Annotated in this window: 50 protein-coding genes (1 of these 50 cut by a window edge); 23 read left to right on the forward strand and 27 right to left on the reverse strand. The window is 70.5% G+C overall.

Annotation, left to right across the window (positions count from 1 at the left end; translation table 11 throughout):
• The first annotated feature begins 211 nt into the window (after positions 1-211).
• Positions 212-6,880, forward strand: a complete 6,669-nt coding sequence (locus N5096_RS03825) for a PKD domain-containing protein (RefSeq protein WP_267663006.1) — start codon at positions 212-214, stop codon at positions 6,878-6,880.
• Between the two features lie 62 nt (positions 6,881-6,942).
• Here the strand turns inward: N5096_RS03825 and N5096_RS03830 are convergent, their stop codons facing one another.
• The 3 genes from N5096_RS03830 to N5096_RS03840 form a co-directional block, all read right to left on the reverse strand.
• Entirely contained in the window at positions 6,943-7,998 is a 1,056-nt protein-coding gene (locus tag N5096_RS03830) for an actin-like salactin (RefSeq protein WP_267663007.1), read from the reverse strand.
• Positions 7,999-8,000: 2 nt separating this feature from the next.
• Positions 8,001-8,498, reverse strand: coding sequence for a FlaD/FlaE family flagellar protein (locus N5096_RS03835; RefSeq protein ID WP_267663008.1), 498 nt, complete (start codon positions 8,496-8,498; stop codon positions 8,001-8,003).
• Between the two features lie 155 nt (positions 8,499-8,653).
• Positions 8,654-9,154, reverse strand: a complete 501-nt coding sequence (locus N5096_RS03840; protein WP_267663009.1) for a DUF7575 domain-containing protein — start codon at positions 9,152-9,154, stop codon at positions 8,654-8,656.
• A 125-nt stretch (positions 9,155-9,279) separates the two neighbouring features.
• Between N5096_RS03840 and N5096_RS03845 the strand changes: the two genes are divergently transcribed.
• The 3 genes from N5096_RS03845 to N5096_RS03855 all read left to right on the forward strand — a co-directional run bounded on the left by N5096_RS03845 (position 9,280) and on the right by N5096_RS03855 (position 13,645).
• On the forward strand, positions 9,280-10,320 hold the full coding sequence (locus tag N5096_RS03845) for a pantoate kinase (RefSeq protein WP_267663010.1): 1,041 nt from the start codon (positions 9,280-9,282) through the stop codon (positions 10,318-10,320).
• 155 nt (positions 10,321-10,475) lie between these two features.
• Positions 10,476-11,870 carry a signal recognition particle protein Srp54 gene (locus N5096_RS03850; protein ID WP_267663011.1) on the forward strand — a complete coding sequence of 465 codons (1,395 nt, stop codon included), beginning with the start codon at positions 10,476-10,478 and terminating at the stop codon, positions 11,868-11,870.
• A gap of 548 nt (positions 11,871-12,418) precedes the next feature.
• The gene (locus tag N5096_RS03855) at positions 12,419-13,645 is read left to right on the forward strand and encodes an MFS transporter (RefSeq protein WP_267663012.1); all 1,227 of its coding nucleotides are present in this window, start codon (positions 12,419-12,421) and stop codon (positions 13,643-13,645) included.
• 18 nt (positions 13,646-13,663) lie between these two features.
• On the opposite strand, the gene N5096_RS03860 is transcribed toward N5096_RS03855, so the two are convergent.
• Positions 13,664-14,086, reverse strand: a complete 423-nt coding sequence (locus tag N5096_RS03860) for a DUF2237 family protein (protein WP_267663013.1) — start codon at positions 14,084-14,086, stop codon at positions 13,664-13,666.
• 100 nt (positions 14,087-14,186) lie between these two features.
• On the opposite strand from N5096_RS03860, the gene polX reads away from it, so the two are divergent.
• From polX to N5096_RS03885, 5 genes are all read left to right on the forward strand, one after another.
• On the forward strand, positions 14,187-15,977 hold the full coding sequence (polX, locus tag N5096_RS03865; RefSeq protein WP_267663014.1) for a DNA polymerase/3'-5' exonuclease PolX: 1,791 nt from the start codon (positions 14,187-14,189) through the stop codon (positions 15,975-15,977).
• The gene (locus N5096_RS03870; protein WP_379789924.1) at positions 15,977-16,564 is read left to right on the forward strand and encodes a Mut7-C RNAse domain-containing protein; all 588 of its coding nucleotides are present in this window, start codon (positions 15,977-15,979) and stop codon (positions 16,562-16,564) included. The genes polX and N5096_RS03870 overlap by 1 nt, the downstream gene beginning before the upstream one ends.
• Positions 16,565-16,635: 71 nt before the next feature.
• Positions 16,636-17,343: a DUF7095 family protein gene (locus N5096_RS03875; protein ID WP_267663015.1), complete on the forward strand. Its 708-nt coding sequence runs from the start codon at positions 16,636-16,638 to the stop codon at positions 17,341-17,343.
• A gap of 83 nt (positions 17,344-17,426) precedes the next feature.
• On the forward strand, positions 17,427-18,581 hold the full coding sequence (locus tag N5096_RS03880) for a pyridoxal phosphate-dependent aminotransferase (RefSeq protein WP_267663016.1): 1,155 nt from the start codon (positions 17,427-17,429) through the stop codon (positions 18,579-18,581).
• 123 nt (positions 18,582-18,704) lie between these two features.
• Positions 18,705-18,908, forward strand: coding sequence for a hypothetical protein (locus tag N5096_RS03885; protein ID WP_267663017.1), 204 nt, complete (start codon positions 18,705-18,707; stop codon positions 18,906-18,908).
• Positions 18,909-19,044: 136 nt separating this feature from the next.
• Here N5096_RS03885 and N5096_RS03890 read toward each other — a convergent pair whose 3' ends face one another.
• From N5096_RS03890 to N5096_RS03910, 5 genes are all read right to left on the reverse strand, one after another.
• Entirely contained in the window at positions 19,045-19,773 is a 729-nt protein-coding gene (locus N5096_RS03890; protein WP_267663018.1) for a 3-oxoacyl-ACP reductase family protein, read from the reverse strand.
• A 75-nt stretch (positions 19,774-19,848) separates the two neighbouring features.
• On the reverse strand, positions 19,849-20,655 hold the full coding sequence (locus N5096_RS03895; protein WP_267663019.1) for a class I SAM-dependent methyltransferase: 807 nt from the start codon (positions 20,653-20,655) through the stop codon (positions 19,849-19,851).
• A gap of 61 nt (positions 20,656-20,716) precedes the next feature.
• A complete protein-coding gene (locus N5096_RS03900) occupies positions 20,717-21,181 on the reverse strand; it encodes a hypothetical protein (protein WP_267663020.1) in 465 nt (154 codons plus the stop codon).
• Positions 21,182-21,272: 91 nt separating this feature from the next.
• A complete protein-coding gene (locus N5096_RS03905; protein ID WP_267663021.1) occupies positions 21,273-22,148 on the reverse strand; it encodes a deoxyribonuclease IV in 876 nt (291 codons plus the stop codon).
• A 53-nt stretch (positions 22,149-22,201) separates the two neighbouring features.
• Entirely contained in the window at positions 22,202-23,125 is a 924-nt protein-coding gene (locus N5096_RS03910) for a lipoate--protein ligase family protein (protein ID WP_267663022.1), read from the reverse strand.
• A 145-nt stretch (positions 23,126-23,270) separates the two neighbouring features.
• On the opposite strand from N5096_RS03910, the gene N5096_RS03915 reads away from it, so the two are divergent.
• A complete protein-coding gene (locus tag N5096_RS03915; RefSeq protein WP_267663023.1) occupies positions 23,271-24,185 on the forward strand; it encodes a serine/threonine-protein kinase RIO2 in 915 nt (304 codons plus the stop codon).
• Positions 24,186-24,303: 118 nt separating this feature from the next.
• Here the strand turns inward: N5096_RS03915 and N5096_RS03920 are convergent, their stop codons facing one another.
• A complete protein-coding gene (locus N5096_RS03920; protein WP_267663024.1) occupies positions 24,304-25,395 on the reverse strand; it encodes a TrmB family transcriptional regulator in 1,092 nt (363 codons plus the stop codon).
• A 105-nt stretch (positions 25,396-25,500) separates the two neighbouring features.
• Positions 25,501-27,744: an alpha-amylase family glycosyl hydrolase gene (locus N5096_RS03925; protein WP_267663025.1), complete on the reverse strand. Its 2,244-nt coding sequence runs from the start codon at positions 27,742-27,744 to the stop codon at positions 25,501-25,503.
• 103 nt (positions 27,745-27,847) lie between these two features.
• On the opposite strand from N5096_RS03925, the gene N5096_RS03930 reads away from it, so the two are divergent.
• From N5096_RS03930 to N5096_RS03940, 3 genes are all read left to right on the forward strand, one after another.
• Positions 27,848-30,022, forward strand: a complete 2,175-nt coding sequence (locus tag N5096_RS03930; RefSeq protein WP_267663026.1) for a DUF7997 domain-containing protein — start codon at positions 27,848-27,850, stop codon at positions 30,020-30,022.
• A gap of 626 nt (positions 30,023-30,648) precedes the next feature.
• Positions 30,649-31,119 (forward strand): Rieske (2Fe-2S) protein, encoded by a 471-nt coding sequence (locus N5096_RS03935; RefSeq protein ID WP_267663027.1) that lies wholly within the window; start codon positions 30,649-30,651, stop codon positions 31,117-31,119.
• A 112-nt stretch (positions 31,120-31,231) separates the two neighbouring features.
• Positions 31,232-32,248 carry a hypothetical protein gene (locus tag N5096_RS03940; protein WP_267663028.1) on the forward strand — a complete coding sequence of 339 codons (1,017 nt, stop codon included), beginning with the start codon at positions 31,232-31,234 and terminating at the stop codon, positions 32,246-32,248.
• Between the two features lie 10 nt (positions 32,249-32,258).
• Here the strand turns inward: N5096_RS03940 and N5096_RS03945 are convergent, their stop codons facing one another.
• Positions 32,259-32,705: a DUF5788 family protein gene (locus N5096_RS03945; RefSeq protein ID WP_267663029.1), complete on the reverse strand. Its 447-nt coding sequence runs from the start codon at positions 32,703-32,705 to the stop codon at positions 32,259-32,261.
• Between the two features lie 114 nt (positions 32,706-32,819).
• Between N5096_RS03945 and N5096_RS03950 the strand changes: the two genes are divergently transcribed.
• The gene (locus N5096_RS03950; protein ID WP_267663030.1) at positions 32,820-33,575 is read left to right on the forward strand and encodes a YkgJ family cysteine cluster protein; all 756 of its coding nucleotides are present in this window, start codon (positions 32,820-32,822) and stop codon (positions 33,573-33,575) included.
• A 23-nt stretch (positions 33,576-33,598) separates the two neighbouring features.
• On the opposite strand, the gene N5096_RS03955 is transcribed toward N5096_RS03950, so the two are convergent.
• A complete protein-coding gene (locus tag N5096_RS03955; RefSeq protein WP_267663031.1) occupies positions 33,599-34,504 on the reverse strand; it encodes a dihydrodipicolinate synthase family protein in 906 nt (301 codons plus the stop codon).
• A 90-nt stretch (positions 34,505-34,594) separates the two neighbouring features.
• On the opposite strand from N5096_RS03955, the gene N5096_RS03960 reads away from it, so the two are divergent.
• The gene (locus N5096_RS03960) at positions 34,595-35,011 is read left to right on the forward strand and encodes a TRAM domain-containing protein (RefSeq protein ID WP_267663032.1); all 417 of its coding nucleotides are present in this window, start codon (positions 34,595-34,597) and stop codon (positions 35,009-35,011) included.
• 228 nt (positions 35,012-35,239) lie between these two features.
• On the forward strand, positions 35,240-37,318 hold the full coding sequence (locus tag N5096_RS03965; RefSeq protein WP_267663033.1) for an AAA family ATPase: 2,079 nt from the start codon (positions 35,240-35,242) through the stop codon (positions 37,316-37,318).
• A gap of 220 nt (positions 37,319-37,538) precedes the next feature.
• Here N5096_RS03965 and N5096_RS03970 read toward each other — a convergent pair whose 3' ends face one another.
• Both N5096_RS03970 and N5096_RS03975 read right to left on the reverse strand, forming a co-directional pair.
• The gene (locus N5096_RS03970; protein ID WP_267663034.1) at positions 37,539-37,763 is read right to left on the reverse strand and encodes a hypothetical protein; all 225 of its coding nucleotides are present in this window, start codon (positions 37,761-37,763) and stop codon (positions 37,539-37,541) included.
• 66 nt (positions 37,764-37,829) lie between these two features.
• Positions 37,830-38,606, reverse strand: coding sequence for a bacteriorhodopsin (locus N5096_RS03975; RefSeq protein WP_267663035.1), 777 nt, complete (start codon positions 38,604-38,606; stop codon positions 37,830-37,832).
• Between the two features lie 248 nt (positions 38,607-38,854).
• On the opposite strand from N5096_RS03975, the gene N5096_RS03980 reads away from it, so the two are divergent.
• Positions 38,855-39,232 carry a hypothetical protein gene (locus N5096_RS03980; RefSeq protein WP_267663036.1) on the forward strand — a complete coding sequence of 126 codons (378 nt, stop codon included), beginning with the start codon at positions 38,855-38,857 and terminating at the stop codon, positions 39,230-39,232.
• Between the two features lie 48 nt (positions 39,233-39,280).
• Here the strand turns inward: N5096_RS03980 and N5096_RS03985 are convergent, their stop codons facing one another.
• Positions 39,281-40,015, reverse strand: a complete 735-nt coding sequence (locus N5096_RS03985; protein ID WP_267663037.1) for a class I SAM-dependent methyltransferase — start codon at positions 40,013-40,015, stop codon at positions 39,281-39,283.
• Between the two features lie 323 nt (positions 40,016-40,338).
• Here N5096_RS03985 and N5096_RS03990 point away from each other — a divergent pair, with 323 nt between their 5' ends.
• From N5096_RS03990 to N5096_RS04005, 4 genes are all read left to right on the forward strand, one after another.
• The gene (locus tag N5096_RS03990; RefSeq protein WP_144799560.1) at positions 40,339-40,611 is read left to right on the forward strand and encodes a helix-turn-helix domain-containing protein; all 273 of its coding nucleotides are present in this window, start codon (positions 40,339-40,341) and stop codon (positions 40,609-40,611) included.
• A gap of 62 nt (positions 40,612-40,673) precedes the next feature.
• The gene (locus N5096_RS03995; RefSeq protein WP_267663038.1) at positions 40,674-41,705 is read left to right on the forward strand and encodes a glycosyltransferase; all 1,032 of its coding nucleotides are present in this window, start codon (positions 40,674-40,676) and stop codon (positions 41,703-41,705) included.
• 44 nt (positions 41,706-41,749) lie between these two features.
• A complete protein-coding gene (gene hisF / locus N5096_RS04000; RefSeq protein ID WP_267663039.1) occupies positions 41,750-42,568 on the forward strand; it encodes an imidazole glycerol phosphate synthase subunit HisF in 819 nt (272 codons plus the stop codon).
• A gap of 118 nt (positions 42,569-42,686) precedes the next feature.
• Positions 42,687-42,869: a DUF7511 domain-containing protein gene (locus tag N5096_RS04005; protein WP_267663040.1), complete on the forward strand. Its 183-nt coding sequence runs from the start codon at positions 42,687-42,689 to the stop codon at positions 42,867-42,869.
• 542 nt (positions 42,870-43,411) lie between these two features.
• Here N5096_RS04005 and N5096_RS04010 read toward each other — a convergent pair.
• The 4 genes from N5096_RS04010 to N5096_RS04025 are packed head-to-tail and all read right to left on the reverse strand — an operon-like array spanning position 43,412 to position 47,260.
• A complete protein-coding gene (locus N5096_RS04010; protein WP_267663041.1) occupies positions 43,412-44,344 on the reverse strand; it encodes an aminotransferase class IV in 933 nt (310 codons plus the stop codon).
• A complete protein-coding gene (locus N5096_RS04015) occupies positions 44,337-44,972 on the reverse strand; it encodes an anthranilate synthase component II (RefSeq protein WP_267663042.1) in 636 nt (211 codons plus the stop codon). Before N5096_RS04015 ends, N5096_RS04010 begins: the two co-directional genes overlap by 8 nt.
• A complete protein-coding gene (locus tag N5096_RS04020; RefSeq protein WP_267663043.1) occupies positions 44,965-46,659 on the reverse strand; it encodes an anthranilate synthase component I family protein in 1,695 nt (564 codons plus the stop codon). Before N5096_RS04020 ends, N5096_RS04015 begins: the two co-directional genes overlap by 8 nt.
• A gap of 46 nt (positions 46,660-46,705) precedes the next feature.
• On the reverse strand, positions 46,706-47,260 hold the full coding sequence (locus tag N5096_RS04025; protein WP_267663044.1) for a helix-hairpin-helix domain-containing protein: 555 nt from the start codon (positions 47,258-47,260) through the stop codon (positions 46,706-46,708).
• A 127-nt stretch (positions 47,261-47,387) separates the two neighbouring features.
• Between N5096_RS04025 and N5096_RS04030 the strand changes: the two genes are divergently transcribed.
• Complete coding sequence (locus tag N5096_RS04030) at positions 47,388-47,846, forward strand: transporter (RefSeq protein ID WP_267663045.1); 459 nt, start codon at positions 47,388-47,390, stop codon at positions 47,844-47,846.
• A gap of 30 nt (positions 47,847-47,876) precedes the next feature.
• Here N5096_RS04030 and N5096_RS04035 read toward each other — a convergent pair whose 3' ends face one another.
• From N5096_RS04035 to sppA, 3 genes are all read right to left on the reverse strand, one after another.
• On the reverse strand, positions 47,877-48,701 hold the full coding sequence (locus N5096_RS04035) for a shikimate dehydrogenase (RefSeq protein ID WP_267663046.1): 825 nt from the start codon (positions 48,699-48,701) through the stop codon (positions 47,877-47,879).
• Positions 48,702-48,936: 235 nt separating this feature from the next.
• On the reverse strand, positions 48,937-50,064 hold the full coding sequence (locus N5096_RS04040) for a DUF373 family protein (RefSeq protein ID WP_267663047.1): 1,128 nt from the start codon (positions 50,062-50,064) through the stop codon (positions 48,937-48,939).
• 84 nt (positions 50,065-50,148) lie between these two features.
• Positions 50,149-51,084: a signal peptide peptidase SppA gene (sppA, locus tag N5096_RS04045; protein WP_267663048.1), complete on the reverse strand. Its 936-nt coding sequence runs from the start codon at positions 51,082-51,084 to the stop codon at positions 50,149-50,151.
• Positions 51,085-51,261: 177 nt separating this feature from the next.
• Between sppA and N5096_RS04050 the strand changes: the two genes are divergently transcribed.
• Positions 51,262-52,767: a uracil-xanthine permease family protein gene (locus tag N5096_RS04050; protein ID WP_267663049.1), complete on the forward strand. Its 1,506-nt coding sequence runs from the start codon at positions 51,262-51,264 to the stop codon at positions 52,765-52,767.
• Between the two features lie 256 nt (positions 52,768-53,023).
• Here N5096_RS04050 and N5096_RS04055 read toward each other — a convergent pair whose 3' ends face one another.
• The 4 genes from N5096_RS04055 to N5096_RS04070 all read right to left on the reverse strand — a co-directional run.
• Complete coding sequence (locus N5096_RS04055) at positions 53,024-53,947, reverse strand: coiled-coil protein (RefSeq protein ID WP_267663050.1); 924 nt, start codon at positions 53,945-53,947, stop codon at positions 53,024-53,026.
• Positions 53,948-54,244: 297 nt separating this feature from the next.
• Positions 54,245-54,931 carry a 2,5-diamino-6-(ribosylamino)-4(3H)-pyrimidinone 5'-phosphate reductase gene (locus N5096_RS04060; RefSeq protein WP_267663051.1) on the reverse strand — a complete coding sequence of 229 codons (687 nt, stop codon included), beginning with the start codon at positions 54,929-54,931 and terminating at the stop codon, positions 54,245-54,247.
• A gap of 62 nt (positions 54,932-54,993) precedes the next feature.
• The gene (locus tag N5096_RS04065) at positions 54,994-55,515 is read right to left on the reverse strand and encodes a PUA domain-containing protein (RefSeq protein ID WP_267663052.1); all 522 of its coding nucleotides are present in this window, start codon (positions 55,513-55,515) and stop codon (positions 54,994-54,996) included.
• Positions 55,516-55,567: 52 nt separating this feature from the next.
• A protein-coding gene (locus N5096_RS04070; RefSeq protein ID WP_379789938.1) for an HD domain-containing protein crosses the window boundary here: on the reverse strand, positions 55,568-56,485 show its 3' portion. The gene runs 18 nt beyond the window's last position; the window shows 918 of its 936 coding nt (coding positions 19-936); its start codon lies off the right edge, out of view; its stop codon occupies positions 55,568-55,570.

Raw genomic sequence — 56,485 nt, forward strand, 5'->3', positions numbered from 1 at the left:
GGGTTAATCTGGCGGAATATTACAGTAAGAGCGTCCCAGACCGTCGTCACTAGGCGGCAAAACAAGGCAACTGAACTTCGACGGGACAGGAACGCCTGCAGCGGGGCTGAACCCCGACGCAACGACGTACGCCGCCGACGTGTTTGTGGTCACGAACCGGGGTACCAATCCGTCGACTCTGACCGTTGAGGGTACCGTCGACGGGTTGTCGTTGTACGCCCAACAGGGTGGCAGCGAGCGTCGACTTGACGGCGACAACCCTGCCGGTGTTGAGCTCGATGTCGGCGAGGAGGCGAACGTCTCGGTTCGGATCGACTCGTCGAACGAAAGCGCGCTGGAGTCGCTCGAGGAGATAACTATCGTAGCGAACGCGACCGACGAAGTTGACGGGTCGCCGGGTGGCGGTTCCAGCGGCGACGGGGGGCCAAACGGTGACCCCGGTGACGACGTTGACGCTGGAACTGAGGACGACGTCGCTCGGGCGACCGGCTCGGCGAGCGCCGGCGAGTCGGTGTCGCTCGATCTCGACGAAGTCAGCAATGCGGAACAGGACGACATCACCGTCGAGTCAACGAGTATCTCGTACGCTGAGGACGTCGACGGGGTGAACACCAGCGTCTCGGTCATCGACGCCGATTCAGCCGACGACGCGGCTCCCGGCGATCGTGAGCGGCCGCCGAACGCCTCCGTTCGCACGTACATCGATGTCTCTCATCCTGGGACCCCAGACGAGGCGATCGACGAGGCCTCGTTCCGATTCGTCCTGCCGCATGAGGCCGGCACCGAGGACCGGACCGTCTCGCTGCTCCGGTACGACGAGGCGAACGACGGTTGGGAGACAGCGTCGACCCGCGTCTCGTACGTCGAGAACAGCTCGGAGGGATACGTGTACGAGGGCCAGACAGAGGAGCTCTCGCTCTTCGCCGTCGTCCAGGCCGCCCGCGGGTTCTACGTTCAGACGAACGGAACGCTCCAAGCGGTCGACGCGAGCCTCACGACCGATCCCCAAACCGACTTCCCGACGAACGCGTACGGCACGTATCGTGATCGAGCGTTCAACGCCTCGTACTGGAAGACCGATGCTCGCGCTGACGCCGACGACGCGGCCGCGGTTATCCGCAAGGAACTCCGCATCGACCTCAAGCAGGCGACGAAGGACGCGGCGATCGATACGGCAGTCTCGTACGCGGACGACGCGCTCCAGTCGGCCGTCGGATTCAGCGGGATCGGGACCGCACTGACAGCGATCGACGTCGCTCTAAAATCCGACAAATTTGCCGGATCGCTCGGCCCCGGAATTCAGAAGCAGGCGGTCGCGATCCACGTTGATCCCGGCACCGAGTCGTACGACAAACTCCGGGCGAACCTCGCTGAGCTCGAAGAGAACTCGGCCGCGTACAAGGAGGCAAACAGGACCGAAAACGAGGCCAAACAAGACCAGCTGCTCGAAGAGCGCGAAGCGCTCCTCAGAGAGACGTACCTCCTCTTGCCGACCTACCTGAACGACGTCCACGGCGACGTCGTCGGGAACGCGGCCGGCATCGAGGATCCGCAGGCCTACCAGCAGATCCGCTCCGACGTGGAGTCGCTTCGGCTGCTCATAAAACTCGACTACGAGGAGACCACCGAAGAACGGTATAACGCGAAAGACGAGTCGTTGCCGCGTGAGACGTCCATGCCGACCCACGGCTGGACCTCCTTCGGGAGCGCGAAGATGTACGACACGATGGACCACGCGGACGACTACGCGGTGTTCAAGATTGATACGTCCCCCGGTGGGTCCGACGCCGGCGACCTCAACATCGACGTGACGGGTGCGAACGCCACCGCGCTCGAGACCGCCGTCGTCTCCGAGCGCCCCAACAACCCACGGATCGCCCGAGGACGCGAGCTCCCGGATAACGGGACCAACGAACTCGCTGCCACGATCGAGGACCCGACGGACACCACGTACCTCGTCGTGCGGGCCGGCGGGAGCCTCGGGCCGCTGAAGCTTACCGCGAGCGGCCACGAGGGGCCTGTCGACGTGGCGGTCGCCGAGCGGGCCGGTCCCGACGTCCAGCGACCGGAGGCCGACCTCGTCTCGGGTCCCGATCCGGTGACGCTCGCAGACGGCGACGCGGTGTACCCGACGAACGACACTGACACGGATCTCGTCTGGGACCTGTGGGACGCCAAGACCGACACCGCAGACATCGAGTACCGATTCCGCGTCGACGAGGGAGGCGGATTCTCCGGCGGCGAGAGCGGGAACGGGTGGACTGCGTGGGAAACCGCCCCCGAGGACGGTCGTGTGTCGCCGAACCTCACCTACGGCGACGGGCTGACTCGGGTACAGCTCCAGGTGCGCGACGGCGCCAACCGCACGACCGTGCGGAACGCGGACGTGGTGGTGACCGATGGGCCGCCGACCACGCGGGTCGCCGCGCCGCTCGCGGACGATCCCGCGTCCGGAGACGTGTACGTGAAGGTACTCTCCGAACAGCGGATAGACTCGGTCGAGCTGGAGTACCGTCCCGTCGGCGACGCGAACTGGACCGACTGGCGCACCGTGGAGGACGACGAGCTGGACGGATTCGGCCGACAGACCGCGCCGGTCGAGGGAGAGGTCGAGGTCCGAGCGCGGGCGACGAATCTCGCGGACGAGACCGGCGCCTGGGCGAGTGAGACGCTCACCTACGACCCGCCGGACGTGACCCCGCCCGAGATCGAGGGCGAATCGATCCCCTCGAAGCGCCCGACGATCGTCGGCGGCGAAGTGGTCGAACGCCGGGTAGTCGCGGACGAGACCGTTGAACTCGAGTGGTCCGCCGAGGACCACGTGACCGCCGACGGCGACTTGGAGTACCGCGTACGCGTCGACAACGAGGAATGGTCTGGGTGGTCCGCCACCGACGGCGGATTCTTTGACACCGATGTCGCCGTAGCGACGGAAGGGACGGACGTGGCCGTGCAAGTACGCGACGAGGCCGGAAACGTCGCGTCTCGGTCGGTCACGGTGCGTCGTGACGTCGACCCGCCGGCGGTCAATGTCACGGTGACAGACGATGTGACTGGGGTGGTCGTCGACCCGAGCGCCGACGAACCCGTGTCTTCGGTCCAGCTGGAGTACCGTCGGGCCGACGAGGAGAATTGGACCGACTGGCGGGCGCTCGGCTCGACGGAGGCGACCGCGGTCGAACTCGACGCGGCCGGTTCCTTCGAGCTCCGCGCCCGCGGGATCGACACTGCCGGCAACGTCGGTGGCTGGACCGACCCGGTTTCGTTCGCCAGTCTTCCGGCCGATCGATCGACGCCGATCATCGACGACGATGGAGAATCGTTCTCCGACGGCGTGAACCGCTCGTACGAGGTTCCGAACGCGTCGGAGATCGGATCGGGCGCCGCCGAGGGGATCGTCGCGTACAACGCGCTCGTCGACCAGATCGACGGCGAGCTGCTGTTGGATATGTACGTCACCACACGCGACGGCGACCGATACCCGATCTCGTCGGTCACCTTCTCCGAGGATAGCAACCAGACGGTGACCGCGGACCTCCCCGGGAACCTGACCGACGACGCCCGGATCGAAGTCGAAGTTAGAGGAAACGGTACGGTCGTGCTCGCGAGCCTCCGCGCCATCGACCGGCGCCCGGACGCTCCGCCGATCGACGCCGCCCCGACGAACGCGACCGTCGGAAGCGACGTTACCGTCTCCGCTCCCAACGACTGGACGGCGAGCGACGAGATCGTCGAGTACGAGTGGGACGTCGACGACGACGGCGAGTACGAGCGAACGACTGCGGCCGCAAACGTGACGACGACATATGACGAGGCCGGCGACCGGAACGTCACCCTTCGCCTGACAGACGCCTTCGGCGCGTCCGCGACGGCAGAGACGACGGTCAGCGTGAACGCGCCGCCGACGGCCGCGATCGCCGCCGACAGTCCGGTCTTGACGGACGAGCGGACCACGCTCTCGGCCGCTGACAGTGAGGATCCCGACGGAGAGGTCGTCGAGTACGAGTGGACGATCGAGGGAGCCGACGACGCCGCTGGCGTCGAGGCGAACCGGTCGTTCGGCGACGACGGTACGTACGCGGTCTCACTCACCGTCACTGACGACCAGGGAGCCACGGACACCGCGACGGCGAACGTGACGGTCGAGAACCGTCTCCCGACCGCGATCGGCGCGGTGACGATCGACACGCCCGTCGTCGGCGAGCCGGTGGCGTTCGACGCGAGCGACAGCGCCGATCCCGACGGGGAAGTCGTCGAAACGCGCTGGGACCTCGACGGCGACGGGGCGAACGAGTCCAACATGTCGGCGCCGACGGCGACTTACGACGAGTACGGAGAGCGGACCGCGACGCTGACCGTCGTCGACGACGACGGGGCGAGCAACGAGACGACGCTCTGGTTCGACGTGAACGCGCCGCCCGAACCGGCGCTGACCGCGAGCGACCCGGTGCTGACCGACGAGGCGATCGATCTCGACGCCGGCGACAGCGACGACCCCGACGGCACGATCGAGACGTACGAATGGGACGTCGACGGCGACGGGAACACCGAGGCGTCCGGTTCGACCGCTGCCGCCAACTTCGCCGACGACGGGACGTATCCGGTCGAACTCACCGTCACGGACGACGACGGGACGGCCCGGTCAGTCACGCGAAACGTGACGGTCGAGAACCGCCCGCCGACCGCCGCGGCGTCGGCCAACGACACCAACCCGCTGATCGGCGAGCCGGTGGCGCTCGACGCGGGCGACAGCGCCGATCCCGACGGCGACGTGGACGCCGCCGAGTGGGACGTCGACGACGACGGCACCTACGAGCTGACCGGCGTTCAGACGGCCGCGTCCTTCGACGAGTCGGGCGAGCAGACGGTCACGCTGCGGGTCACGGACGACGACGACGCGACGAACCGCACGACGCTCACCGTCGACGTGAACGCGCCGCCTGAACCGGTCGTGAACGTCTCCGATCTGGTCCTCACCGACGAGCCGGCGACGCTAAACGCCTCGCCGAGCGAGGACCCGGACGGCGAGATCGTCGCGTACGACTGGGCGATCGACGGCGCGACCGACGCCGAGGGCGTCGCGGCGAACCGGTCGTTCGACGACGACGGAACCTACCCGGTCTCGCTCACCGTCACCGACGACGACGGCGCGACCGCGACCGCGACGGCGAACGTCACAGTTGAGAACCGCCCGCCGGATCTGTGGCTCACGCGCGTCTCGCCCGAGGCGACGCCGGTGGAGACCGGCGAGCTTGTCGAGTACGCGGTCGATCCATCCGACGACGACGGAACGATCGGCAACGCGACGATCACCGTCACCCCGCCGACCGGGGACAACCGTACCGTGACGCCCCGGGGGACCGCGGACCTGCGGTTCAACGAGAGCGGCAACTGGACCGTGACGGCAGCCGTCAGCGACGACGACGGCGCCACCGCCGTCGCGAACGAGACGATCGAGGTCGACGAGGGGCTCGACGCGCGGGTGTACGTCGACGAGCTGTTCGGCGGTCGCGTGCTGAGCGCGAGCGCGTACGCCGAGGCCGAGGGGGTCGACTACGATGAGATCACCTACGAGTGGGACCTCGACGGCGACGGACAGTTCGAGGCCGACGGACGGACCCAGGACCGGTTCGTTTCGGAACCCGGCGGGTACGAGATCGCGGTTCGGGCCGACGCGTCGAACGCCTCGGCCGACGTCGACGAGGAGACGGTCGAGATCGACTCTGTCGACGAGGCCGTGACCTTCGACTGGCGGCGTGACGACGCTGGTGCGGTGGCGGACGCGACCGCCGGATCGGTGTACGTTACCGAGGGCGAAGAACAGGCGTCTGGGGAGGAGAGCGAGGGGTCGACCGTTCGCTCGCTCGCGCGCTCGAACGGCTCGACCCGCTGGAGTGCTACGGTTCCCTTCGCCGCGGGCGGGGCGATCGTCCGCGACGAAGCGGTGTACGCGGTCGGCGGGGGCGCGGCCCGGATCGACCGCGACTCCGGCGATGTCGAGTGGTCGTGGACTAGCGGCGGGTACGGCGACGCGCGGATCGCCGACGGCACCGTGTACGTGACGAGCGGCCGGTCGGTGACCGTACTCGACGCGACGACCGGCAACGTTCGGTGGGAAGACGCGGACAGCTCGTGGATAATCGGGTCGAAGATCGGTGACGGAACGCTCGTCACGTGGAGCCAACCGGACACCGAAGATGGATTCGCCAATGAGGTCGTCGTCCGTGATGCCGACAACGGTGACGTGCGTTGGAAAGTGACGCCGGATGGAGTCCCCGACATCGCCGGCGTCTCGGACGGTACAGTCGTGATTTCCCAAGCCGAGGACCTCACCGCATACGAGACGCAGACCGGCAACCTGACGTGGTCCCGTCAGCTCCCGGACGCCGGGGCGAGCTCCCCGTCGCTGGATTCAGTACGGGGCGCGAACGGGACGATCTACGCCAGCGGGGACGCGCTCTCCGGCGGGTGGACCGCCGCGTTCTCGTCTGACGGCGAGCGGCTGTGGCGTTCCGACGGCCGCGACGAGAGTCATCTCGAACTCTCCGGCGAGACTGTGTACGTCGCCGCTACGGACGGCGTTACCGCCTACGACCGGAGTGACGGATCGATCGAGTGGAACCAGAGCCTCGCAGTGGAAGATCCGAATCTCCGCGTGGGCAAAGAGACGGTTCTGATCGAAGACTCTTCCAGCGGTCGAAGTACCGTCGTCGACGCCGGCACGGATTCCGTTGAGTGGAGCATCACGACCGGAGACATCTTCTACAGATCGGTCTACGAGGACGAGACGATCTACGCCGGCACCGGCGCGGGCGTTTACGCCGTTTCTGCGGACGCCTCCACGGCCGACGACGGAACGACCGCTGAGGACGAGACGTGATGCCGCGGCTTACCGGTTAGCAGTTATCGAAACCGTTCCGCGGGTCGCGTTGGGCCCTTGGTTCAGATCAGCCGCTCGGCGATCCGACCGGCGCCCTCCGCGGCGGCGGTCGCGGGGTCGTCGGGGGAGACGACCTCGACGTCGCGGTCGAGCTCGGCCGAGAGCCGCTCCTCGAACTCCTCGGTGAGCCCGGGGATGCAGGCCATGCCGCCGGTCGCCGCGACCGGGCGGCCCAGGGCGAGCTGGTACGGCTTCATGTGGTCGTTCGCGAGCTCCGGGAGGAACTCGTTGGCGACGACGTCGACGGCCTCGTCGATGTAGCGGTCCACCGGCTCCCGCACGCCGCGGTCGACGGTGAACTCGTGGCTCCCGCCGCCGGGCTGCTGGATCACGTCCGTGAACGGCTCGAAATCGTACACATCCGCGTGCTCTTCCTTATACTCCCGGGCGGTCGTCCGGTCGATGTGGACCCGGCCCTGGCTCTCCTCCTCGACGGCGGCGACGATCCGACGGTCGACCTCGTTGCCAGTCACCGAACCAGTCGAGAACGGCGAGAGCTGCTCGCCGCGCCGGTAGGCGCACGCCTCCAGCGTCGTCGACCCCATGTTGATCGAGACGAACACCTCGTCGATCGCGGCCAGGTCGTCGCCGTAGGCGGGGATCGCCCCGCACAGCGACTCGGGGTAGCTCCGCGTCTCGACCTCCCCGATGGAGGACCCCTCGATCACCGACCGGAGGTTCTCCACGCCGGCCTCGTTGTCGATGGTGGGGACCGCGTAGACGACCGCGCTGTCCTCGGGGACGTCGTGGGCGTCGACGAGCGCCTCGAAGAAGCGCTCGGCGTCGGCGACGCTCTCGTCGTCCTCCGGCAGCCCCGACCGAAGCATGAATCGCACCGTGTCGGGGTACTCGATCGCGGCCTCGTGGCCGAACAGCGCCTTCTCGTCGCCCGTGATGGCGTCCTCGTAGGTCGCCAGACACGTCAGCGTCGAGTGGCGCTCGCGGCCGCCCCGGCCGTCGGGGAGGTCGAGCACCGTCCGGGTGCTGCCGAGTTTCACGCCGACCGCTTCCGGGCCGTCTGTACCGTTGATATCCGTGGATTCGTCGTCGTCGCTCATTGTTAATCACTCGCACACGAAGCGATCCGGACGATGGAGACGAGACTGATCCGGTGGTCCGCGGGAGTGAAGGGCCGGTCGCCCCGCGGGGCGTCGAACCCCTCGAGCCGACGCGTCAGCGCGTCGACCGCGTCGGGGGCGACCCAGCCGAGTTCGGCGTAGTACGACAGCGCGTCGCGGCTCCGCACGTGGCCGCCGACGTCGACGAGGTAGCCGAGCCACTCGCCGACCTCGCGTTCCGCGTCCGGCGAGGCCGGGACCGCCCGCAGGTACGGGCGGTCCTCGGCGTCGGCGGAGTTCGACCCGCCGCCGGACAGCCGTAGCCCTCGCTGACGCTGGAGCAGCTCGGTGAACGCGGCCGAGCGGGCGGCCTGCTCCGCTCGGTTCCGGTTCGGCTGACGAAGCGACCGCTCCCGAGGCGCCTCGTCGGCGTCGTCCCGCGGTGCTCCCGCGATCCGGCGCAGCTCTCGTACGTCGTATCTCCGTGGATTCAGACTCATGTTCCGTCCGTCGTTCGCGTCCGTGCCCTCACGGTCGCCACCGACGTATATGATAGTTCCTCCGCAGTTATCACCGATGAGAAACTATTCCGCCTTCGACTCGGCCCCGCGTCGCCGCCTCCGGGCGGTCACTCCGCGTCGCCGCCTCCGGGCGGTCACTCCGCGCCGGCCCACGGGAGCGGCTCCGTACACCAGTGACAGAAGTCGAGCTCGGCGTCGGTCTCCTTCCCGCAGCTCGGGCACTCGACCCGGGCCGACTCGTCGCCCTCGCCGGTGATCTCGCCGACCGGCGAGCCGGCGCCGCCCTCGTCGTCCGCGCTCGCGGCGCGGCGCCGGATCGTCTCGGCGGTCGCGTCGACGCGCTTCCGCTCGGCGACGTCCGCCCGGCCCAGGACGAAGGCGTCGATCGACGACAACACGGTCAGGAGGGCGATCGGAATAGCGATCTCGGTCGGCAGCGCGGCGGCGGTCTCCAGCGGCGACGCGGTCGACCCGCCAGGGTCGACGTCGTAGAGCGCGAGCAGCGCCACCCCGCCCCCGACGATCGTGAGGTGCCACAGCAGCGCCCGTCCCCAGCGGCGCAAGACGAGGTGTCCGAGCCCCGGGAAGGCCAGGGCCAAGACGGCGGCGAGGACGGGACGCAACTGGTCTCGCATACGACCCGGATTCGAGTGGGGGGTATTTACGGCCTACGGTGTCGGCGGTCGCCTCGTCGGGGACATCGGCGCTCCGTCCGTCTCGGATAACAACCGTTAATCGACGCGCAGTCGTCCGGTCGACTATGAGCAGGCAGCGGGCGACCGCGTTCGTCCCCGGGCACGTCACCGCCTTCTTCAGCGCGCACCCCGCCGACCGCCCCGCGGCCGCCGGGTCGCGCGGGGCCGGCATCGCCCTCACCGACGGGGTGACGGTCCGGGTGTCGGCGTCGGAGGGAGACGGGAGCGACGGCCTCGCGGCCGACGCCTCCCCCGCTGACGGCCCCGCCGGTTCCCGCACGATCGACGGCGAGCCCGGGACGATCGGCGCGGTCGAGGACGTGCTCGCGGAACTCGGCCGCGGGGGCGCCCACGTCGCGGTCGAGACAGACCTCCCGATCGGCGCCGGCTTCGGGGTCTCCGGCGCCGCGGCGCTCGGTGCGGCGCTCGCGGCCAACGACGCCCTCGACGGCGGGCGGTCCGAGAACGAGCTGGTCCGGATCGCCCACGAGGCGGAGGTGGGTCGCGAGACCGGCCTCGGCGACGTGGTCGCGCAGGCGCGCGGCGGGGTCCCGATTCGGGTGGAGCCGGGCGCGCCCGGCGTCGGGGAACTCGACGGCATCCCCGCGGGCGCCCGCGTGGAGTACGTCACTTTCGGCGAGCTCTCGACGGAGGCGGTCCTCGGGGGCGACACGGATACCCTCTCGGCCGCGGGCGAGGACGCGCTGGACCGGCTCCGCGCGGATCCCCGACTCCCGACGCTGATGGACGCGGCCCGAGAGTTCGCCCGCGAGGCGGACCTCCTCGTCCCCGAGGTCGCCGAGACGATCGCGGCGGTCGGCGAGGAGCGCGACGGCGCGGACAGCGCTTCGGGTCGGGAGCCCGACGACCACGGAGCCGCCATGGCGATGCTCGGCCGCACCGTCTTCGCGCTCGGCACCGGCCTCTCCGACGCGGGCTACGAGCCCGAGGCCTGCCGGATCGACGCCGCGGGCGCGCGGCTCGTCGGCGACGACACGATGCCGGAGCGGATGCGTCGACTTCGCGGCGAATACCCGCGCGAGACCGTCGAATTGTCCGCGATCGACGGAGGGTCCGACGACGAGTGCACGGGTACCGACTCGTGACGACCGCCGTCGACTGCGGTGGTTCGGTCAGCTTCGACGGGGGGGTCTCCCCGACGTCCTTCCCGTCGCTGCAGGTATCTCCGGGCCGCACTCAATAGCCTCTCGCCGACGCCGACGAACAAAGCTTTACCGCGTCGCCCGCCTATCTCCGGCAAATGGTACTCGACGACCTCGGTACGTCTCTCCGGAGCAGCCTCGACAAGCTCCAGGGGAAGTCCCGACTCTCCGAGAGCGACGTCGAGGAGATCGTCAAGGAGATCCAGCGCTCGCTCCTCTCCGCCGACGTCGACGTCTCCCTCGTGATGGAGCTGTCGGACTCGATCAAGTCCCGGGCCCTTGAGGAGGAGCCGCCGGGCGGCACGACCGCGAAGGACCACGTCCTCAAGATCGTCTACGAGGAGATGGTCGAGCTGGTCGGGGACTCGACGGAGCTCCCCCTCGAAAACCAGACGATCCTCCTCGCCGGCCTCCAGGGGTCGGGGAAGACGACCTCCGCCGCGAAGATGGCGTGGTGGTTCTCGAAGAAGGGGCTCCGCCCCGCCGTCATCCAGACGGACACCTTCCGGCCGGGCGCGTACGACCAAGCCAAGCAGATGTGCGAGCGCGCGGAGGTCGAGTTCTACGGCGACCCCGACAGCGACGACCCGGTCGAGATCGCCCGCGAGGGGCTTGCGGCGACCGAGGACGCCGACGTGCACATCGTCGACACGGCGGGGCGCCACGCGCTCGAAGACGACCTCATCGCGGAGATCGAGGAGATCGAGTCGGCGGTCGACCCCGACCGCTCCCTCCTCGTGCTCGACGCCGCGATCGGGCAGGGCGCCAAGGATCAGGCCCGCCAGTTTGAGTCGTCGATCGGGATCGAGGGCGTGATGATCACCAAGCTCGACGGGACCGCCAAGGGCGGTGGCGCGCTGACGGCGGTCAACGAAACCGACTCCTCCATCGCCTTCCTCGGGACCGGCGAGACGGTCCAAGACATCGAGCGGTTTGAGCCCTCCGGGTTCATCTCCCGGCTGCTCGGCATGGGCGACTTAAAACAGCTCTCCGAGCGCGTTGAGCGCGCCATGGAGGAGGCGCAAGACGAGGACGAGGACTGGGACCCCGAGGACATGCTGAAAGGGGAGTTCACCCTGAAGGACATGAAAAAGCAGATGGACGCGATGAACCGGATGGGCCCCCTCGACCAGGTGATGGACATGATCCCCGGGATGGGCGGCGGGATGATGGACCAGCTCCCGGACGACGCGATGGACGTGACCCAAGACCGGATGCGCCGGTTCGAGCGCATCATGGACTCGATGACCGAGGAGGAGCTGACGAACCCCCGCGTCGTCGGCCAGTCGCGCACCGAGCGCATCGCCCGCGGCTCGGGGACCGACGAGGAGACGGTCCGACAGCTCTTAGAGCAGCACTCGATGATGGAGCAGACGATCAGCCAGTTCCAGGGCATGGGCGAGGGCGACATGCAGCGCATGATGAAGAAGATGGGCGGCGAGGGCGGCGGCGGCCTCGGCGACATGATGGGCGGCGGGAAGGGACCGTTCTAACTAACTGACTGACGGCGAATCTCCGGTTTAGTTATAAGTAACCGCGTGATGCTCGGTAGTCGCGAGCTCCGAAGTTGTAGTCGCTCAGCCCTGGCTTGTTGCTGTCGGCGGCGCGGCGAACCTCGCAAAGCCCAGCCGCTTGCTTATAAGCGGTTGTCGTTAGATCGACGGTGAACACCTCCAAAGCCCCAGTCGCGACGACTCGGGGGCCTTGCTGCGCTCCTCGCTCGCGCTGCTCGCTGCGGTGCTTACTGCGGCCGCCTTCGTCCTCGCGACTGCCCCTTTGAGTCCCATCCGCTCCGCACAGCACCGCACCTCACGCCTCCCCAGCCTCGCCGCTCGCGCCTTATAAAGGCGCTCGCGGCGTCCCTCGCACGCGCTTCTCGCGCCCGATTGGCGCTCGAAGGCGCGCAGGGCGAGAGCGAAGCTCTCGCTTGCAGCCGGCGCGTAGCGCCGGCGACGCCACCGCGGAATCACAGAGTCACACCTATCGGCAGCCCCCGAGCGCTTCAGACCATTTATACGGGCGACCGAGCAACTGGCGGTCGATGAACCTCGGGCGGGTCAGGGAGTACGACGTGCTCGCGTTGACCGCCCTGATCTGGTTTCTCGGGAAGTTCGTGCGATACGCGTTCCCGCCGCTCTTCGAGCCGTTGCAGGCGAGTTACGGCGTGAGCAACGCCGCCGTCGGCGTCGCGTTCTCGGGATTCATGACCGTCTACGCGCTGATGCAGTTCCCGAGCGGCGCGGTCGCCGACCGCGTCGGCGCGGTCCGAGTGATCACCGCGGGAGCGGCCGTCGCAGGCGCCGGGTCGCTCGCGGTCCTGTTCGAAGCGCCGTTCGTCGCCCTCGCGGGGGCGATGCTCGTCATCGGCGCCGGGACGGGGGCGCACAAGACGGTCGCGATCCGGCTGCTCTCGCGGGTGTACCCGGCTCGGACCGGACGCGCGCTCGGCGTCCACGACACCTTCGGGGCGTTCGGCGGCGTGGTCGCGCCCGCGGCGGTCGTCCTCTTCGTGTCGGCGCCGCCCGCACTCGACGCCCTCCTCTCGCGGCTGCCAGGCGCGGACTGGCGGGCGCTCTTCGTCCTCACCGGCCTCGTCGCGCTCGCGCTCGCCCCGGTCTTTCTCGTTCGCGTGCCGGGGCGGCTCCCGGCCGACGCCGACCGCGGTCCGGAGCGCGACGGCCCGGAACCGAGCGCCCGGGACTACCTCGTGCTGTTCGAGGACCGGCGGATCGCGGCGTTCGTCTTCGTCACGATCGCCTTCTCGTTCGCGTACAACGGGACGGTCGCCTTCCTCCCGCTGTACCTCTCGGAGGCGGCGGGCCTCGCCACGACGACCGCGAGCCTGCTGTACTCCGCGCTGTTCGCGGTCACGTTCGTCCAACTCGTCACCGGCGACCTCTCCGACCGACTCGGGCGGTTTCCGGTGATGGTCGCCGCGCTCGGGCTCGCGGCCGCGGCCATCGTCGGCGTCGTCGCGCTCGCGGGGTCGGGCGCGGTCGTCCTCGGGGGCCTCGTCGTCGCACTCGGGCTCGGCTCGCACGGGTTCCGCCCCGTCCGGGGCGCATACCTCGTCGAAGCCCTCCCCGAGCGGCTGGCCGGCGGCGGGCTCGGCGTCGTCCGGACGCTGCTCATGGGCGCCGGCGCGGTCGCGCCCGCGGTCGTCGGCGCGATCGCCGACGTCGCCGGGTTTCGCCCCGCCTTCGCGCTGCTCGCCGGTTCGATGGGGGCGGCGGCGCTCGTCGCCGGCGGACTGTGGCTGACGACGTAGCGTCGCGACCGGCGGTCCTCACTCCTCCGGCGGCTCCGGGTCGAACGCCTCCGGGTCGAACTCGTGCTCCCGGAGCCGGTCGAGGTCGACCGCGCGGAGCACGGACTCGTCGGTCGCCTCCAACACGACCGGCGGGGCGACCCCGGCGTCGGCCGCCTCGGCCCACCGGCCGACGCAGAGGCACCAGCGGTCGCCCGGCTCCAGCCCGGGGAAGTCGAACTCCGGCCGCGGCGTGATCAGGTCGTTGCCGCGCTCGCGGCTGTACGTCAGGAACTCGGCGGTCACGACCGCACAGAGGGTGTGCTCGCCGACGTCGCCGTCGACGTCGCGGCAGTGCCCGTCGCGGAGGTAGCCGGTCGTGGGCTCGCCGCCGCAGGGCGCGAGCTCGCCGCCGAACACGTTGCGGTCGTCCTCGCGCTCGTTGCTCTCGTCGATAGACACATGCTTGATTCAGGGCCTGCGAGACTTATCAATGGCGCCGGGTGCGCGTGTCTCCGGGCCGCCCGACAGTATAAGAAGCGCCCGACCGAACCCCGAGCAAATGAGCCGGAACGACGAGGTCGCGTCCCGCTTAGAGGAGTTCGCCGATCTGCTCGAGGCGACGGGTGTCGAGTACAAGCCGACTGCGTACCGCCGCGCCGCCGAGAACGTCCGCGAGCACACCGCCCCGATCGAGAACCTCGCGGGCGAGGGCGAGGACGCGGTCGCCGAGATCGACCGCGTCGGCGACGCGATCGCGTCGAAGATCGTGGAATACTTCGAGACCGGCGCGATCGAGGAGCTGGAGGCGCTGCGCGAGGAGCTCCCGGTCGACATGGCGGGGCTCACCGCGGTCGAGGGCGTCGGCCCGAAGACGGTCGGCAGCCTCTACGAGGCGCTCGGCGTCACCACGCTCGACGAGCTGGAGGCGGCCGCGGAGGCCGGAGAGATCCGGGAGGTCTCCGGCTTCGGCGCGAAGACGGAGGAGAACATCCTCGACAGGATCCCCTTCGCCCGCGAGGCCCGGAAGCGCACCCGGCTCGGCGACGCGCGGCCCGTCGCCGACGCGGCGCTCGCGTACCTCGCCGACGTCGACCCGGTCGCGTCGGTCGAGGTGTGCGGCTCGATCCGGCGCTGGAAGGACACCATCGGCGACGTCGACCTGCTCGTCGCCAGCGACGCGCGGGAGCCGGTCGTCGAGGCGTTCACCGACTGGCCCGACGCCGACGCGACGATCGAGGCGGGCACCGGGAAGGCGAGCGTCCGCGCGGACGGGACCCGGGTCGACCTCCGGGTCGTCGACGGCGAGGAGTTCGGCGCCGCGCTCCAGTACTTCACCGGCTCGCGCGCCCACAACGTCTCCGTGCGAAACCGTGCGATCGACCGCGGCCTGAAGCTCAACGAGTACGGGCTGTTCGACGTGAGCGACGTCGACGGCGCGGACGGCGCGGACGACGCCGCCGCCGACGAGGGCGCCGACGGCCAGCGCGTCGGCGAGCGCGTCGCCGGCGAGACCGAGGCCGGCGTCTACGAGGTGCTCGACATGGACCCGGTCCCGCCGGAGCTCCGCGAGGACAACGGCGAGGTCGAGGCGGCCGCGGCGGGCGAGCTCCCCGACCTCGTCGAGACGGGCGACCTGCGCGGCGACCTCCACACGCACACCGACTGGTCGGACGGCGGGTTCACGATCGCGGAGATGGTCGCGGCGGCCGCGGAGCGCGGCTCCGACTACCACGTCGTCACCGACCACGCCGCCGGGCCGGGGATCTTCGGGAACACCGGGCTCGACGAGGCCGCGATCGCCGAGCAGGCCGAGGCGGTCGCGGAAGCGGCGGACGAGGTCGACGACGCTATCGAGGTGTTCCACGGGATCGAGGCGAACATCGACGCCGAGGGGGCGATCACCACCGACGACGAGGCGCTCGCCGACCTCGACCTGGTCGTCGCCTCGCCCCACTCCGCGCTCGGACAGGACGACGAGGCCGCCACGGCGCGGCTGGTCCGCGCGGTCGAACACCCGCACGTCGACGTCTTGGGCCACCCGACCGGGCGGATCATCAACAGCCGCCCGGGCGTGTCGCCCGACGTCGAGGCCGTCGTCGCCGCCGCGGCCGACGCGGGCACCGCGATCGAGGTGAACGCGAACCCCGCCCGCCTCGACGCCGACGGCGACACGGTCCGCGCCGCGCTCGACGCGGGCGCGACGATCGCCGTGAACACCGACGCGCACTCGCCCCGCGAGCTCGACAACGCGCGGTACGGCGTTCACACCGCCCGGCGCGGCTGGGCCGAGACCGCCGACGTGCTCAACGCCCGGTCGGCCGAGGGCCTGCGCGAGTTCCTCGACGGCTGATGCCGGGCGACGACGGGGCGTCCGATGACAGCAACCGCGTGGCGGGCCACCGCGCGGCCGGCCCGGGCTCCGACCCGCCGCCGGTCCTCCTCGACGTCATGTGCGGAAAACTCGCCACGTACCTCCGGATGTGCGGCTACGACGCGGGGTACGCGCTCGACCGCGGGATCGAGGCCGACGACCGGCTCCTGTCGCTCGCGGTCGACGAGGGCCGAACCCTGATCACCCGCGACCGCGAGCTCGCCGCGCGGGCCGACGGCGCGCTCCTCCTGACCGAGCGCGACGTGCTCGACCAGCTCCGCGAGGTCGCCGAGGCGGGGCTTCCGGTCGGGCTCGCCGCCGAACCGACGCGCTGCGGCGACTGCAACGGTCCGGTCGAACGGGTCGGTCCGGAGGGGGCCGACGTCGGCCCCGACGACCGCCCCGAATACGTCCCCGACGACGTGGGGACCTCGCGCACGGACGAGGAGACGGGCGGCGACTCCGACGCCGACCCCCGCCCCGCGTGGCGCTGTCGCGACTGCGGGCAGTGGTTCTGGAAGGGCGGCCACTGGGAGTCGGTCGCCGAGCGGCTCGACCGGATGTGAGCCCGCCGCCGGCGTCCGCGGGGTCGCTCCGAGCGTAACCGGTTTGCCCGCGACCCGCCTACGACTCGTCAATGAACCGCGATCAGGCGGTCGACCGGCTGGCGACGCTCGTCGACCGGGTCGAGGCGGAGACGATGCCCGTGCCCGTCCGCGAGGTGTGGGCGTTCGGCGACGTCGCGCTCGGGCTCGACCCCGTCGAGCGCCTCGACGTCTACCTCACCAAGGACGTGATCATGGGCGGGGACGCCGACGCGGCCGCCGCGTTCGAGGCCGAGTACGGCGTGAAGGGGGTCGGTACCTCCGTGCGGGCCGAGTGGGCCGAGGCGCACCCGGACCGCGTGCGCGTGAGCGACAACGGGTACGCCGCCCCCGAGAAGTGCCTCGCGGCCGAGCTCGTCGACGGCGAGGGACTGCGTCCCTCTGGCAACCGGGCTTCGCCCGGTGACAGTCGGACGCAGTCCGACGACGGCGAGCCGATCCACCTCGAGGTGTGTAACGCGAGCTTCGAGGACAACGTGCGTCGGCGATTAAAAGGGGCGCTCGCCAGCGACGCCTACGAGGAGGTGCTCGACCCGCGCGGGGTCTGCCTGTGGGTCGACGGCACTCGCGACCGAGAGGCGTTCGATCGGCTGCGCGAGGCTTCCCTCGCGATGCCGACCCTCCCGGCCGCGCTCGGGATGCTCGGCGCCGACGAAGACGTCGCGAAGGAGGCCGCGGACGTGCTCAAGCGCCGGCGGGCCGAGCAGGAGGGAGCGTCGGTGCGCGGCGACATGGTCTGAGGCGGTACTCCGCGGCCCCTCGACCGCCGGCCGCGTCTGGCCGCCACCGGACCGCTTTTGAGAGTGATCGCCGTGTGGACGGTATGCCCACGCCCACCGACCGCGTCCGGCGCGCGGAGCGCTCTCGGATCCGCGTGATGTTCGACCTCGCACAGCGTCACGACGGCGACCTCGTCAGGCTGGAGGTCGGCGAGCCCGACTTCGACACCCCCGAACACGTGATCGACGCGGCCGCGAGCGCCGCTCGCGGCGGCGCGACCCACTACACCTCCAACGCGGGGCTGCCCGAGTGCCGGCGGGCCATCAGCGACACGCTCGCGGGCGAGTACGGCATCGAGCACGACCCCGACGAGATCGTCGTCACCGTCGGCGGGATGGAGGCGCTCCACCTCGCGACCCTCGCGACGGTGTCGCCCGGCGAGGAGCTGCTCGTTCCGGGCCCGACCTGGCCCAACTACGAGACGCAGGCGACGCTCGCGGACGGGACCTTCCGCGAGGTGCCCATGCCCGCGGAGACCGGGTTCGACCTCGACGCGGACCGCGTGATCGACGCGATGAGCGACGACACCGCGGCGGTCGTACTCACGACGCCGTCGAACCCGACCGGCCGGGTCTTCGACCGCGACGAGTGCCGGGCGGTCGTCGAGGCCGCGGCCGACCGCGACGCCTACGTGATCGCCGATGAGGTGTACCTCGGGCTCACCTACGACGGGCCGGCCGAGGGGATCGCCGCGTCCACCGGCCACCCGGACCACGTGCTGACGGTGGGCTCCTGCTCGAAGGCGTACGCCATGACCGGGTGGCGACTCGGGTGGCTCACGGGCGACCGAGCGGTGATCGACGAGGTGACGACGGTTCGCGAGTCGACCACGGCCTGCGCGTCGAGCGTCGCGCAGCACGCTGCGATCGCCGCCCTCACCGGGCCGCAGGAGCCGTTCGAGGAGATGTACCGCGCGTTCGAGGAGCGCCGCGACCTCGTCGTCGACCGCGTCGCCGGCATCGACGGGCTCTCGTGTCCCCGGCCGGAGGGCGCGTTCTACGCCTTCCTCGACCCCGGGCTCGACGCCCCCGCAATCGACGTCGCGAAGTACCTCCTGAACGAGCACGGCGTCGTCCTCGCGCCCGGCGACGGCTTCGGCGACACCGCGCCCGGGCGGCTCCGGCTCTCGTTCGCCAGCGCCGTCGACCGGCTCGAGGAGGGGTTCGACCGGATCGAGGCCGGGCTGGCGGAGTACTGACCGCCGGTTCCGTCGGGATCCGGTTTCGACCGGTCTCCGCGTGCGGACTCCGGTCGCCGGAGAGCGCGTGCCGACCGCCGCAACGATCCCACCACTTGTCACCGCCGAGGACGAACGAGACGCATGGGTAGCGACGGCCTCATCGAGCTCGATCAGGACTGCTGGGTGGCGTTCGCGAAGTACAATCTGCTGCTCGCAACGACGTTCGGCATTCTCGCTATCGGCGTCCGGACGCTGCAGCCGGACAACGTCCTGTTACTCGTCGAAAACGGGGCGTTCGCGCTGCTGTTCGGCGCCGTCCAGACGTACGCGTGGCTCTCATCCTGACGCGTGTCCGCTCCGGCCACCGAAGCACTCGTCCGGAGTTGGCGAGGCGAGACCGCGGGGCGGCGGTCTCGTCGTCCCGCGAAACGGCAGTGACACACGTGTGTACTGCGCGGTCGGCCGGTCCCTTTCACCCCGATCAGCGCATCAGCTCGCCGCCGTTCACGTTCAGCGTCTCTCCGGTGACGAACGTCGCGTCCCGGAGGTAGGCGGCCGCGTCGGCGATGTCCTCGGGCTGGCCGTACCGGTCGACCGGAATCCGCGCCAGCTCCTCGCGCTTCTCCTCCGGGGTCCGGTCGTCGGTCATGTCCGTCTCGACGTGGCCGGGCGCGATCGCGTTCACCCGCACGTCGGGCGCGAAGTCCTCGGCGTGGCTCCGGGTGAGCGAGAGGAGCGCCCCTTTCGAGGCGGCGTAGTGGCACTCGATCGGCGCGCCGGTGTGCGCGAGGATCGAGGAGACGTTCGTCACCGAGGGGTCGTCGTCAGACCCCGAGAGGTGCGGGAGCGCCGCCTTCGTCACGTTGAACGCGGAGTTGACGTTGACGTCCATCACCCGGTCGAAGTCGTCGGGGTCGAGCTCCGCGGTGTACACGTGCTGGTCGATCCCGGCGTTGTTGACGACGTGGTCCAGCCCGCCGAACGCGTCGGCGGCGGTCTCGACGAGGCGCGCCGCCGCGTCGGGCTCCGAGACGTCCGCGCCCACGGCGACCGCCTCTTGGCCCCGGTCGCGGACCTCCTCGGCCACCGCCTCGGCGGCCTCGTCGCTGGTGCGGTAGTTGACGGCGACGTCGCGGCCGTCGGCGGCGAACCGAAGCGCGATCGCCCGTCCGATTCCCCTCGAGGATCCCGTCACGAGTGCGGCCGACATGTCGCTTCGGTCGCCCCCCTCCGACTTCGCTTTTCCGGACGCGGCGGTGGGAGTGGGCGAAACGCGCTCCGCCGCTCACTCCACTCGCCCCACCGTCACGTCGAAGGGGACGCGCTCGACGCGCTCGTACTCGCGGTCGCCGATGGCATCGACCACCTCGCGGCCCATCTCCCGCCAGCGCCGCCGGAGGTCGTCGTAGGCGTCCAGGGAGGTCGCGGCGATTAACTCCTCGCGGTGGTCGGCGAGCCCGGCGCCGGAGGCCTTCCGCGCCGCGGACGAGAGCGCGGTCTCCGCGTACGGCGGTTCGGTCCGTTTCTCGTGGACGTACCGGTGCGTCCGGAGGTCGCCGAGCCCCCCCGCCGCGAACGCCTCCCGCACGCGATCGCCGAGGGCGACGTCGGTGTCGACCCCTTTTAAATACGCCTCGCGGGCCTCCCGCTCCAGCCGCTCCTCGGCGGCGACCGTCGACCGCACCGTCACGTCGCCGTTGTCCGGTTCGACCGCGGCGACGAGGTCCGAGGAGACCCGCGCGAGCTCCCCGACCGCGACGGCCGGATCGGGGAGATTGATAAGGAGCGCCTGACAGACAGCCAGGTCGACGGCGTCGTCCGGGAACGGGAGCCGCGTCGCGTCGCCGGCGGCGTACCGGAGGCCGGTCTCCTCGCGGGCGACGGCCAGGAGGTCCGGGTCGGCGTCGACGCCGATCACGGTCGCGTCCGGCCCCGCTTCCGCGTCGAGGACGCGGGTCAGCTCGCCGGTGCCGCAGCCGACGTCGAGGACGCGGCGACGGCTTGACAGCTCCAGGTCCGCAAGGGCCGCCCGGTCGTCGGCCCACATCCCCGCTCGGGTGTGTTCGAGGTACTCCGCGGAGAAGCGTCGCACGGCCCCGCGTTCGGCGCGGGACGGATTAAACGTGAGGAAGACGCGCGGGGAGATTCGGCCCCTACTCCTCGTCGCCCTCGTCGCCGCTCCCGAACCCGACGAGGTCCCCGAGGAGCGCGGCGCTGACGCCGGCGCAGTAGCCGACGAACGCGCCGCTCAGCCCGACCGCCGCGAACGCCATCGTCACCCCGCCGATCGGGGAGTCGCCGGGCCCGACGCCCGGCACGCCGAAGACGGTCCCGACGACGACGAGCGCGGCGAAGACGACCGCGGGCACCGCGCCCACCGCGAGACACGCCGGGCCGCCGCAGCGCGCGTACCCGCCGACGGCCGCGATGGGCGCCGGCGCGTAAAACACCAGCAGCGGCACGACCCGGTCGGTCAGCGCCGCCGCGGTCGGAGCGTCCGCGAGATCGGCGGCGACCGCGACCGCCAGCGAGAGCGCCACGAGGCCGGCGAACCCGCCGATCATCGTGAGGGCCAACCGCCGCCGGCGACCGATGAGGAGCGCCTCCGTGGTGGTCATGCTCGTGGATCGAGGCCCCGCATATATAAATCCGCGTCGGACGAATTTTAAATAAATTCACAGGACCGGCGCCGTCTGCCCTCGGAACGGCTCACTCCGCGCGCAGCTCGCGAACGCGCTCGATGTTCCACGCGAAGCTCTTCCCGTCCTCGGTCGGGGTCTCAAGCGCCAGCGGCACGTCCGCGAGGTCCGGGTGGTTGACGATCCGCTCCATCCCGGCCTCGCCGATGTGGCCCTCGCCGATGTGTGCGTGCTCGTCTTTGTTGGTGCCGCAGGCGTGCTTCGAGTCGTTGAGGTGGATGTATTTCAGGTGCTCCAACCCGACCACGTCGTCGAACTCGCCGACCGTCTGATCGACCGCCTCGGGCGTCGAGAGGTCGTACCCCGCCGCGAACGCGTGGGCGGTATCGACGCAGACGTCGACGTCGGTCTGGGTGCGGTCGATGACCCCCGCCAGGTGTTCGAACTCGCCGCCGAGCTTCGTCCCGGCGCCCGCGTCGCTCTCGACCAAGACCGTCACGCCGTCGGGGACGTCGATGTCGTCGATCACCGAGGCGGCGTTGTCGAGGCCGCCCTCCACGCCCGCCCCCGTGTGCGCGCCGAGGTGAACGTTGACGTACGGGATGTCGAGCGTCGCGGCCGCGTCGACTTCCTTCTGCATCGAGTCGAGTGACTTCTCGCGGAGCCCCTCCTTCGGCGTACAGAGGTTGACGAGGTAGGAGGTGTGGATCACCCACGGTCCCGCCAGGTCGCGCTCGGTCCCCTCGCGGAACTGCTCGGCCTCCTCGTCGCCGATATCCGGATCCTGCCACACCTGCGGCGAGTGTGTGAATATCTGTCCGCAGTTCCCGCCGAACTGCTTCTGTCTGAACACCGCGTTCGCGATGTTCCCGTACGGCGGCGTTTCGGGATCGTTCGACGCTCTCGAACCGGAGATCGAGACGTGCGCGCCGACGTTGAGACTCATACCGGTATCACGAGGGCGACTGAAAAAGCCCCTTCGGAACCGGACGGGACCGCCTACCGGCCGTTCCCCGGCCGCGTCCGGACCCATCCCTCGTCGCGGTACTTGGCCTCGACGAGCCTCTCGGCCCGGGCGAGCTCCGCGCTCGACCACGAGCCGTCGCGGTCGAGCGTGACGTCGTCGCGCCCGGTCTCGTCACCGTCGGCCGCTCCGACCACCCACGCGACGAGCGCCGCCTCGACGGCCGCCACGGCGTCCGTCCGGTCGACGTCGGCCAGCTCGTCCATCCCGACCACGCGCTCCTCGAACTCGGTCGGGGCGATCGGTGGGTCGGCGAAGGTCCCGAGGTGACGCGCCGCGTCCACGGAGAACGTCAGCGACCCGTGCTGGACCACGGCGTCCCGCTTGCGGTACTGCGCGTTGCCGGCGATCTTCCGGCGCTCGGCCGCGTCGCCGCCCGCGTCGTCGCCACGGCCCGCTTCATCCGATCCCCTCGTTTGCCCCGGCCCGCCCGCCACCACGTCGTGGGCCGGGTGCAGCTCCCGGAGGTAACAGGCGGGACGGTACAGCTCCGGTACCGACTCCTCGACGTAGCCCGCGTCGATGCCGAGCCGGTCGAACGCGTCGAGGACCGGCTCACACAGCAGGTGGTAGCAGTCGAGCAGCTCGCCGGGCACGTCGGCGGCGGGCACCGCGATCGAGTAGGCGACGTCGCCGTTCGCGTCGTGGTAGATCCCGCCGCCGCCGGTCTGCCGACGCGTCACGTCGATCCCCTCGCGCTCGCAGAACGCCCAGTCGACGGTCTCCGGGTCCTGCCGGTACCCCAGCGTGAGACAGCTCGGCTCCCACCGGTACGTCCGGATCGTCGCCGGCCCGCCGGCAGCGGCCGTCTCCGCCGCGACCTCGTCGAGCGCCATCTGCATCGGCCCCGGGCGGGCCTCCTCTCGAATCAGCCGCCAGTCGCCCGTCGGCGCGGTCATGCGCCCCACTCCGCCCGCCGTCCCGAAAGCGGTTGCGCTCCGGCGGGGCGCGGCCCGGAACCGAATTTGCTATCGCGGAATAAGATTTATCACCTACGTTCGCCAAACGCGCGTCCCTTTTAGGAATCGCCGGAGTAGGGGGCGTATGGTCCGAAACGTCGCCGGCGACATGGCTGAACTCGAGTCCGAGGACTTCTATCTCCTCTCGGGCGTCGAGCAGGGGATGCGGTTCTCCGAGTGGGTCCGCCGCGACAAGCTCCCCGACTACGCCGACCTGACGCGCGAGGAGGTCGACTACCGGATCGACCGCTGTCTGGACCGCGAGCTAATCGAGCGGAAGACGATCCAGTACGAGGGGTACCAGCTCACCTTCGAGGGGTACGACGCCCTGGCGCTCCGCACGTTCGCCGAGCGCGAGACCATCGACGGCGTGGGCTCGCCCCTGGGGTTCGGCAAGGAGGGAGACGTGTACGAGGCGCAGTCGTTCAAGCCGCTCGCATTAAAGTATCACCGTGAGGGGTACACCAACTTCCGGGAGGTGAACCGCGAGCGCGAGTACACCGCCGACCGCGATCACGTCTCCTGGATGTACACCGCGCGCAAGGCGGCCGAGCGCGAGTACGAGGCGATGGAGGCGATGTACCCCGACGTGAGCGTGCCGCGCCCGGTCGATCACAACCGCCACGCCATCGTGATGGACAAGTTCAACGGCGCCGAACTCGCGCGCGCGACACTCGAGCCCGAACAGGCCTCCGCGGTCCTCGACCTGGTTCTCCGCGAACTCGTGACCGCCCACGAGCTCGGCTGGGTCCACGCCGACATGTCCGAGCATAACGTCGCGGTCGCGGAGAGCGGCGTCACGGTCTTCGACTGGCCGCAGGCGGTCCCCGTCGACCACGAGAACGCCCGGGAGTTCCTCGAACGCGACGTCGGGAACCTCTTGCGGTACTTCAGCCGAAAGTACCCCCACGAAGTCCCCAGAGATGCCGATATCGAGGGAATCGCGGCCGCTATCGCCGACGGCTCGTTCGAGACGGTTCGCGCGTTCGCGACGGAATAAATCTCATACTGCGATACGAAATCCGCTACGACGGCGGCCCCTCCACTCGACGCGACGCCTGCAATCAGCTACAACCGGATTCCCGACCCCGCGCGGCGCTTTCGCCGGCCGCTTTCGCTCAGTCCGCGTCGGCCGTCTCGGTCGTCTCGCCGGCCTCGATCCGCACGAGGTCGGCCTCGACGTCCTCGACGAACGCGCCCTTTCCGCCGACCGTGACGGTCCCCTCCTCGGTCTCCACGACGAGCGAGTGTTGCACCGGGAACTCGTTGTTCGTCGGCTCGACCATCCCCTGTTTCGCCTTGACCACGCGCCCGACGAGTTCGACGGGCTCGTCGCTCTCTGTCCACCGTCCGCCGACGGTCACGTGGGGGGGCTCGCCGGCGCGGAGGCGTAACGTCGCCTGCAGTACGGCGTGCCGGGAGTTCGCGTACTCGGCGGGGAGCGACGCCGGCGGGGCGGTCGCGACCTCGCTCGCGGCCGGCCAGTAGTTTCCGAGGAAGGAGCCGACGATGACGGGCGCGAGCTGCTCCTGCGAGAAGCGGATCGCCTGTCGGTCGGTGTCGGACCGCCGGAGGAGCTCGGGCGGCGCGACGACGCCGGCCGCGGAGTCAACCGTGAGCAGCGTGGGCATCGCCTCGCTCCACGTCCGGACGACGCTGCCGAGGCCGTCGAGGTCGGTGTCGACGCCGCGACCGTCGCCGGAGGCGCCCTCGACGTCGGAGATGACGAGAAGCACGAGGACGCCCCTGTCGACCGCGTCCGCGAGCGACTCGCTGATCTCGGGGAGGTGGTCGGCCGTGATCGACAGGGTCATCTCCGACTCTGCGTCGTCGAGCAGCGAGCGGATCCGCTTGATGACAGTGACGCGGGACTTGATCACCTCGAACTGTTCGGCCTGCCGCTCCACACGTGAGAAGCGCTCCTCCAGCCCGGGTCGGATCGCGTCGACGTCCGAGCGGAGGCGGTTTATGACTTCGTCGGGCGGGTTCGCGCGGATCGTCGTCGGCACGACGTGGTCGTTCACCCCGACGAACCCGCGGTCCGCGAGCGACTCGCTCACGCTGTAGACGTAGCGTTTCGACACGCCGGCGGCGTCCGCGACGGTACTCGCCTTCGCCTCGCCGTGCGCCAAGAGACTCAGATAGGTGTCGATCTCCTTGTCGGAGAGCCCGAATCGACGGAGGAGATCGTTCAGCGTCCGGTCGTCCATACGGAACAGAGGACGAGGGCCCCACTTATAAGGGTCGAAGAGCGCGACCCGCACCGGCCACCCGATCGGGGGGTGGTTGCCAAGCCGGACGACGCCACGGGGCGCTTACTCAAAAACGGCGACGGCGTCGACCTCGGCCTCGGTCCCGACCGTCCGGTCTTCGAACAGATCGGTCTCGATTCCGTCCGGCACCGCGACGGTCGCCGACTCGCTCGCGAAGTTGACGACGACGAGGAGCCGATCTCCGCCCTTTTCGGCCGTCCGGGCGAACGCGGTCACCCGCTCGGGGTCGCCGTCGACGACGGTCACGTCCGCGGCCGGGTCGCCGAAGTCGACGGCGCCCTCGCGAAGGAGCGGCTCGCGCTCTCTGAGCGCGGCGAGGTCGCGGTGGAAGTCGGTGAGGTCGGTGTCCCCGTCGTGCCACCGGATCGGTCCGCGGTACGTCTCGTTGCCGCGCTCCTGCCCGGCGTAGATCATCGGCGCGCCGGGGAGCGCGAAGACGCTCGCGGCGGCGGCCTTCAAGGCGTCCCGACCGTACTCGGCGAGGTACCGCTCCTCGTCGTGGTTCTCGACGTAGCGAAGCTGCGCGCCCGGGTCGTCGAAGCCGAGCCGCGCGGCGCGGTCGAACGCCTCGGCGACGGCGTCGGCGGGCGCCTCGCCCGCGCCGACGTCGCGGAGGACCTCGTACAGGGAGGTGTCGTAGTGGAGGTCGAACTCGCCCTCGCCGTAAAAGGGGTCGTGCGGGAGCGTCTCGTCGAGCAGGAGGACGTCGTCGGGGACGCGGTCGGCGACCTCCTTCCAGAACCCGTGCGGGACTCCCCACGCCACGTCGGCGCGGAAGCCGTCGACGACGGCGGCCCACTCGTCGACCACGTCCAGCAGCCACGCGCGGACCGCCGGGCTGTCGAAGTTGAGATTGGGGATCCGCCCCCAGTCGAAGTAGTGCTCCGGCATGTCGCCGTCGTCGAGCTCCGCCCAGTCCGTCCCGGTCACGTCGAAGGCGCCGTCGGTCCGCCGGTAGTGGTCGGCGTACTCGTCGACGCCGGCTGCGTGCAGCTGGAAGGCGGGGTGGTCGCGCGAGGTGTGGTTGATCACGAGATCGAAGATCACCCGGATCCCGGCGTCGTGGCAGGTCTCGACGAGCGACTCGAACGACTCTCGGGAGCCCAGATCGCTCGCCGTCTCGTAGTAGTCGGTGACGTGGTAGCCGTGTTCCGTCGGCGAGGCGAGCACGGGCGTCAGCCAGAGCGCGTCGACGTGCAGGCTCTCCAGGTACGGCACCCGGCGCTCGATCTCGCGGAACGTGGTCGGCAGGGTGTCGCCCGCGAACGACCGGACGAAGGCCTCGTAGACCGTCGGCGACTCCGCCCAGTCGGGGGCCGCGTGGGGGTCGGTGACCGCGATCGGTCCCCCGCTGGCATCGCCGCCACGCCCGACCCGGACCGTCTCGGACGCCCCGTACCGTTCCGCGTGCGGGACCGCGTGGATCCGGAGCCCGTCGCCGTCGAGGATGCCGTCAGGGATCTCGGCGAGCGGAACCGCGAGCGTGGCGCCGTCCGCCAGCGACTCGATCCGCGCGACCGCCTCTGGACCGGCGTCGCGGTCGTCGACGAGGAAGTCGACGGCTACGGGAGACCCGTTCGTCTCGTTGCCGCCGCCCAATGCGGACGGGGCGTCGACATCGGCCGTCAGGACGACCCGCGGTCCGTCGCTCTCGCCGTCCTCGCCTGTTCGACCCCCTTCGACGCGCGCGTCGAGCGAGAGCCGCGGCCTCCCCGGCCCGGAGACCTCGACGACGTCGCCGTGCTCGTTCCCCCGATCGTCGTTGGCGACGAAGCTGAAGCCGTGGCGGCCCGGCGGCACGCGCGTTTCGAGGACCCAGTCGTCGCCGTCGCGCTCGGGGCGGTCGCGGGCGAGGAGCCGCTCGTTGTGCGCCCACAGCAGCGAGACGCGGTCGACGTCGGCGTCGGCGAGCGGGAGGTCCGCGGCCGGCACCCGGAGCTCCGTTTCCCGGCGCTCGTCCGGGAAGGCGCGCACGCGCTGGCGGTGGGTCCCGTCGGGCGCGTCGAGCGTCACGACGTAGGTCCCCGGCGCGTCCGGCCGGAGGTGGACGACGGGGTCGTCCGACCGGCTCGTCTCGCCGCGAACGAGGACCGGCGAGCGCCCGTCGCGTTCGCCCCCGTTCCCGTTCGCGTTCTCGATTTCCGGTCCGCTGGCCCCCTCGACGGCGCTCTCGGCCGGTGCGTCGCGGACCGCCCACTCGTACGTCTCTTCTGGATCCGGAGATCGCGGCGCCAGCTCGACCGATTCGCCGACGCTCGTCGTCCGCGGAGGTCCGGGTTCGTGCATGGGGATACCCGGGCGCCGCTCGGCTTGAGGGTTTCCGTTTTGAAAATGTACGAATAACCATTACACCAAAAGTTAATACCCCGAGGGGGCGTGTACCCGCTTAATGCAACTCCGCGACGCGCTCGACGATTACAAGCGCAACACCGGACACGCCACCCGGTTTCCCGGCGAGCGGCGGACCGTCACCGGGCGGTTCTCCGGCGGCGACGGGCGGCTGGTCCACGTCGACGCCGGCGGCGAGCTCCGCGACTTCGGCTACCCGCTGACCGGGCGGACCGGCCTGGTCCGATCGCGGATCGGGCTCGCGGTCGGCGACGAACTCGTGTGGCTCGACGAGGTCCCCACCGAGCAGCGGTACGTCGGCGACACAACCCTTATCGAGACGGTCCACGAGGCAGACGCCGCGACCGTTACCCGCCACGACGCGACGATCGGGGACGCGCACGTCACGCGTGCCGCGGTCGACGTCGGCGAGGACGGGCACGCGAACGTCGACCCCGAGGCCCTCTCGCTCGTCGTCTACGCCCGGTTCGCCCCGGACGGCCGTGACGGCCGGGTCGGACAGCTCCGGTACGACGACGCGGTGGAGGTGTACCACGCCGACGAGCACGACTTCCTCGCGAGCGCCACCGGTCTTTCGGACCTCCGCGGCCAGCTCCCGGCGACGTTCCCCGAACTGCTCGACGACGCCCCCACGGACCTCCCCCGCGACCGCGGCGGCGACCGCTACGAGGAAGAGCGGCTCTCCGGCGAGGTGATCGCCGACGTCCCCTTCGAGGACGGCGCCGCGACGGTCGGGTCGCTGCTCACCGACCGCGCCGAGACGACCCGCGAGGCGGCTCGCGCCAGGCTCGACGAGCTGTTCGCGGAGCTCGACTCGGTCGAGGCGCTCGCCGCGGCCGCGGGCGAGACCACGCCCGCGGTCCCCGAGTCGGCGCCGGCCCGCGAGTCGCTGGTCGCCGACCTCCGCGTGCTCTCGCTGCTCTCGGCGGAGTCGGGGCTCCGGATCGCCGGGCCCGACTTCGACCCCTTCTACGCCACCTCTGGCGGCTACGGCTACACCTGGTTCCGCGACGACGCCGAGATATCCGAGTTCCTGCTCGGCGCCGACGACCGGCTCGGGCTCGGGCTCGACGACTGGCACGCCCGCTCGGCCGAGATGTACGTCGCCACCCAGCGCCCGGACGGCTCGTGGCCCCACCGCGTGTGGCCGCGGGACGGCGCGCTCGCGCCCGGCTGGGCGAACGCCCGCATCGAGGACGGGCCCGACGTGGACTACCAAGCCGACCAGACCGGCAGCGTCATCGCCTATCTCGCGCAGGCCCGCGCGGCCGGCGCGGATGTCCCAAATCTCGACGCGACCCTCGTCGCCGCGCTCGCCGGGCTCGACGAGACGCTGGAACCGGACGGTCGGCCCGTCGTCTGTCAGAACGCGTGGGAGGACAGCGTCGGCCGGTTCGCTCACACCGCGGCGACGTTCCTGGAGGCGTACAGCGAGCTCGCGCTCCACGGGGCGGGGCTCGACGCGAGCGCCCTCGACCGCGACGCGGGCGGATCCAACGCGGTCGAGGACAACGCCGACGCCCCCGGCGCCGACCTCGACGCCGCCGCGCTCCCGGACGACCTCGCCGGCCACGCCCGCGATCAGGCGACTCGGGTGTACGACGCGCTCGACGACCTGTGGGTGCCCGAGCGCGGCTGTTACGCGCTCCGCGAGACGCCCGAAGGCGCGATCGACGACCGGCTGGACTCCGCGACGCTGTCGCTGGCAAGCGCGCACCGGTCGTTCGACGCGTTGAGTGAGAGCGACGCCGGAGACGAACGTGGCGGCGCCGTCGACGACGAGCGCCTCGACCGGCTCGTCTCGCACGTGGAGACGGTCGTCGACGGGCTCGCCCGCGAGAGCGACGAGATATCGGGGCTGATCCGCTACGAGGGCGACGCGTGGCGGCAGGCCGGCCAGCTCTCGGAGAAGGTGTGGACCGTCTCGACCGCGTGGGGCGCGAACGCCTGCGCCGAGCTCGCCGTCCTCCTCGCGGCCCACGACGACCCCCGAGCGGACGGGATGGCCGAGCGCGCCCGCGAGCTCCTCGCGCGCGTCTCGCCCGGGGGCTCGCTGTGTGAACCGACGAGCTACCTCCCCGAGCAGTTCTTCGACGACGCGACGCCCGACAGCGCGACGCCGCTGGGCTGGCCGCACGCCATCCGGCTGGCGACGGTCGCGCTGCTGGCCGACGAGGGGCTCCTCTCCGCGGACCGGGTCGCGGCCGACGACTGACGTCGCGGCGCGTCTTCGCGCCGAGCGCGGCTACGGGTATTTAAATGACAGCGAGCGATTGCGGCTGCTATTTATAAATAAACGATGCGGTGGCGCGTGCCTCCGAGCGCCCTCGGGGCGCGAGGAGCACGCGCGAGGGAGTCGGTCGTCCGGAGCAACGCGGAGGGCGACCGACGAGGCTGGGGAGGTGTGAGGCTGCGGTGCTGTGCGGTCGGGGTGGGACCCAAAGGGGCAGCCGCGAGGACGAAGCACGACGACGTAAGCACTGGAAGGAGTGAGCGTAGCGAACGACTGAAGCGCGCAGCGAGTCGCGCGAGTCCTCGCGGCTGGGGCTTTGGCGGTGTTCGCCGCCGATCTGTGTTCAATCGCTTGTAAACGAGCGGCTGGGGCTTTGGCGGTGTTCGCCGCCGATCTGTGTTCAATCGCTTGTAAACGAGCGGCTGGGGCTTTGGAAGTGTTCCCCGCCGATCCGTTCTCAATCAGTCATAAATGACGGCTGGAGAATTCAAACAGAGTCACGCTTAATCAGCGCTCGATCAGATACGAAGCGTCTCGACTTCATCACTCGTCAGGTCCTGCCACGCCGCTATCACAGCGTTCAAACCCGCAGTAGCCCACCACCCCGTATGGACGCGGATCGTCGCATCGCCGCCGCCGAGGAGGTACCCGAGAACAGCACGCTGCTCGTGACGCTGCGGCCGGTCGACCCCGAGCGCGTCGACGACGCCGAGGGCGACGTGGGCGAGTCCGTGGACGGGACCCCCGAGGCGGAAGCGATCCTCACGCGCGCCGCGGGCGAGGTCCGCGCGTTCCGCAACTACTGCCAGCACTGGACCGACGTGCGCCTCGACAAGGACGACGGGGCGTTCGTCCGGAACGGCGAGGTGTTCTGCCAGAAGCACGGCGCCACCTTCGAGGCCGACGGCGGCTACTGCAACTTCGGCCCCTGCGAGGGCGCCGTGCTGGAGTCGGTCGACGTGGCCGTCGAGGGCGACGGCGTCTACCTCGCCGACGACGCCTACGAGTTCGTCCGCCTCGGCCACTCGAACCGCGACGGCGACAGCGGCGACTCGCGGATCGACTTCACCGGGAACTGAGGGGACCGGAGCGACCGGCCCCGACGCCGATGACGGCCGCGTCGGGCGGGGAGACCACAACAGCTCTTTGTGTAACGGCGGCGCATTTATATACGGCCGACGAACGCGGCGTATGACCGATTCGAACCCCTCCCGCCGCCGGGTCCTCGCCGGCGGGCTCGCCGCCGCAGCCGCTGGCGCGGTGGCCGGCTGTCTCGACGGGTCCGTGACCGGCAGCCCCGCGGACGAGGACGAAGACGGTCGGATCCTCGCGCTCAGCCTCGACGACGCGGGCGAGACGCTCCGCGAAAGCGCCGTCGTCGATCCGGCGGAAGCGGATCCGAGGTGGGACGCCGCGGCGTTCGCGGCCGCCCGCCACGGGGAAGGGTACACCACCCAGTACCGGAAGCCACTCCCGTCCGCGAGCGACGACCCGACGTACGCCGTCCACGAGGGGACGCACTACCGGCTGGATTCCGTCGTCGTGGACGAGGCGGAAGCGACCCGTCCCGTGCTTCGCCTGTTCGAGGTCGACGAGAGCGGCGGCGGCGACGGGCCCGGCGCCGACAGCGACCCCGCCGCCGTCGGGACGGAGACCCTCCCGGAGGGCGACCGGCGCGCCGTCGAGAGGGCCCACTTCTCGGCGCGAGCGCGGGGCAACTCCGGCGGCGTTCCGGTCGGACTGGCGGAGCGCGGCGGCTACGTCTACCGCGACGCGGAGGCGGCCGACGCGAGCGAGCTGCTCGCGGCGGACGGACCGGACCGCGTGGCGTACCGTGACACCGTCTATCGGGTCAAGGCTACCAGAGAACGGTTCCACGAGCCCGTCTACCGCGCCGTCGCCGAGCCGGTCGCGGAGTCGCCGGAGCGGATAGAAGCGATCCTCCGAGCGCACACGGTCGGCGCGCGACTCGACGACGACGACCTCTCGGCCGACGCGCGGGACGTGATCGAGGCCGCCAGAGACGGCGGGTACGAGGAGTCGCACCCGTACTCGGACGGGTACGCGGAGGTGCTCCGAGCGTTTCACGAGCGCCCGTACCTCGACGGCAACGTTCGAAAGGACGCGGCGTGGACCGAGTCGGGGTCGGAACGGATCCGCTACGAAGACCGGTACTACGACTACCGACTCCGGTTCAAATCGGCCTGAATCGACGCCGTCAGAACCGGGTGCGACCGCTCGCTCCGCCGCCGTCGTCGCGGCCGAGCGCCTTCTTCAGGAAGCTCATCCAGCGCTTCTGGTCGGCCGCCTCCTGCCGTTCCGCCTCCGTCTCCGGGTCGGGCGCGTCGAGGCCCTCCAGGGCGTCGAGCGCGCGGTCGATCCCGATGATCGACGCCGCCAGCTCCTCGCCGCGCTCGTAGCTCACCTCGTTCTCCTCGATGGGTTCGAGCCGTTCGATCCGCTCCCGCCGGAGGTTTCGCTTCGCCCGCTCGACCCGGTCGCGCTCGCCGGGCGGGACCGAGTCGCGCCGCTTGATCTCGAAAACGAACGACTGCAGTTCGATCGGCTCGCCCTGCACCTCGATCTCCTCGGGGATGTCCGCGCCAACCGTCGCGGCCTCGCGGTTCACCCGCTCTAAGAGCCCTTTCCGCTCGTACTCCTTCACGCCCGACCGGTAGGGGGCGGTCGCACTTCGCTCCTTCGACCCGGTGGGGGCGGCGGCTCGCGGCCGATCCCGCGAAGGGACGACGTTAACCCGACCGCGCCGCAAGCGACTTCCATGGAACCGCTCGAAGCCGAGCTCTCTCGGGCCCGCGAGCTCGCCGTCGGCGACCTCGCCGACGCGATCGAGGCGATGGGCTTCGAGTGCACGCGCTGCGGCGGCTGCTGTACGGGGTACGCCCCCGACGAACCGGGCGGAGCGCCGGCGGGGGAGGGAGCGGACGATCCCGGTGACGCCGACGCTCCCGACCGCGAGCCCCACACGGCCACCGTCTTTCCGGACGGGGTCCGCGAGGTCGCCGCGGCGGCCGAGGACCGGTCCGGCGAGTCGTACGACTGGCGCGACGTCGCCCGCCCGATGCCGTTCGGGCTCTCCGAGGACGACGCGGGCGAGCAGACGGGCGAGACGTTCGAGTGGGCGCTCGCGACCGACGGCTGCGGCGACTGCACGTTCTACGAGGAGGAAGGCGGAGAAGGGGCCTGTACCGTCCACGACTCCCGACCGCTCATCTGTCGAACGTACCCGTTCAGCGTCGCGCTCGACGGGACGAGCCAGCCCATGGGCGAGGCGGTCGACGCCGAGGGGATCGTCCGCGCCCACGAGTGTGAGGGGCTCGGCCGCGACATCTCCCGCGAGGACGCCGAGGCGCTGGCCGCGTCGCTCAAGAAGCGCGCGGTCCGCGAGCTGGAGGAGGCGATCGGCGTCCGCGACGGCTACGACCCGACGGCGGGCGAGCGCGCCGACGGCGACGTCGTCGTCTTCGACTCGGAGGGACCGAAGGAGGCCGACGGGCGGCCGGTCGACGGGGACTAAGCGCCGAACCGCGCCCGCTGTTTTTAAATAACGTCCAGCGCCGCGTCGACGTCGGCGGCGATCGCCTCGCGCGCCGCCTCGTCCGGGAGCGTGAGCGGCGGGCGGACCGCCGGGTCCGGAATGAACCCGCGGTGCGCGGCCGCAACCTTCGTCGCGGGCGCGAACCCGTGGTCGCCGCACCGGTCGAAGAGCGGAGCGATCGCCTCACGGTGGAGCGTCAGCGCGCGGTCGTCGTCGCCGGCCCGGAGCGCCTCGCCGAGGGCGACGAAGACCTCCGGGATCACCTGCGAGAGCGCGTGGATCCCGCCGTCGACCCCGAGCGACGCGCTCGGGTACAGCAGGGCGTCGACGCCCTGGAAGACGGTGAACTCGTCCGGGGTCCGGTCGACGGCGGTGTCGATCGCGGAGATGTCGCCGCTGGTGTCTTTCAGGCCGACGATCGCCTCGCGCTCGGCCGCGGCGGCGAGGACGTCGGGGTCGATCGGCTCGCCGACCGTCGACGGGATGTCGTAGAGGAAGAGGGGGAGGGGGGCGTCGTCGGCGACCGCGTCGAGGAACGCCCGCTGCCCCGCCGGCGCCGTCGAGTTGTGGTAGTACGGGAGCGTTACCAGTCCCGCGTCCGCCCCGGCCGCGTCCGCGGCCCGGAGCCGGTCGAGGACGCCCGAGACGGTCGTGTCCGCCGCGCCCGCGATCACGGGGACCCGGCCGTCGGCCGCCTCGGCCGTCGTCTCGACGACCGCCCGTCGCTCCGCGTCGGTGAGGCTGGCGAACTCGCCCGTCGTCCCGCAGGGGACCATCCCGTCGAGGCCGGCGTCAACGAGCGTCGAGACGTGGCTCGCGAGCGCGTCGACGTCGACGTCGCCGTCGGCGTCGAAGGGGGTCACGATCGGGGGCGAGACGGCGCCGTACTGGAACTCGATGTCGCTCATGCCTCCGGGTTCGGCGGGCCGCGAAAAAGGCGTTACCCAAGCGGCGGTACAACTATACTGGTCCGTCGCCACGTATCGGTGGAGTCTACTATGGATATCTCAGAGAAGCTCCTCTGTCTGTTCAGCGCCGACGTCCGCGAGGCGGACGGCGAGTACGTCGTTGACGTCCCGCGTCGCGAGATCGAGACCGGATCGCTGGAGCCCGGCGAGACGTATCGGGTCGCGCTCATCTCCCGCTCGGAGAGCGAGTCGAACGACGAGACCGACGGCGACACCGACGTCTCGGCGTCCCGCGCCGACGACGGGCCCCAACCGCCCGTCGAGCCGGGCGAGATGCGATACGTCGAGATCGAGGACCTCGGCAAGCAGGGCGACGGCATCGCCCGCGTCGAGCGCGGCTACGTGATCATCGTCCCCGACACGCAGGTCGGCCAGCGCGTCAAAATCGAGATCACGGAGGTCAAGTCCAACTTCGCCGTCGGCGAGGTCGTCGAGGAATCGACGTAACAACGAGACGAAACGAGGAGACGGAACGACGGTCGCGATTCGCGGCCCGCCGCGGCGCCTCTCGCGAATCGTCGTGGCGTCTGCTGCGAATTGTCGTGGCGTCTGCTGCGAATTGTCGTGGCGTCTGCTGCGAATTGTCGTGGCTTCTATGTGCGATCCGCGCGTACGCAGTTTCATGGAGTCGATGAGCGTCGCCACCGCCCGAAGCCCCCGACGACTATGCCGCACATGAGCGTTCGACTGCCCGTCGCGAACGCTCCCGAATCGATCGGCGACCGCCGGGTCGGGCTCTCCCCGTCGGTGCTTTCGGACCTCGGCGTCGACCCCGGGGCGGCCGTGAGCGTCCGCGGCGGCCGGACCACCGTCGCGGTCGTGGCCGCGGTCGACGACGACCCCGGCGGGGCCTGTCTCCCCGGCCCGATCCGCCGGAACGCCGACGTCGATCCCGGCGACACGGTCACGGTCGAACCCGCCGACCCCGCCGCGGCGTCGGCGGTCACCCTCCGACTCGACGAGTCGATGGACCTCACCCGCGCGGCGGCCGCCCTGCGTCGCCGCATCGAGGGGACGGCCGTCTCCGTCGGCGACGAGGTCGAGGCGACCCTGCTCGGCGGCGCGCTGTCGCTCTCGTTCGCCGTCGACGACGTGGCGCCGTCCTCGCCCGGGATCGTCGGGGAGGAGACCGAGATCGACGTGACGACCGACGAGGGGACGGCGGCGGTCGTGAGCAAGCCCGACGCCGCCGACTCCGACGGCGTCGTGCCCGCGGCGACGTTCCGGGACCTCCGCGAGGCGGCCGCGACCCGGCTCGACGGCCGCGAGTCGTTCGCGGCGGCCGGCCGCGCGACCACGCTCGGGCTCCTCCTCGAAGGGCCGCGCGGGGCCGGCAAGACGACGCTCGTTGAGGCGGTCGCGGCCGCGGTCGACGCGACCCTCGTCACGGCCTCGGCCGCGCGGCTGCGCGGCGAGAGCGCGGGCGACCGCGACCGCCGGCTCGACCGCGTCGTCGAGGCCGCGGGCGACGCCGACCGGGCGGTGGTCCTCCTCGACGACCTCGAGGTCCTCGGCGACGACGGCGCCGGCGCGACGCTCGGCGACCGCCTCCGAGAGACGCTCGACGAGCTGCGGGCCACGGACGGGACGGTCGTGGTCGGGGCGACTACGGACGCCGAGCGCGTCCCCGAGGCGCTGCGGCGCGGCGGGCGGTTCGACCGGGAGGTCGAGCTCGCGCCCCTGAGCGTCGAGGACCGGGAGGAGGCGCTCAGGAGGGTCGCCCGCGACGTGCCGCTCGCGATGGACGTCGACTTCCCGGCGACGGCGACCCGGATCAACGGGTTCGTCCTCGCCGACGTCGCGGTACTCGTCGACGCCGCGTTGGAGCGGGCGGTGCGCCGGGAGGGGCGCACCGCGGTCCGGCAGGCCGACCTCGACCGGGCGATGGAGTCGATCGACCCGGGCGGGCTGAGGGACGTCGCCGTCGACGTCCCGTCGGTCTCGTGGGACGAGGTCGGCGGGCTGGAGGCGGCGAAACGCGAGATCGTCCGCGCAGTCTACTGGCCCTTGGAGTACGCCGACCGCTTCGAGCGCGCCGGCATCGAGCCGCCCTCGGGCGTGCTACTGTACGGCCCGCCCGGCACCGGGAAGACGCTGCTGGCGCGGGCGGCCGCCAGCCTCAGCGATGCGAACTTTATCTCGGTGAACGGCCCGGAGCTGTTGAACCGCTACGTCGGCGCGAGCGAGCAGGCGGTGCGGGACCTGTTCGCGACGGCGCGGGAGAACGCCCCGGCCGTCGTCTTCTTCGACGAGGTCGACGCGATCTCCCCGAAGCGGCGCGGCGACGACACCGGCGCCGGCGAACGCGTCGTCTCCCAGCTCTTGACCGAGCTCGACGGGCTCGAACCCCTGACGGACGTCGTCGTCGTCGCGGCGACCAACCGCCCCGACTCGATCGACGAGGCGCTGCTACGGCCGGGCCGGATCGAGAAGGCGGTCGAGACGCCCCTGCCCGACGAGGCGGCGCGGCGGGAGATTCTCGCGATCCACACGCGGAACACGCCGACGACCTCGGCGGTCGACCTCGACGCGCTGGCGGCTCGGACCGCCGGATACAGCGGCGGCGACATCGCCGCGCTGGTGCGGGAGGCCGCGATGCTCGCCATCGAGGAGACGATCGTCGACGAGGACGGCGACGCCGACGGCCTGCACGAGGCGATCGCGGTCGACGTCGACCACTTCGAGCGCGCGCTCGCCGAGACCGCGCCCTCGGTGACCGAGCCCGAGGAGCTGACGGCGTCGACGCAGGAGTAAGTGAGACGGCCGAACCGCCCTCGCCGGTCGAACAAGGGAACCAGCGGGACCCACACGGTGACCGAACAAAGTGAGGTCGCGAGAGACAGCGCCGCTGCGGTCGTTTCAGCCGGTCGATCGCTCTTGATTATTTAAATAGGCGGAGCCGGCAGTGCCGTCACGAGAGCCTTCGGCGTCGTCACGGAATCCACTAGGTCGGCGACAGCGTTCGGGACTGACGCTATCCGCGCTCTTCGTGGAGATTAAGCACGAAGTAGGCGATCCCGAACGCGGCGAGCAGCTCCACCGCCGAGACCATCCAGAACGCGGTCTCGAAGGCGAACCCCTGGCGTTCCAGCGTCGGCAGCGCGAACAGCGCGGCGGACGCGAGGGCGAAGCAGACGCCGATCCCGACGGCCGACGTGGTGTTTAGTACGGCGACAGTTTCGGTTGATTCGTTGGACATGGATGGTGTATGAGTGTAAAAAGTAGTACAACGGTTTAAGGGCCGGTGCGAGAGGTCGGGAACGCCTCAGTCGGCGGCCGACGCCTCGCCCGCAGACGGCTCCGGCGCCTCGGTGTCACCGAGGATGGCGCGACTGCGCAGGAGGATGAACCCGAAGCCGACCTTCGCGCTCACGTCCAGCACCATGAACAGGAGGGTCTCGATGCCGAGGCCGACGACGCCGGCGCCCTCGGTCCCGATGATCCACAGGATCGGGTAGGCCGTCCAGAGGACCAAAGTCAGCACGGTCAACGTGTTGAACGTGCTCTGAACCTCCGCCGAGCGCTGCTTGGCCGCGCTACGGAGGCTCGTGGCGAGGAAGTACAGCACGACGATCATCGCGATCGTGCTGAACAGCCACCACGTGTACCGAGCGAGCATCGTCTTCGACAGGGCGCCGATGAGACCGGTGACGATCATCAGCGCGTCGACGCCGATCAGCGTACCGATGCTGACCCGGTCGACTTTCGCGAGCAGCGCGAGGTCAAGCAGGAGCAGCGGCGTGGTGAACAGCCAGTCTGCGTACCGCGCGTAGTAGATTTCAAGCGTACCGCGACCGACGACTTCGACTTCGGTCAGTCCGACGCCGAAGAACATCGACAGATACGCGGCCGACGCGATACCCGGCACGAGGATCGTGATCGCGTAGTACTCACGGGCCTCCTTGTCCGTGACCCCCCATCCCTGTATGAGGAAGTAGAAGGTCCCGATGAGCATGAATATCGTTCCGATACCTAGCCACAGCGTTTCGGGCCGACCGTCCCCGAGGACGTCGAACCCTGCCTGTAGTACTGTCGGATCCATACGCAACCATAGGTACAGTCTATTGGACAATCAACTTCGACACATCATAGTTAGGTATCCGATACCGATTCGTCGACCCGGATTTTAGTATCGTGTTTTGAATATCTGGAATAAAATGTGATTCGGCGGGTTTCGCGCCGGTCGAGACCCCCAACGACGACGGTTTCACCCCGGCGTTGGCCGCCGCCGGCGGGGCGACCCTTACTGGTGACCCAAAACGAAACCCGTCTGGCGATCATAATGCCCGTATGGCAAACGACGAGACCGAAACGGAGACCGAAACGACGGACCAAGTCGAAGAAGAGACGGAACAGACGACCGAGACGGAGGCGACGGCGCTCGACATGGAGGCGCTCGACACGTACGAGGACCGCGTGGAGGAGCTCTCGTCGGCGCTGGAGGAACGGGAGGAGACGATCGAGGACCTCGAGTCGGTGGTCGAGGCGCAGTCCGAGCAGATCGAGAAGCTCGAGGACCGGTTCCTTGACCTGTCCGCGCGCGTCGCGGACGGGCGGAACCTCGGCGTCTGTCCGGAGTGTAACGGGCCGACGGAGAAGCAGGAGCGCCTGTTCCGGAGCGACACGATCGAGTGTCTGCGGTGCGGCGAGGTCATCCACACGTACTGAGCCGCGCGCGCGGTCCGCCCTCGCGCGACGGCGGCGCCAGGGAGACGGCTACTCGTCGGCGTCGTCGCGCCCGGCCGAGACGCGGGCGTCCCAGTAGGAGACGGAGGCCACGTAGTCGCCCGGGACCGTGTTCCCGGCGACCTCGTCGAGGGCGCGGAAGGGCTTCGCGACGGGGCCGGGGAGTTCGCGGTAGAAGCCGTACGGCAGCACGAAATCGTGCTCCTCGCCGGCGAGCGTCAGGTCCGCGGCGCGCAGCATGTCGACCACCTGCCGCTCGGAGTAGAGCCGGGAACCCATCGGGAGCAGCCGGGTGTACAGCGTCCGGAGGCTGCGGCTGTTGAACGTGTCGAAGAACACCTGATCGGCGCTGACGCGGCGCAGTTCGCGGGCGAACGGCACCGGGTCGTCCATCAGGTGGAAAAAGCGCATCGCGACCACCGTGTCGAAGTGGTCGTCCGGGAACGGGAGCCGGGAGGCGTCGCCGCGGACGAACTCCACCGTGTCGGAGAGCCCCGCCTCGGCCGCGTTCTGTCGCCCCTGTTCGAGCATCTCGCGGGAGATGTCGAGCCCGACGATGTCGGCGCCTTGGTCCGCGAGCATGGTCGTGAACCGGCCGGTTCCGCAGGCGACCTCCAGCACGCGGCGACCCTCCTCGATCGGTCCCAGCGCAGAGAGGACCGCCTCCTTCTCGCGCCGGTCGATGAGCTCTCCGCCGCCCGAGAACCTGACGTCCTCGTACTCCTCCGCGACCTCGTCGGCCTGGTACCAGTCCTGTCCCTTCACGTTGTGCGTACTGCACACGCGACCGACAAAACCGTACTGGATGCGGTCGGGGACGGAGGCAGGGCGACCGACGATCGCGGACCGAACCCGACCCGGGCGACACCCCCGACCGAGCGTAATGCGGTGCCTACTCGCTCACCGAGACCGGCCGACCGATTCCTCGACGGTCACGGTGACGCGTCACGGACCGGACGCGGGAAATCCCGCCCGATCGATCGGGTTCGACGGACGACTGGAACGTGATATTAACACATTATATTCTCCCAATCGGATTCCCCAATATGTAGCTAACCTTTACCAATAAGCGATGAGTTGAGCAGCGTATGAGTACCAGTCCAGCGGAGACCGCCGACCAAGACCGCCTCTCGGAGAGCGAGTACCGCGACCGCTTGCGCGAACTTCCCCCCAGCGCTAAGCTCGTCGCCAAAGTACTGGAGGGCGACTCCCCCCTCTCGCAGGGCGGGCTCGCCGAGGAGTCGCTCCTGCCCGACCGCACCGTTCGCTACGCGCTCAACCGCCTGGAGGAGGAGGGGCTCGTCGACTCCCGCTACAGCTTCAAGGACGCCCGCAAGCAGGTCTATTACCTGACAATTTAACCGGAACGACCGTCGAGGACGCACGGAGCCCTTTTTATTCCCTCGCCCCGACATCCAAGCGTATGGAGCTCTCGGTCGTCGTACCGACCCTCAACGGGCGAGACCGGCTGGCCGCCTGTCTCGATGCGCTGGCGACACACGCCCCCGAGGCGGAGGTGATCGTCGCCAACGGCCCGTCCGCGGACGGGACGACCGGGATGGTGCGCGACCGGGACGACGTCGACGTGCTCGTCGAGATATCGGACCGGACGGTCAACGTCGCCCGCAACGCCGGCATCGAGGTCGCGACCGGCGACGCGGTCGCCTTCGTCGACTACGACAACCGGATCGGTGAGGGGTGGTTCGACGCGGTCCGGGCCGGGCTCGACGACGCCAAGGCGGTGACGGGACCGGTGACGCCGCTCGAATCGTCTCGCGGGGCCGGACGCGACGACGACGAAGGGGTCGGCGACGGTGACCGAGACGACGGGAGCGACGACGCCGGCAAGACAGACGACGCCGGCAAGACCGACGACGCCGGCAAGACCGACGACGACCTGGGCCCCGAACGCCGGACGATCGCCGGCCGGGACGTCACCTACTTCGCCGGCGGGAACGTCGCTTTCCGCCGGGAGACGCTCCGAGACCTCGACGGCTTCGACGAGTACCTCCGGACCGGAGGCGCGCGCGACGCGGCCCACCGTCTCGCGCAGATGGACCGCGAGGTCGCGTGGCGCGACGACCTCGCCGTGACCGCGGAGCCGCCCAGCCCGACCGCGGTCGACGGCGGGCGCAGCGCCCGCGAGTGGGGCTGGAAGTACCGGGCGCTCGCGTACCGGCTGCTGAAGAACTACGGGGTCCGGCCGACGGTGATCGCACGGGCCGGCTCGCACGCCGCGACGGACGCGATCGGCGCGGCCGCCGACGTGGTCCGCGGCGAGTCGACGCCGTCGCGGTGGCTTGCGACCGGTCGAGACGTGCTCGTCGGCCTCGCCAGCGGGAGCTCGGACGGCCTCGTCGCCCGGAGCCGAGACCGGAGCCACGCCCGGAACCCGAACGGGCTCTCGGAGCGCGCCGACCGCGCCGTGGCGAAGTACGACCGGCGGACGGAGTGACCCCGCGCCTTTTAACCTCCGGCGTCGTCTACGGCCGGTAACGAATGGGACTCACGAAGCGGATCATCCCCTGTATCGACGTCGACCTCGACGACGACGGGGACGCGGCGGTGTACACGGGCGTCAACTTCGAGAACCTGGAGTACACCGGCGACCCGGTCGAGCTGGCGAAGAAGTACAACGCGGCCGGGGCCGACGAGTTCGTCTTCCTCGACATCACCGCGAGCGCCGAGGGGCGCGAGACGATGCTCGACGTGGTGAACGCGGTCGCGGACGAGTGTTTCATCCCGCTGACGGTCGGCGGCGGCATCCGCACCAAGGCCGACATCAAGGAGACCCTCCGCGCGGGCGCGGACAAGGTATCGATCACGACCGGCGCCCTGGAGCGTCCCGCGCTCATCGAGGAGGGCGCGGCCGCGTTCGGCAGCCAGTGTATCGTCATCTCGATCGACGCGCGCCGCCGCCACGACGACGCGGGCGAGCACTTCTACGAGGACGACGACGGCGAGACGGTGTGGTTCGAGTGCACGAAGAAGGGCGGACGCGAGGGCACCGGCGTCGACGCCGTCTCGTGGGCGAAGGAGGCCGAGGAGCGCGGCGCCGGCGAGCTGTTCGTCAACTCCATCGACATGGACGGGACGAAGGACGGTTACGACATCCCGCTGATGAACGCGGTCGGGGAGGCCGTCTCCACCCCTCTCATCGCCTCCTCGGGCTGCGGCGGCCCCGAGGACATGTACGACGTGTTCACCGAGGCGAACGCCGACGCCGGGCTCGCCGCCTCCATCTTCCACTTCGGCGACTACTCCATCGAGGAGACGAAGCGGTACCTCGACGAGCGCGGCGTCCCCGTCCGGCTGTGAACGACCGATCGTGATTCCTACTCGGAACTGAAATAACGTCCGTTCACAACTGACGTTGTTTCTGATAGCGGCGATCGAAACCAACAGTTATTATGTGAACCCGAGCGAAGCGTAACGTATGTCCACGTCACCGACGCGTGTCCGTGCCGAGCGTCCGGAGCTCGTCTGTAAGCGGACCGACGACGGCTCGGGGGACGGGGAGGTGACGTTCTTCGAGCGGGAGCGCGATCCCGACGAGCGGACGACGCGGTGGATCACGGTCCGGGAGGCGGACTGCGTGTCGCGCGACGAGTGGCGGTAACACGGCGGTTCCGATCGGTTTTTAGTCGGTCGGGCGAGCGTTGAGAGTTCGGTGAGTGCTGTCATATCCTCAGTCGCTCGCTTATCAATGGCTGATAGCGGATTGACGGGGAACATCTCCGAACCTCCAGCCGCTCATTTATATACGGTCGAGAACGCATCGACGGCCAACGCTTCCAAAGCCCCAGCCGCGAGGACGACCTACGCTCGCTGTCGTTCGAGACGCCGAAGGCGTCTCGTGATGACGAGAGAGCTTCGCTCTCTCGAACCACGCTCCTCAGTCGCTCGTTTCACTCGCTCCTTCTGGTGCTTGCGTCGCCTAAGCCGTCCTCGCGACTGCCCTTTTGAGTCCCGCCCCGACCGCAACCGCACCGCAGCCTCACACCTCCCCAACCTCGGCGGACGAACCGGCGCGGGCGGAGCCGCGCCGGCCCACCGCCTCCCTCGCACGCGCTCCTTCGCGGCCGCCGGAGGCGGCCGCTCGGAGGCGCGCGCGCCACCGCACCAGTTACTTATAAAAGGGCGTCGGGGTCGCCGCTCGATTCACAGCCGCTCGCCGGCGTAGTACCGCTCCTCCACGCGCCGGTCGAACAGCCGCGAGACGAGGGTCGTCAGGGGGCCTTCGACGCCCTCGCCGTCCCCGCCGACTCCGAGCCCGTCGACCGTCTCGACGGGCCGGACCTCCCACGTCGAGTTGGTGAGGAAGACCTCGTCGGCCTCGCGGACCGCGTCGGGCGCGTACGTCCCCTCCTCCACCGGGATCCCCTCCGCCTCCGCGATCTCGATCACGGTCCGACGGGTGACGCCGGGGAGGACGGGGCCGTCGAGCGAGGGCGTCTTGAGGGCGGTCCCGTCCGCGAAAAAGAGGTTCGCGGTCGCGCCCTCGGCGACGTCGCCCGCGGCGTCGAGCATGAGCGCCTCGTCGGCGCCGGTGACCCGGAGCTCCAGCCGGGCCAAAATTCCGTTGAGGTAGTTGTGCGTCTTCGCGTCCGCCGGGAGCGCCCGGGAGGACGGCTTGCGGGTCTTCGTCGTCTGGACCGCGGCCGGCCCGTCGTGGACCGGCTCCGAGTCGACGCCGCCGCGGGGGAGCGGCTTCGCGACCACGACGACGGTCGGGTCGACCTCGGGTCTCGGGTCGAGCGTGCCGGGCTGGACCCCGCGGGTGACGGAGAGCTTCACGTACGCGTCCGTGAGGTCGTTGGCGGCGAGCGTCTCGTCGATCCGCGCCTTCAGGTCCGCGTCCGCGAGGCCGTGGTTGAGGTCGAGCGTCTCGCAGGTGTCGGCGAGCCGTGCGGCGTGAGCCCCCCACCGGAAGACCTCCCCGCCGTACGCGCGCATCGTCTCGAAGGCGGCGTCGCCGTAGGCGAACCCGCGGTCCTCGACCGAGACGGTCGCCTCGCTCGCGGGCACGACCTCGCCGTCGACGTGGTAGCGCAGTTCCTCGCCGACGTCGCTGTCGCTCGGCTCCTCACTCATGCGTCTCGCACACCTCCACGAAGTTCGCGACCATCGCCTTCCCCCGCGGCGTGAGGATGCTCTCGGGGTGGAACTGCACGCCGATGTGGGGCTTCTCGCGGTGACGCACCCCCATCACGACCTCGCGCTCGTCCTCGGTGCGGGCGGTCTCGACCAGCCCGTCCGGGAGGTCGCCGCGCTCGACGCACAGCGAGTGATACCGCCCGACGCGGAGCCGGTCGGGGAGCCCCGCGAACACGCCCGACCCGTCGTGGGCGATCGTCGAGGGCTTCCCGTGGACGACGTCCGGGGCGTGACCCACCCGGCTCCCGCGGCTCGCGCACAGCGCCTGGTGGCCGAGACAGACGCCGAGGACGGGGACCGCGAGGTCGAAGGCGGCCGTCGAGATGCCGGCCTCGGCCGGGGTGCCCGGACCCGGCGAGACGACGACGCCGTCGGGGTCGAGCGCGCGGATCCCCTCGAGGTCGACCGCGTCGTTCCGCCGGACCGCGACCGCGCCGGCGACCTCGCCGACGTACTGGACGAGGTTGTACGCGAACGAGTCGTAGTTGTCGACGACGAGGACCCGGGCGTCCGAGTCGCCGGCGCCGGGTCGCCAGCCGGTGTCGCTGAGCGGCCGGTCAGTCATCGCTCGCCTCCGGCCCCTCCGCGTCGCTCGCGTCTCCGGTCCCGCTCACGGCCATCCCGCCGGCCGCGAGCGCCTCGTCCGTCGCGGTCACCAGCGCGCGCGCCTTCGCGAGCGTCTCCTCGTACTCCGCGTCCGGCTCGGAGTCGTGGACGATCCCGGCGCCGACGCGCAGGTGGTACTCCCCGCCGTGCCGGACCAGCGTCCGGATGACGATGTTCAGCGTCGCGCGGCCGTCGAAGCCCGCGGCCAGCATCGAGCCGGTGTACGGCCCCCGTCGCGTCGCCTCCAGCTCGTCGATGATCTCCATCGTCCGCGGCTTGGGCGCGCCCGTGATCGTCCCGCCGGGGAAACACGCCGCGACCGCGTCGGCGACGCCCACGCCCGACCGCGCCTCCCCCTCGACGAGGCTCACGAGGTGCATCACCTCGCTGTACCGGTCGACGCGGCGGTACTCCGCGACGTCGACCGTGCCGAACTTCGAGACCTTCCCGAGGTCGTTGCGCTCCAGGTCGACGAGCATCGCGTGTTCGGCGCGCTCCTTCGCGTCGCCGGTCAGCTCCGATTCGAGCGCGTCGTCGTCCGCGGGCGTCTCTCCGCGGGGTCGCGTCCCGGCGATGGGCTCGGTCACGAGGCGAGCGCCGCGGTCGGGGTCGTCGGTCGGGACGCGCTCCAAGAGGAGCTCCGGGCTCGCGCTCACGAGGTCGACGCCGACGGGGGGCCCGCCCGTCTCCTCGCTTCTCCCCTCTCGCGAGAACTCGATCAGCCCGGAGTACGGTGCCGGGTTCACCGCCCGGAGCGCGTCGTACGCCTCGACCGGGTGGACCGCGGCCGGCGCCCGGAGGCGCTGCGAGACGTTCGCCTGGAAGGTGTCGCCGTCGCGGACGTACCCCTTCACCCGGCGGACCGCCTCGGCGTACCCCTCGCGACCGGTGTCGCTCTCGAAGGTCGCCGTCGACGCGTCCGGGTCGGGGGCGGGCCCGACGCCCGGGTCGCCCGTCCGGATCCGGTCGACGAGGTCGCCCGCCCGCGCCGCCCCCTCGTCGAACAGCGCGTCGAGAGCGTCGCCGTCGGCGGTCGGATCATCGAGCCCCGCGGGGACCCGAGGACAGGCGGTCACGCGGAGGGTGACGGGCGGCGCCGCGCTCGCGGCCTCGGCGTCGTCGCCGTCGTTCACCGGGCACTCCCACGCCGCGATCCGGTCGAAGACGCCGATCTGGAGCCGCGGGAGGCCGCGGTCGTCGACCGCGCCGGGACCGGCCGGCGCGGGCGCCGGGAACGACTCCAGCTCGCGGGCGACGTCGTAGGAGAGCCAGCCGAACGCGCCGCAGGGATAGGGGACCTCGCAGTCGCCGCGCGCGAGGGCCTCCCCGTCGAGCAGTCCCTGGAGCGCCGCGAGCGTCGGGCTCGGGCGCCGGTAGTCGCCCCCTGCTCCCTCAGCGGTCTCGGCGACCACCGCCTCGCCCGAGACGCTCAGTCGCTCGACCGGGTCGACGCCGAAGTAGCCCCAGCCGGACTGCCCGCCCGTGGTCTCGTAACAGAAGCCGCCGGGGCCGTCGCGGGCCCGGCGGTAGGCCGCGAAGGGGTCGTCGACGGCGATCCGGCGCTCGACCGGGACGCGGGCTCCCGCGGGCGCCGCGGCGGCGGCCTCGCGGAACCGGTCCCGGTCGGTGTGTACCGATCGCTGCATGTGACCCGGTTCGGCGGGCGCGACGAAACAGTTGCGGTCGGGCGCCTCAGAACTCGCTCGCCCGTTCGATCCACGTCGAGGCGCGGCTCTCGCCGACGCTGGTTCCCTCTGCGACGGCCTCGGCGTCGGCGTCCGCGAGGTCCTCGACGGTCTCGATGCCGACCTCGGCGAGCCGCTCGGCGTAGGCCGGGCCGATCCCCTTGAGCTCCTCGACGTCGGTCCCGACGTCGTCGGCGTCGACCGCGACCTTTCCCGTCCCGGCGTCGACGGCCTCCGCCTGTTCGGCGGCGGTGTCGTCGTCGGCCGTCTCGTACTCGCTCGTGTCGGTTTCCTCGACCTCGGTCGCGTCCGCCTCGACGGCTTCGCTCCCATCTGCCCCGTCCGCCTCGTCGACCTCGCTTTCGTCGTCGACAAGCGACTCCGTGGAAGCTGCCGCGTCCGTCCCGGCGGCGACGGGCTCCGCGTCCTCGCGGTCGTCGCTCCCGGCGGCCTCCTCGGCGGCCGGGTCGCTCTCGACGGTCACTTCCGCCTCCGTGTCGTCGCGCTCGGTGCGACCGGTCCCGAACCCGAGTTTCTCCTTGATCTTCTGCAGTAGGGCCATCGACGAGGCATACGCCCGTGGGATATTTAAAAGCCCTCGCCGGTGCCCCGCGCTCGCCGCCAGAGGCGCCGCCGCGGAGCGGGTCGGTCTCGCGGGTTTATAAGAGTCGTCGGTCCCTCCGACGGGTATGGACATCGTCAACCCGGTCATGTGGTCGCTCCACGTCGGCTTCGCGATCCTCTGGACCGGCAGCGTGTTGTTCGTCACCCTTGCGGTGCTCCCGCCGGCGCTCCGCGGCGACGTCGGCGCCGACGCCCTCGGGTCTATCGTGGGTCGACTCCGGTGGATCACCCGGATCGCCGCCCTCGCTTTCCTCGCGTCCGGCGGCCACATGGCTGGGACGCTGTACACCTTCGAGTCGCTCACCGGGACCGGGCGGGGTCACCTCGTGGTGACGATGATCGCGCTCTGGTTCCTGATCACCGGCCTCGTCGAGGTCGCGAGCGGGAAGCTGACCGACGGGCTCGACGCCGGCAAGCTCCGCGAGCCCGCCCGCGACGCGAAGCCGTTCCTCTACGGCGCCGCCGGGCTCTCCGCGGTCCTCGTCGTCACCGCCGGGCTGTTGGCGACTCCGGGGATTATTTAAAAGAGTAAACGCCCTCTCGACGCCGCGTGACTACTCCAACTCCGCCCGCAGCGCCGCGTTCATCGCGTCCACGGGCGCCTCTCGGCCGGTCCAGATCTCGAACGCTTCGACCCCCTGGAACAGCAGCATCCACGCCCCGTCGACCGTTGTCGCGCCCGCCGCGGCCGCCTCGCGCAGGAGCCGCGTCTCGATCGGCGCGTACACCGCGTCGAGGACGGCCAGGTCGCCGTGCAGGTGTTCCGCGGGCACCGGCGTCTCCTCGGGCGCCTCCATCCCGACGCTGGTGGCGTTGACTAGCACGTCCGCGCCGGCGACGCGCTCGCCGAGGTCGTCGAGGCCGCCGCCGCTCGCTCCGGGGACCGCCTCGGCCAGCGAGACGGCCCGCTCGGCGGTGCGGTTCGCCACGCGGACGCTCGTGCCCGCGTCGGCCAGCGCGAACGCCGCGGCCCGTCCGGCGCCGCCGGCCCCGACGACGACCGCCTCCTTCCCGTCGAGCGCGACGTCGTGGTGCGCGAAGGCGCGCTTCACGCCGGCCGCGTCGGTGTTGTGACCCCGGGGCCGGTCGGTCTCGCCGGCGCGCATCGGTCCGAAGTCGACCGTGTTGACCGCGCCGATGCGCGCCGCGAGGGGGGCGGCGTCGACCGCGTCGAGGACGTCGCGTTTGAACGGCACCGTGACGTTGAGCCCGGCGACGCCGAGGTCTGCGGCGCCCGCGACCGCCGCGGCCGCCGCGTCGGCGTCCGGCTCGAAGGTGACGTAGCGCGCGTCGATCCCGAGCGCCTCGTAGCCGGCCTCGTGGAGCGGCGGCGACAGCGAGTGCTCGACCGGGTTCCCGATCAGTCCGTACACGTCCATGGACGCTCACGCGGCCGCGACCGACAAAAGGGGCGCGGTCGGGGTGCGGAGACCGCGGGGAGGGCGCGGTCGGGGTGCTGAGACCGCGGGGAGGGCGCGGTCGGGGTGCTGAGACCGCGGGGAGGGCGCGGTCGGGGTGCGGAGACCGCGGGGAGGGCGCGGTCGGAGTGCTGAGACCGCGGAAACGAGCGCGGTCGGAGTGCTGAGACCGCGGAAACGAGCGCGGTCGCCGCCCTCACTCCCGGTCCGTCTTCCGGTCCGCGTCGATGACGTCCTCCAGCGTTTCCGTGCCCACGTCGCTCGCGAGCTTGACGCCGACGAGCGAGACGACGATGCCCGCGACGATGAACCCCGCGAGCCGCTGGACGGGGGTCACGCCGACGCCGATCGGGTCGAACGGGTCGATCACCGACTCCTGCGCGAGGACGTAGCCCGCGAAGCCGCGGACGACGAGCGAGACGGCGCCGATGACGAACGGGAGGTTGAGGTAGGGGGTCCGGATCCCCTCGTCGCGGATCAGCTCGTCGAGGAGCCGTCCCACGGCCGCGGTCACGCCGGCGACGGCGAACCACGGGATCGCGGTGTAGGTGAACTCCATCGCCTCCACGAGCCGGGGGGGATCCCCGAGCTCCGAGGCCGCCAGCACGCCGAAGAACCCCCCGACCAAGGCGAGCCCGGCGGCGACGACGTACGTCACGATCGACACCTGGCCGGCGTACAGCGCCTCGCGGACTCGCTCGGGCATCCCCGCGACGAACCGGTCGATCGCGAGCCCTTTATAAAGGAGCGCGGCGCCGAGCAGCCCCGCGACGCCGGCGACCGCCTCGGCGGGGGAGAACCAGTAGAACAGCGCCGGCAGTAACAGCAGGGCGACCCCGAACGGGACGAGGATCGTCGACCGCAGCTGCTCGTCGGCGAGGAACTGCTTGAGCAGGTAGTACGTCGACTCGATGTCGCGGGCCTGGCGCACGACGACGCGGTCGACCGAGTCGACCGGCATTCGCGACTCCACGATCGGGAGCACCTGCTCGTCCTCCGCGGAGTCGACGACGGCGATCGCGGCCCGCGGGTCGTACCGGTCCACGAGGTCGTCGAGCTGGGCGGCGATCGAGCGGTCGGCCCCGACGGCGGTGTCGCTCTCGGCCGAGACCACCGCGACGACCGCGTCCTCGCGGTCGTCGCGGAGGTCGCGCGCGACCCGCAGCGACTCGAGCAGGCAGTTGACGCTGGCGTCCTCCGGGTCGCTCAGCCCGGCGTCCGTGACGAGCGAGCGGACCGCCTCCCAGCCGGCGACCGGCATCGGGACGTTGGTGGCCCGCCCGATCGCGCCGGATCGGTCGATGCAGATGACCAGCGTCGTCACGTTCCGACTCTCGATCCGCCCGGATAAAAAGCTCCCCGTCGGCGGGGGGTCGCCGGGCCAGAGCCTCGCGACCGACGAGCCGCCCTACCGCAGCTCGACGTCGACCTCCCCGCCCTCGCTCGTAAACGCGCTCGCGACGCCGTTGCCGGCCGCGAACGCGACGCGCTCCGCGCCGATGCCGAGCCGCTCCGCGAGCCCCCGGTCGGGCGTGAACTCGCGGACCTCCGGCTCCGCGCCGATCAGGTCCGCCACTCTCTCTTCCACGTCGTCTTTGGTGCCCAGGTCGTCGACGAGCCCGATCTCGAGGGCGTCGGTGCCGAGGTACACCCGCGCCTCCGTCTCCCGGATCGCCTCGGGGTCCATGTCGCGCCCCTCGCTGACGGTCTCGACGAACTGCTCGTAGTAGCCGTCGATGATCCCCTGGAGGTACTCCCGCTCGTCCGCCTCGATCTCGCGCAGGGGCACCCCGGCGTCCTTGAACTCGCCGGCGGTGAACTGCTCGTAGGAGATCCCGAGCTTGTCGGCGAGCCCGGCCGCGTTCGGCCGCGAGCCGACGACGCCGATGGAGCCGACCAGGCTCGCGTCGCGCGCCCACAGCTCGTCGCAGCCGCTCGCGATCCAGTAGCCCCCGGACGCGCAGGTGTCGGTCGCGTACGCGACCGTCGGGCCGTCGAAGTCCGCAGCCGCGCGCCGGATATCGTCGCTCGGGAGCACCTCGCCGCCGGGCGTGTTGAGCTCGACCACGAGTGCCTCGACGTCCTCGTCCTCGTCGGCCGCCTCGATCTGCTCGACCACGTCGTCGGCGGTCGTCCCGCCCGGCCCCGACAGCGGGGAGGGGCGGCCGCTCTTACGGGTGATCGGTCCGGAGACCGTCACTTTCCCGACGTTGTACTCCTCGCTCTCGCCGAACCGCCCGCGGGTCATCCGAGCGACGAGCCGCTTGCCCGCCACCGTCGCCGTCGCGCCGACCACGGCGGCCGCGAGGAGATTCTTCCCGTCCGAGCGGGGGTTGCGTTCCATGCCTCCGATTAGAGGTGCGGCCGTTTATATATGCGGTCGGAGACGAGCGAGCCGCCCCGAGCCGCGTCCCGGACCCGCTCGCCCCGACTCCGCCTCGGCGCGTCGGGACCGCGGACGCCGGCTCTCAGGCTCCAAAGAATGAACTTTTGTAGCCCTACGACGACCGAGGCCACAGGGATGGCAGGGACCGAGGACGAAGACGCGTTCGTTCAGTACGGCATCGACGACAAACCGCCGCTGGGAAAATCGCTCCTCCTCGGCGTCCAGCACTACCTCACGATGGTGGGCGCGAACATCGCCGTCCCGCTCATCCTCGCCGGCGCGATGGGGATGCCCGACGCGGTCGTTCCGCGGTTCGTCGGCACGTTCTTCGTCGTGTCGGGCATCGCGACCCTCGCGCAGACGACGTTCGGCAACCGCTACCCGATCGTGCAGGGTGCCCCGTTCTCGATGCTCGCGCCCGCGCTGGCGGTCATCGGCGTCGTGACCGCGACCCCCCCAGAAGGCATCGTCGCCTGGCGGGCGGCTCTGCTACAGCTCCAAGGCGCGATCATCGTCGCCGCCCTCGCCGAGGTCGCGATCGGCTACCTCGGGCTCGTCAGACGGCTGCGGAGACACCTCTCACCGGTCGTCATCACGCCGGTCATCGTGCTCATCGGCCTGTCTCTGTTCAACTCTCCCGACATCGTGACGGCCGATCAGAACTGGTGGCTCGTCGGTCTGACGCTGGTCGCCATCGTCGCGTTCTCGCAGTACCTCGGGGGACGGTCGAAGATCTTCCAGCTGTTCCCGGTCCTGCTCGGCATCCTCGTCGCGTGGGTCGTCGCCGCGGCCTTATCGGTCCTCGGCGTCTTCGGGCCAGAAACGCCCGGCTACATCGATCTGGCGAGCGTCGCAGCGGCCGAACCGGTCCACCTCATCTACCCGCTCCAGTGGGGGACGCCGAGCGTCACGCCCGCGCTCGTCATCGGTATGCTCGCCGGCGTCGCCGCCTCGATAGTCGAGTCCATCGGCGACTACCACGCCGTCGCCCGCCTCTCCGGCATGGGCGCCCCGAGCGGCGAACGCGTGACTCACGGCATCGGTATGGAGGGACTCATGAACGTCTTCTCCGGGGTGATGGGCACCGGCGGGTCGACCTCGTACTCGGAGAACATCGGTGCTATCGGTCTCACCGGCGTGGCCTCGCGCTACGTCGTCCAGATCGGTGCCGCGCTCATGATCCTCGTCGGCTTCGTCGGTTACTTCGGCCAGCTCGTCGCCACCATTCCGGGCCCGATCATCGGCGGTCTCTACATCGCGATGTTCGCTCAGATCGTCGGCGTCGGCCTCTCGAATCTCAAGTACGTCGACCTCGACTCCTCCCGGAACATCTTCGTTATCGGGATCTCGCTCTTTTCCGGGCTGGCCGTCCCGGAGTACATGCGAACCGTCGGGAGCGCGAGCGCCTTCCAGCAGGGGCTGGCCGATAGCTTCCTGGTCGGTCCCCTCCTGGGCGCCGATATCGTCGCCAACACCGTCTACGTCATCGGATCGACGGGGATGGCCGTCGGGGGGATCGTCGCCCTCCTCCTCGACAACTCGATCGCCGGGACGGCCACGGAACGCGGACTCACCGCGTGGGAGGACGCGGCCGAAGCGGACGCGGATTTCACGTCCGCGTACGAACGCTTCTTCCGATAAGGAAGCGGTTCGTACCCGCCGATCTTCTCCCAAACGGCTTGCCCTGACGGGATCGGTCGAGGGTCATGAAACTGATCGATGGTATGAAACCGGCCGACGGTGACGAACGCCGACACCGGCGTCCGGCACGCCGGGAGACGCTCGCGGGCGCCGAGCCGAGACCCGCCCGTGGCCGAGCCGAACACTACTCGCCGACCCGCGGAGTGGGCGCTGGGTGCCTCGCGAAACGACCGCAGAAACGGGTGTCTCGCCGGACTTACAGCAGGCCGGTCTTCTGGAGCTTCATCAGGTCCTCGGTGTCGAGCGTCTCGCCCTCCTTGAACTTCTGGTAGATCTCCTCGGCCTCTTCCTTCTCCTCCTCGCGCTTCTCGGCGCGCTCGTCTTTACGCTCGCGCTCCTCCTCCTTGTCGAGCTCGCGCAGGCGCTTCTGGACGCGCACGAAGTCCTCGTGGTGTCGGTCGGCGGCCTCCTGGGCCTCCACGAACAGCTCGTGCATCTCGTCGGCCTCGTCGCGGATGTCGTCGGCCTCGCGGTAGGCCTCGATCATCTGGTTGTGGTGCTCCTGGGCCTTGTCGGCGAGCTCAGTCACCTTCTGGTGGTGTTGGGACGCCTCGGAGCGGACCTCCTCGGCCTCGTCGACCAGCTCGTCGAGTTCGCTGGTGTCGTCGACCTTCTCCTTCTTCTCGGCGAGCTCCTCTCGCTTCTCGTCGATCTTCTCGATGAGCTCGCGCTCGTCGTCCGCGTCGAGCACTTCGGTCTGCTGGCGGAACTCGAGGTCCTCGATCTCCTCTTTGAGCTCCTCGATGGACTTGCCGGAGCCGAGTTCCATGTCCTGTTTGAGCTCCTCGACCTCGTCGAACAGCTCGTTGGCCTCGGCGTTGAGCTCGTTACGCTTGTCCTTGTGCTCCTGGACCTGCTCGTTGAGCTCGTCGCGGTTCTCGCGGTGTTCCTGGGCCTCGTCGACCTTCTCGCGCGTCTTCGCGTTGAGGTCGTCGCGCTTGGAGGCGCGCTCGGACGCCATCTGGTTCAGCTCGTTGCGTCGGTCTCGTAGCTGACCGGCGCGCTTGATGAGCTGCCCCTTCGACCCGTTGTCGAGGTCGTCTTCGGAAAGGTCCACGTTGTCCGCCTTGTCCATCGGTTCGATCTCGTACTGCTCGATGACTTCGTCTTTCGTTACCATTTTTTATCTCTCCATCACCGCTCCGGGGGTAGCAGTCGCTCGCTGTCGTGCGTCGGGCCGTTCACAAGAGCTCCCGTTCATTTCAGCGTGCGATCCCACCAGCGCCGGAGGCGTTCTGGTAACTGATTCTACCGTAGGCCGACATATAAAGACTTCGGTGAATCGGGTGTAACCCGGTAGCACGGGCGGTATACCCGTCGTTCCGTGCCGAACGATCACACACCCATCACTATTTATGAACGTCGGCCGGGGGACCACGCGGGCCCGCCGCGGTGTCACGGGGGACCCGCGATGGCCTCACGCGCCCTCGTCGCGGACCTCGTACGAGAGCACGACTCCGGCGTCGAGTCGCTCCGAACCGACCAGATCCAGCCGCGGGAACGACTCGGTGAACCCAGCGCCGTCGGCGAGCGTCGGCGCGTCTCGGCCGCCGATCACCATCGACCCGACGTAGACGTGGAGCTCGTCGACGAGGCCCGCCGCGAAACACGAATAGATCACCTCGCCGCCCCCCTCGATCATCAGGCGGTCGACGCCGCGGTCGGCCAGCGCGTCGAATCCGCCGGCGAGGTCGACGCGACCCTCATCGGTCTCGCTCTCGACCGCGACGACCTCCGCGCCGGCCGCGGTGAGTTCCTCGCGCCGCTCCTCGGTCGTCGCCGCCGAGACGAGCAGGTACGTCGTCGCCGCGTCGTCGAGGAGCCGAGCGTCGGTCGGCGTCCGCCCCTCCGAGTCGACGACGACGCGGGCGGGGTGACCGGGCCGGCCGTTCCGCAGGCGCTGGACGCGGCGGTCCTCCTCGTCGAGCGTGAGGTGCGGGTCGTCGGCGAGCACCGTCCCGACACCCACGAGCACCGCGTCCGCGGCGGCCCTGACCCGGTCAACCCGGTCGAAGTCCTCCGATCCCGAGATGCGGAGCTGCTCCCGGCGCCGCGTCGCGAGCTTCCCGTCGACGCTCTGGGCGGCGTTGACGACGACGTGCATACGCGTTCGTCTCGGGGACGGGAAATGATCGTTTCGGTCGGGGACGCGCCGAGGGCAGCCGGCTACTCCGCGTCGGCGACTCCGTCGCCGCCGACCCCATTCCGCACCTTGACGGCGACCCCGCTCCCGAACGCCTCGGCTTCGGCGCCGGAGAGCTCCGCGCGCCCGACCGCGAACAGCGCGTCGTCCCCGTCGACGACGAGCACCTCGTCGCCGGGTCGGATCCCGTCGTCGGCCGCGGTCACGAACTTCGCGAAGGCGTTGCGCCCCTCGCGGACGAACGGCTCGCTCTCCTCGCCGACGACCACCCGGTGTCGCGGCCGGTCGAACGCCCCGCGCAGCCGCCGGCCGCCGGCGACGCCCAGGGTGAAGCGCCCGTCGGTACCGTACGAGACGAGGCGGTCGCCCTCGGAGCTGCCGGGCGTGTCGTCGACGTCGCCGACGATCACCTGTCGCGGGCGGCCGCCGCTCGACCGGCGAAGGGTCAGCGGCTCGTCCGGGGGGAAGAGGGCGCGGCCCGCGCCGGCGCCGAACTGGTAGTCGGCGCCGGTCCGCAGGTCCGCGAGCGCGTCGGCGTCGGTCATACCCGAACTGTCCCGGCCACGCGCAAAGCCGTTACGACACGGGCCGCTTCCCTTATAGCTCGATCCGATCGACGATCGACTTCGTGCCGTCCTCGTCGCTGTGGGTGTTGATCGCGATCGTCTGGACCCGGTCTTCCAGCAGCGACCCCTCCATCTTCGCCTGCAACAGCGAGTCCACCTGATAAACGCCGGCGGCGTTGTTCATCCGGATCACGACCTGTACGGGGGTCTTCCCGCCTTCCCGGAGCGAAACGCGCTCGATCGCCTGCGAGGAGACGGTGTTGATCCCGCGACCCCCCTCCTCGTAGGGGACCCGCGAGCGCCCGCGCTCCATGTCGAGCCCGTCCGCGATCCGGACGATCCCGGCCTCCAGCGTCAGCGGCTGCTCTTCGGTGTGGTGACAGAGGATCGCGTGGAGCACCTCCGCCTTCACGCGCACCTGGTCGGGAACGTCGTAGAAGGAGGGGAGAAAGTCGTCGAGTAGGTCGGCCGCGAGCGGGATCGAGTAGTAGGGATGGTCGTGACGGTGGACGACGTGGCCGATGTCGTGGAGCGTCGCCGCGAGCGCGATGATCACCGGCTCGTCGGCCTCGTCGAGCCCCTGCTGACGGGCGCCGTTGAAGTCGACTCCGCCGTCTTTCAGCAGGTCGTACAGCCGGAGCGCGCGGTCCCGGACGATCTCGACGTGTTTCGACCCGTGGTCGTTGTACCCCTTCCGGTCGACGGGATTGACGTTCTGCGCCTCCAGGTACGCGGCGATCTCCTCGTCCGACGCGATCCGATCGAGCACCTCGTTGAGACGGTCGTCGGGGAAGGCGTGGTCGGCGTCGGGATCGTACTCGTGGCGGTCGGCGTCGGTGTCGGCGTCGATGTCCGGGTCGTCGTCGACGTCGAGGCCGTCGAGGTCCTCGGGACTCTCGGAGTCGTCGGGGTCCTCGGGATCGGCGGAGTCGGCCATCGATCCGTCGGC

It is taken from the genome of Halorubrum yunnanense, from assembly GCF_026586675.1.
Lineage (GTDB): Archaea > Halobacteriota > Halobacteria > Halobacteriales > Haloferacaceae > Halorubrum > Halorubrum yunnanense.

What these genes read in the sequence shown, in the direction of transcription:
- N5096_RS03830 (WP_267663007.1), bottom strand. Translation starts at nt 7,998, where the DNA reads ATGAGCGACGACGACGAATCCACGGATATCAACGGTACAGACGGCCCG.
- N5096_RS03835 (WP_267663008.1), bottom strand. Translation starts at nt 8,498, where the DNA reads ATGAGTCTGAATCCACGGAGATACGACGTACGAGAGCTGCGCCGGATC.
- N5096_RS03840 (WP_267663009.1), bottom strand. Translation starts at nt 9,154, where the DNA reads ATGCGAGACCAGTTGCGTCCCGTCCTCGCCGCCGTCTTGGCCCTGGCC.
- N5096_RS03845 (WP_267663010.1), top strand. Translation starts at nt 9,280, where the DNA reads ATGAGCAGGCAGCGGGCGACCGCGTTCGTCCCCGGGCACGTCACCGCC.
- N5096_RS03850 (WP_267663011.1), top strand. Translation starts at nt 10,476, where the DNA reads ATGGTACTCGACGACCTCGGTACGTCTCTCCGGAGCAGCCTCGACAAG.
- N5096_RS03855 (WP_267663012.1), top strand. Translation starts at nt 12,419, where the DNA reads ATGAACCTCGGGCGGGTCAGGGAGTACGACGTGCTCGCGTTGACCGCC.
- polX (WP_267663014.1), top strand. Translation starts at nt 14,187, where the DNA reads ATGAGCCGGAACGACGAGGTCGCGTCCCGCTTAGAGGAGTTCGCCGAT.
- N5096_RS03870 (WP_379789924.1), top strand. Translation starts at nt 15,977, where the DNA reads ATGCCGGGCGACGACGGGGCGTCCGATGACAGCAACCGCGTGGCGGGC.
- N5096_RS03875 (WP_267663015.1), top strand. Translation starts at nt 16,636, where the DNA reads ATGAACCGCGATCAGGCGGTCGACCGGCTGGCGACGCTCGTCGACCGG.
- N5096_RS03880 (WP_267663016.1), top strand. Translation starts at nt 17,427, where the DNA reads ATGCCCACGCCCACCGACCGCGTCCGGCGCGCGGAGCGCTCTCGGATC.
- N5096_RS03885 (WP_267663017.1), top strand. Translation starts at nt 18,705, where the DNA reads ATGGGTAGCGACGGCCTCATCGAGCTCGATCAGGACTGCTGGGTGGCG.
- N5096_RS03890 (WP_267663018.1), bottom strand. Translation starts at nt 19,773, where the DNA reads ATGTCGGCCGCACTCGTGACGGGATCCTCGAGGGGAATCGGACGGGCG.
- N5096_RS03900 (WP_267663020.1), bottom strand. Translation starts at nt 21,181, where the DNA reads ATGACCACCACGGAGGCGCTCCTCATCGGTCGCCGGCGGCGGTTGGCC.
- N5096_RS03905 (WP_267663021.1), bottom strand. Translation starts at nt 22,148, where the DNA reads ATGAGTCTCAACGTCGGCGCGCACGTCTCGATCTCCGGTTCGAGAGCG.
- N5096_RS03910 (WP_267663022.1), bottom strand. Translation starts at nt 23,125, where the DNA reads ATGACCGCGCCGACGGGCGACTGGCGGCTGATTCGAGAGGAGGCCCGC.
- N5096_RS03915 (WP_267663023.1), top strand. Translation starts at nt 23,271, where the DNA reads ATGGTCCGAAACGTCGCCGGCGACATGGCTGAACTCGAGTCCGAGGAC.
- N5096_RS03920 (WP_267663024.1), bottom strand. Translation starts at nt 25,395, where the DNA reads ATGGACGACCGGACGCTGAACGATCTCCTCCGTCGATTCGGGCTCTCC.
- N5096_RS03925 (WP_267663025.1), bottom strand. Translation starts at nt 27,744, where the DNA reads ATGCACGAACCCGGACCTCCGCGGACGACGAGCGTCGGCGAATCGGTC.
- N5096_RS03930 (WP_267663026.1), top strand. Translation starts at nt 27,848, where the DNA reads ATGCAACTCCGCGACGCGCTCGACGATTACAAGCGCAACACCGGACAC.
- N5096_RS03935 (WP_267663027.1), top strand. Translation starts at nt 30,649, where the DNA reads ATGGACGCGGATCGTCGCATCGCCGCCGCCGAGGAGGTACCCGAGAAC.
- N5096_RS03940 (WP_267663028.1), top strand. Translation starts at nt 31,232, where the DNA reads ATGACCGATTCGAACCCCTCCCGCCGCCGGGTCCTCGCCGGCGGGCTC.
- N5096_RS03950 (WP_267663030.1), top strand. Translation starts at nt 32,820, where the DNA reads ATGGAACCGCTCGAAGCCGAGCTCTCTCGGGCCCGCGAGCTCGCCGTC.
- N5096_RS03955 (WP_267663031.1), bottom strand. Translation starts at nt 34,504, where the DNA reads ATGAGCGACATCGAGTTCCAGTACGGCGCCGTCTCGCCCCCGATCGTG.
- N5096_RS03960 (WP_267663032.1), top strand. Translation starts at nt 34,595, where the DNA reads ATGGATATCTCAGAGAAGCTCCTCTGTCTGTTCAGCGCCGACGTCCGC.
- N5096_RS03965 (WP_267663033.1), top strand. Translation starts at nt 35,240, where the DNA reads ATGAGCGTTCGACTGCCCGTCGCGAACGCTCCCGAATCGATCGGCGAC.
- N5096_RS03970 (WP_267663034.1), bottom strand. Translation starts at nt 37,763, where the DNA reads ATGTCCAACGAATCAACCGAAACTGTCGCCGTACTAAACACCACGTCG.
- N5096_RS03975 (WP_267663035.1), bottom strand. Translation starts at nt 38,606, where the DNA reads ATGGATCCGACAGTACTACAGGCAGGGTTCGACGTCCTCGGGGACGGT.
- N5096_RS03980 (WP_267663036.1), top strand. Translation starts at nt 38,855, where the DNA reads ATGGCAAACGACGAGACCGAAACGGAGACCGAAACGACGGACCAAGTC.
- N5096_RS03990 (WP_144799560.1), top strand. Translation starts at nt 40,339, where the DNA reads ATGAGTACCAGTCCAGCGGAGACCGCCGACCAAGACCGCCTCTCGGAG.
- N5096_RS03995 (WP_267663038.1), top strand. Translation starts at nt 40,674, where the DNA reads ATGGAGCTCTCGGTCGTCGTACCGACCCTCAACGGGCGAGACCGGCTG.
- hisF (WP_267663039.1), top strand. Translation starts at nt 41,750, where the DNA reads ATGGGACTCACGAAGCGGATCATCCCCTGTATCGACGTCGACCTCGAC.
- N5096_RS04005 (WP_267663040.1), top strand. Translation starts at nt 42,687, where the DNA reads ATGTCCACGTCACCGACGCGTGTCCGTGCCGAGCGTCCGGAGCTCGTC.
- N5096_RS04010 (WP_267663041.1), bottom strand. Translation starts at nt 44,344, where the DNA reads ATGAGTGAGGAGCCGAGCGACAGCGACGTCGGCGAGGAACTGCGCTAC.
- N5096_RS04015 (WP_267663042.1), bottom strand. Translation starts at nt 44,972, where the DNA reads ATGACTGACCGGCCGCTCAGCGACACCGGCTGGCGACCCGGCGCCGGC.
- N5096_RS04020 (WP_267663043.1), bottom strand. Translation starts at nt 46,659, where the DNA reads ATGCAGCGATCGGTACACACCGACCGGGACCGGTTCCGCGAGGCCGCC.
- N5096_RS04025 (WP_267663044.1), bottom strand. Translation starts at nt 47,260, where the DNA reads ATGGCCCTACTGCAGAAGATCAAGGAGAAACTCGGGTTCGGGACCGGT.
- N5096_RS04030 (WP_267663045.1), top strand. Translation starts at nt 47,388, where the DNA reads ATGGACATCGTCAACCCGGTCATGTGGTCGCTCCACGTCGGCTTCGCG.
- N5096_RS04035 (WP_267663046.1), bottom strand. Translation starts at nt 48,701, where the DNA reads ATGGACGTGTACGGACTGATCGGGAACCCGGTCGAGCACTCGCTGTCG.
- sppA (WP_267663048.1), bottom strand. Translation starts at nt 51,084, where the DNA reads ATGGAACGCAACCCCCGCTCGGACGGGAAGAATCTCCTCGCGGCCGCC.
- N5096_RS04050 (WP_267663049.1), top strand. Translation starts at nt 51,262, where the DNA reads ATGGCAGGGACCGAGGACGAAGACGCGTTCGTTCAGTACGGCATCGAC.
- N5096_RS04055 (WP_267663050.1), bottom strand. Translation starts at nt 53,947, where the DNA reads ATGGTAACGAAAGACGAAGTCATCGAGCAGTACGAGATCGAACCGATG.
- N5096_RS04060 (WP_267663051.1), bottom strand. Translation starts at nt 54,931, where the DNA reads ATGCACGTCGTCGTCAACGCCGCCCAGAGCGTCGACGGGAAGCTCGCG.
- N5096_RS04065 (WP_267663052.1), bottom strand. Translation starts at nt 55,515, where the DNA reads ATGACCGACGCCGACGCGCTCGCGGACCTGCGGACCGGCGCCGACTAC.